The organism is Curtobacterium sp. NPDC092190, from assembly GCF_044755625.1.
Classification (GTDB): Bacteria; Actinomycetota; Actinomycetes; order Actinomycetales; family Microbacteriaceae; genus Curtobacterium.
In genome coordinates this window covers 55721-111454 of record NZ_JBIVRJ010000005.1, presented here as the reverse complement: position 1 = coordinate 111454, position 55734 = coordinate 55721, and the positions used below count along the sequence as shown (strand labels likewise).

Sequence of the window (55734 nt, the reverse complement as noted above, 5' to 3'; positions counted from 1 at the left end):
CGGCGTACCCGGCGGCCGAACACGTGCCCGTGACGGTGACCGGGCCGGCCGGCACCCCCGTCGACACCCACTGGCTGCGCCTGCCCGACGGCCGGGCCGTGGTGGAGCTCGCGGCGACGAGCGGGCTGCCGCTCCTGGGAGGGGCACTGCTCCCGGAGACCGCGACGAGCCGAGGGTTCGGCGAGGCGATCGCGGCGGCGCTCGACGCGGGCGCGACCGGGCTCGTGCTGGGCATCGGGGGCAGCGCCTCCACCGACGGCGGACGCCCGGTGCTCGAGGCGCTCGGGCTCGCCGTCGGTGCTTCCGGCGCGGTCGACCGGTCGGGGCTCCGGCCCCTGCCCGCCGGTGGGGTGGTCGTCCTGTCCGACGTCACGTCACCGCTGCTCGGACCGGCCGGTGCGGTGGCCGTGTTCGGACCGCAGAAGGGCATCACGCCGGACGCTGCCCCGGCGTCCGAGGAGCGGCTCGCCGCCTGGGCACGCAGCCTGCCCGAGGTCGACCCCGCGACGCCCGGTGCCGGTGCCGCGGGCGGTGTCGGCTTCGGGCTGCTCGCCTGGGGCGCGACCCTCGCACCGGGAGCGCTCGCGGTCGCGGACGTGCTCGGACTCCCGTCGCTGCTCGACGGCGCCGACGTCGTGGTCACCGGCGAGGGACGCTTCGACGAGCAGAGCGCCGCGGGCAAGGTGCCGACGGTGGTCCGGGCGCTCGCGACGGAGCACGCGCCGGGGGCCCGGGTGGTGCTGGTCGCGGGCGAGATCGAGGCGCGGCTGGACGACTTCGCGGCGGCGGCCTCGCTCGTGGTGCTCGCGACGCAGACGACCGGTGAGCCGGACGACGCCCTGCGTGACCCGCTGCGCTTCGCGACGATCGCCGGGCAGCGGTTGGCGCGGCTCGTCGGCTGAGCGCCCGGGGCGTGGCCGACACGCCCGCCCGGGCGCACGAGGGGTACCCCGACGCAACCTCCCTGCCCCCATGGCGCGGGACCACACTGGGGAGCGGGTCGCACCCGACCCGAGAAGCACCCCCACGAGGAGACCAATGCGCACCGTCAACGCGTACGCGGCACCGTCGGCCACCGAGCCGCTCGTCAAGACCACCATCACCCGTCGTGACGTCGGCCCCGACGACGTCATGATCGACATCGCCTACGCCGGGATCTGCCACTCGGACATCCACACCGTCCGCGGCGAGTGGGGTCCGATCCAGTACCCGCAGGTCGTCGGCCACGAGATCGTCGGCCACGTCACCGAGGTCGGCGCGAACGTCACGAAGCACCAGGTCGGCGACCGGGTCGGCGTCGGCTGCATGGTGAACTCCTGCGGCGAGTGCGAGCAGTGCCGTGCCGGCCAGGAGCAGTACTGCCTCGAGGGCAACATCGGCACCTACGCCAGCGTCGACCCCGCCGACGGCTCGATCACGCAGGGCGGCTACTCGCAGGCCGTCGTCGTGAACGAGGACTTCGTCCTGAAGGTGCCGGAGTCGCTCGACATCGAGAAGGTCGCGCCGCTGCTCTGCGCCGGCATCACCACCTACTCGCCGCTGCACCACTGGAAGGTCGGCCCCGGCTCGAAGGTCGCGGTCGTCGGCATGGGCGGCCTCGGCCACATGGCCGTCAAGATCGCCGTCGCCCTGGGCGCCGAGGTCACCGTCCTGTCGCAGACCACGTCGAAGGAGGCCGACTCGCTCCGCTACGGCGCGAAGGCCCACCACGCGACGAAGGACCCGGCCACGTTCGAGCAGCTCGCGCAGTCGTTCGAGCTCATCATCAACACCGTCTCGGCCAAGCTCGACATGAAGGCGTACCTCGGGCTGCTCAAGGTCGACGGCACGCTCGTCAACGTCGGCGCCCCGTCCGAGCCGCTCGAGGTCCCGGCGTTCGCGCTCATCCCGCGCCGCCTGAGCTGGGCCGGTTCGGCCATCGGCGGCATCGCCGAGACCCAGGAGATGCTCGACTTCTGCGCCGAGCACGACATCCTGCCGGAGACCGAGCTCATCAGCGCCGACCAGGTCAACGAGGCGTACGAGCGCGTGCTGTCCTCGGACGTGCGCTACCGCTTCGTGATCGACGCGGCCACGCTGGCCTGACGACGGGTCCACGGACGGGAGGCGCGGGGGGGGGCGGGCCCCCCCCCCCCCGCCCGGCCGGCCCCCCGGGGGGGCCCCCCCCGGGGCCCCCCGCGGTCGCGGGGGGGAGGGGGGCCGCGACCCCTGGGGGGGGTGGCCCTCTTACTGGGGCTCCGGATTGGTTATCGCCGCGCCCCGGGGGGGGGGGGGGGGGGCCCCGGGCGGGGGGGGGGGGGGCCGCCCGCCCCCGCGCCTCCCGTCCGTCCGTCCATCCGGAGTGGCACCACCCTCCTTGTCCGCAGAACGCGAGACAGCAGTCCGGGCTGCGCGACGCGCCCGCTGCGCCGACACGAGGAGGGAGGCTGGTTCGATGGACGACACGACGAACGAGGGACTCCGCTCCCTGGTGTCGGTGTCCGGCAGTGACACCGACGGCGCGATCGCCGACCTCGCCGGGATGTACGCCGGCAAGGCCTGGCACTCGGCGCACGTCGACGACGACTACTGGTACCGCTACGTCGCCGTCGGCGACGAGCGCATGAGCATCCGCCGGTCGCAGATGCACGGCTCACTGCGCGGCGACGTCGCCGTCGAGGGCGAGGTCGTCGTCCAGTGGCTCGACTCCGGCACCGCGACCGTCGACACCGGCCGGAACGCCGTCCGCATGCAGCCGGGCGTCCCCGTGCTCTTCCCGATCGAGCAGCGCTTCGAGATGGAGTACCGCGACTGGGACCAGCGACTGGTGCACCTCGACCGCGACCTCGTGCTCGACGTGGCCTCCGAGCGCCACCTCGTCGACGGCACGCTCGCCTTCGACCGGTTCACGCCACCCACGACGGCGGCCGTCGAGCGGTGGCGTGCGTCGGTCGCATCGGCTGTGCGGGCGCTGCGCGACGGAGGCGCGGGATCGCTCGCGTGGCACGAGTCCCAGCGCGAGGTCGTCCGCTCCCTGCTCGACCTGTACCGGTTCCACGGGGAGCCCGCTCCCGTCGGCTGGGGTGAGCACCGCAACGCCCGCGTCCGCTCCGCCGTCGAGACCGTCCACGCACGGGCCCACGAGCCGCTGACGGTGTCCGACATCGCCATCGCTGCCGGTCTGAGCGTGCGCGGACTGCAGGAGTCCTTCCAGCGGACCCTCGACCGCACGCCGATGCAGTACCTGCGCGAGGTGCGGCTGCGTCGGGCGCACGACGACCTGCTCCGTGCCGAGCCCGGCTCCGTCGCCGTCGCCGCGATCGCGGCCCGCTGGGGCTTCACCCACATGGGGCGGTTCTCGGGCGAGTACCTGCGGCGGTTCGGGGAGTACCCGAAGCAGACGCTGCGGCGCTGACCCCGGGCCGCTGCTCGTCGCTCGTCGCCGGTCAGCCGACCTCGTCGCCGGACGGCAGCGCGCCGCACCAGTCGACCGAGGACGCCTGCACGCTCGCCTCGAGGGCGCCGGAGGAGGCGTCCACGACGCTCACCAGGTCCCCCGACGCGGACCGCGTGGTGACCGCGAGGAACTGACTGTTCGGGGACGGGCAGACCGCGGCGACGCTCGCGTCCTCCGGCACCGTCACGGGCAGCCGGGAGGCGCGGCCCCCGTCCACGCGCACGATCCGCTGGGCGAGGGTGCCGTCGGCCCGCACCTCGCCCACCACGCGCACGTACGTGTCGTCCGTGAGCGGGGCGATCCGACCGAGGTACGGCGCATCGGTGCTGCCCTGCGGGGCCGGCAGGTCCTGGCGCTGCCCGTCGGTCAGGTCGAGCCGCACGATCCCCGTGCCGGTCTCGACGACCGCCGTGGTGCCGCTGCCGACGTAGCCGTGCAGGTACGTCGCGCTGCCGAGCCGGACCGGGTCGTTCCGCCCGCTCATGTCGACGAGCACCAGGTCGTCGGAGCCGGTCCGCACCAGGGCGCTCTCGGTGCGGGGCACGTACGCCCACTGCCCGACGGTCATCGGTTCGGCACCGGCGGTCGGCTTCCCGTCGGCCGCGATCGCCGTCGGCAGGTGCGTGCCGGTCATGTCGACCACGTACAGCCCGACGTCCCGCGACTGGCCGGTCGACGTGTCGGCGTACTCGAACCCGAAGGACGCCCCGTCGTCGGCGACGTGCAGCGCGGTCACCCGGCCCGCCGCGGTCGGGAGCGTCAGCCGCTCGACGGGGGTGCTGTCGTCCTGCACGCCTCCGGCCAGGGGCACGATCTCGACCGACGAGCGACCGTCTGCACCGCGGACGACCACGAGCGAGCGGCCGAGGCGCGCGTACTCGGTGATGCCCGCGGCCTCGAAGACCGTGGTGGCGCCGCCGGCGTCGAGGGAGCGCCGGACGATCCGGTCCTTCCCGCCGGACGGAGCGGGCACGAGGGCGAGCACGTCGGTGCTGCCCGTCGTGATCGTCGTGCGGAGCTCGGACGCGGCGGGCTGCCCCGGGGCGCGGACGTCACGCACGGCGATCTCGTACGTGCGGTCGTAGGCGAGCGGCCCGGCGAACTCGACCGCGATCGTGTTGCCGCTCGAGGTGACGGTGTGCGGGGCCGACGGGGTCACGGTGACGGCGTCGGCCGGGACCTGCTGCAGGGCCTGGTTCGCGGTGAGGATGACGCGCTGCGCCGGCCGGGACACGAGACCGGTGGCGTCGTAGGTGACGTCACGGAGCCGGGGGCCCTGCTGCGAGCCGACGACCGCGGCGACGGCGCCGACGAGCACGAACACCGTGATCGACGCCACCAGTCGGCGACGGAACCGGTCGCGCGGGCGGCGGCGGAGCGGTGCGGTGTCGTCGGTGTCGGTGCTCGTGCGCATCAGTACTCGTAGGGGTCCGTCGGCTGGTCGATGTCGCGGACGTCGGCGGCACGGATGACGATCCGTGCGTCGGCGGACTGGTCCGGGTTCGCCGCGAGCTTGCCCGTGACGCGCACCCACTGGTCGGCGTCGGGCACGGGGCCGTCGACGACCACACCGAGGCCGACCGGTTGGGCGTCGACGGCGCAGCAGCTGATCACGAAGCGCGTCAGCGTGAAGGACCCGTCCGCGCCCGGGACGACGAAGCCGGAGAGCTCGACCGGCTTGCCGACCAGCGCGCTCGTGTCCGTGGTCTGACGGATGAGCGCCGCCCAGTCCTTCACGCCGTACTCCGAGGTGTCGACGCCCTCGCTGCCCAGCAGGGCGACGTCCTGCGTGCCGGTGGCGTTCGACAGGGTCGGGGTGTCGACGCTCCGCTGCTGGGCGGTGCGGGCGGACAGGGTGGTCGGCGGGAGCACGAGCATGGCGACCGTGACCCCGACGGTGGCAGCGGCCGCGATGCCGCCGAGGACACCGCGGGTGACCCGTGCGGCTCCTGGGGCGCGGCGGCGGACCGCCCGGGCGGCGTCGGAGCCGTGCTCGTAGGCGGTCCCGTCGTCGGGCGTGCGGGCGTGGCCGTCACCGTGCGCGTGGTCGCCCCCGTCGGCGTGCGCGGCGTGCGCGTGGTCGTGCTCGTCGGCGTGGGCGACGTGCGCGTGGTCCTGCTCGTCGTCGTGGGCGTGCCCGTGCCCGCGCGCCACCGCGACGAGCCCCGCCACCGAGGCCGGCACGGCGACCGCGGCGAGGATGATCGTGAACAGGTCGTACCGCGGGTTGATGTACAGGTCGAGGTGTCCGACCAGGGCGAGCCACAGCGTGCACAGCGCCACCGCGAGCACCGACCCGAGCCCGAGGTACGCGGGAGCCTTCTCAGACGAGGACATTCATCACCAACCCGACCGCCGCGGTGAACAGGACGCAGACGACGGCGAGCAGCACCAGGAAGCGCGCGCGGAACGTCGTCCGGAGCAGGGCGATCATCTTGACGTCGATGATCGGCCCGATGAGCAGGAACGCCGTGATCGACCCCGGCAGGAACGTCGAGGCGAACGACAGCGCGAAGAACGCGTCGACGTTCGAGCAGAGCGAGATCGTCATCGCCAGGAGCATCATCGCGGCGACCGACAGCACCGGGTTCGCCCCCACCGCGACGAGCGTCGACCGGGGTACCGCGACCTGGATCGCGGCCGCGAGCCCGGCACCGACGAAGAGCGCGGGCATCATCGTCGCGGTCTCGCCGCCGAACTGCGACGCGCTCTCACGCCAGCGGTTGCGGGAGCGCGGCGCCCCGACGGCGGCACGGCACCGGGCCTCGAACGCGGGCAGGAGCAGCTCGGCCGGGCGACGGTGCGCGGCGACGATCCACCCGACCAGGTTCGCCAGCACGAACCCCCCGACGATGCGGACGACGAGGATCCACCCGGACCACCCGAACGCCTGCGCGGTGCTGATGATCACGAGCGGGTTGAGGATGGGCGCGGCGACCAGGAACGTGACGGCCTCGGCGGGGGTGAACCCGCGCATCATGAGCCCCCGGGCGAGCGGCACGTTCCCGCACTCGCACACCGGGAAGAGCATCCCGATGAGCGAGATGACCGCCCTTCGGGGCAGCGGCCGCTCGGGCAGGATCCGCTCGAGCACGCCCGCCGGCACCCAGACCTCGACGACGATCGAGAGCACGATGCCGAGCACGACGAACGGCAGCGACTCGACGACGACGCTGATGGCGAGCGTCAGGAAGTCCTGCACGACGTCGGGCAGCCCGGCCGTGCCCACGCTCGGCGACACCACGCGCACGCCGAGCAGCACCACGACGGCGCCGAGCACCAGGCCGGGGCCGGTGAGCGTGCGGGTGGGGGCGGGGCGAGTGGGAGCGCTCGTCACCGGGACAGGATAGGCGAGGAGCGCGCCGGCTCCCTCCGAGCCGCGCGGGGACGGGTGTCAGTCGGAGGGGAGGCCGGCCAGGTGTCGGTCGAGCAGGTCGACCGCCCACTCGGCGGACTCCCCCGGGGCGAGGCGTGTGACGTGCACCGCGAGACCGTCGACGAGCGCGTGGAGTCGGCACGCCTCGTCGACCCGCTGGTCCTCCGGCACCCCGACGAGTGCGACGATCCGGTCGCACCACGTGCGCATCTCGGCGACCACCCGGTCCAGGGCCGGTCGGAGCGCAGCGTCGGTGAGCGCGGCGTTGCCGAGCGCCAGGTACACGTCGAGCTCGACCACCCGCTCGTCGTCCAGCGGCAGCAGCTCGAGCAGGATCCGGCGTGCGGTCTCGCGGTCGGGCAGCCCCTCGGGGATCGCGTCGATCCGTTCACGGGTCCGGTCGAACACGAGCGTGATGGTGTGCTCGCGCATCGCCGCCTGCGTCGGGAACACGTAGCGCACGGTGCTCGGCGGCAGCCCGGCCTCGGCGGCGACGCCGCGGACGCTCAGGGCGCCCAGTCCGTCACGGGCGAGGACGCGGCACGCGGCGGCGGACACGTCGAGACGGCGCTGTTCGAGGTCCTCGCGGGTGGTCACCAGCACATCGTCGCACGCTCGTACGACTCGTGCTAGCGTCGGTTCGGTAGGAGTCGCACAGTCGTGCGACTCGCGACGAGGAAGGGAGACCGCCATGGCATGGGTCGTGCTCGTCCTGTCCGGTGTGCTCGAAGCGGTGTGGGCCACCGCGCTGAGCGCGTCGAACGGGTTCAAGAAGGTGGTGCCGACGATCGTGTTCGTGGCCGGCATGGTGCTCAGCATGGTGGGCCTCGCGTTCGCCATGAAGGCGATCCCGGTCGGCACGGCCTACGCCGTGTGGGTCGGCATCGGGGCGTCGCTGACGGTCGTGGTCGCGATCCTCCGCCGCCAGGAGGCCGCTTCCGTCGCCCGTGTCGCCCTCGTCCTCGGCCTGGTCGCCTGCGTGGTCGGCCTCAAGGTGGTGAGCTGACGTGGCATGGCTCGTCCTGTTCGTCAGCGCGGCGCTCGAGACCGTCTGGGCCACGGCCCTCGGCGCCAGCGACGGCTTCACCGTCCCCGGCCCGACCGCCCTCTTCGCGGTCACGATCGTCGTGAGCCTGGTCGCGTTCGGGTACGTGCTGCAGCACATCCCGATCAGCACCGCCTACGCGGTGTGGACGGGCACCGGCGCGGCCCTCACCGTCCTGTGGGGCATGGCGACCGGCGCCGAGCCCGTCACGTTCCTGCGCCTGCTCTTCATCGCCGGCATCGTCGGGTGCGTCGTCGGCCTCAAGCTGGTGCCGGCCCGCCCGGTCACCCCGGAGCCCGGGGTCAGCACCGCTCCGCAGCAGTCGCCCCGCGCGTAGGAGACCGTTCCGCGCGTAGGAGACCGTTCCGCGCGCAGGAGACCTTTCCGCGCGCAGCGGGTCGGAAGTTCCGACCTCCTTCGCGCGGAACGGCATCCCAGGTCGGGTGCGATGGGTCGGAACGCGCGTGGCGACGGACGGGAGGCGCGGTGCCAGCCGGCACCGCGCCTCCCGTCCGTCAGGGGGGTCACGTGATCAGACGGACGCACCCGTCCACTCGTCCGCGGCCGCGACGTGGTCGCTCGTCGCGGTCCCCGCGGCGAGCGCCGCGGCCACGCGGTCGGCGTGCGAGGGCGGGTCGGACGGCACGTGCGCCGGACGGTCCGCCTCGTTGATCCTCCGGAGCTCGGGGACGATGTCCTCGGCCAGGATGTCGATCTGCTCGAGCACCGTCTTGAGCGGCAGCCCGGCGTGGTCGATGAGGAACATCTGGCGCTGGTAGTGCCCGACGTGGTCCTTCATCGTGGCGTATCGGTCGATGACCTGCTGCGGCGAGCCGACGGTGAGCGGGGTCTGGGCGGTGAAGTCCTCCATCGACGGGCCGTGGCCGTACACCGGGGCGTTGTCGAAGTAGGGGCGGAACTCGTCCCAGGCGTCCTGCGAGTTCTTCCGGGCGAAGAACTGCCCGCCGAGGCCGACGATCGCCTGGTCGGCCGTGCCGTGCCCGTAGTGCTCGAAGCGCTGGCGGTACAGACCGACCATCTGCTCGGTGTGCTGGATCGGCCAGAAGATGTTGTTGTGCAGGAAGCCGTCGCCGTAGTACGCGGCCTGCTCGGCGATCTCCGGCGTGCGGATCGAGCCGTGCCACACGAAGGGCGCGACCCCGTCGAGCGGACGCGGGGTCGAGGTGAAGCCCTGCAGCGGGGTGCGGAACTTCCCCTGCCAGTTCACGACGTCGTTCTCCCACAGCTGGCGGATGAGCGCGTAGTTCTCGATCGCCAGGTTCACGCCCTGGCGGATGTCCTGCCCGAACCACGGGTACACCGGACCGGTGTTGCCGCGGCCCATCATGAGGTCCATGCGGCCGTCGCTGATGACCTGGAGCATCGCGTACTCCTCGGCGATGCGGACCGGGTCGTTCGTGGTGACGAGGGTCGTGCTCGTGGACAGGGTGATGTGCTCCGTCCGACCGGCCAGGTAGCCGAGCATCGTCGTCGGACTCGAGGCGACGAACGGCGGGTTGTGGTGCTCGCCGGTGGCGAAGACGTCGAGGCCGGCCTGGTCCGCGTGCTCGGCGATCGTCAGGATGTCCCGGACGCGCTGGATGTCGTCCGGCGTGGTGCCGGTCGTGGGGTCCGTCGTGACGTCGCTGACGGTGAAGATCCCGAACTGCATGGTGCCCGCCTCCTGGTGCTGGCTGCTGGTGCTGCTGATTCGATGCGTTTGCATCGACTTGCCGGGTACAACGTACCGCAGCCCCGGGCATTCCCGCCAGCGCCGGGTGCGTCCGGAGGCACACAGCGCAAGGTGTACCCGGAGGCGCTCAGCGCCGAGTGTGCCCGGAGGCGTTCAGCGGCGACGCCTCCCGGTCGTCGAGGCGTCCGCTCGTTCTGGGGGGGCAGTCCGCCTGGACTGCAGCTCAGCGGCGGGGCGGCAGGGCGCGTTCGTCCGTCTGCGCGGCGTGGTGGAGCCCGTCCGCGAGCCACACGACCGTGACGACCGCCAGCACGCTCACGCTCGACGCCATGCGGCCCGCGACCAGGACCGCATCGTGCAGGTCGGCGACCCCGGCCAGGCCCGCGACCACGGCGACCACCCCGACGAGCAGACCGACGCCCGTCGCGACCAGGAGCAACGCGGTCACCAGGCGACGGGGTCCCCGACGCCCGTCCCGGTCACCGCGCTCCCCGCGGTCGACCCGCGGTCCGACGGCACGGACGAGCCCGAGCCAGAACAGGGCGATCGCGCAGGCCCCGACGATGTCACTCACCCGGTGCCAGCCGTACACGACCGTCTGGTTCGCCACGAACACGGCGTAGGCAGCCCCCACGATCGTCACCACAGGTCGCCAGCGCCGGGGCGTCACGAGGAGCACGGCGAACAGTGCCGCGAGCGCGATCGTCGCGTGTCCGGAAGGGTACGAGTTGGGCGTCTCCGACTGGGCGATCTCCGGGCGCTCGGCGATACGCTTCACGAGAGTCGACGTGGCTGCCGACGCGAGCACCACGACGCCCGCTCCGAGTCCGACCGCGAGCCGGCGCCGGGCGAACGCGACGGCGGCGATCACGACCACCAGCAACAGGATGACCGGCACCGAGATGACGTTCAGTGCAGTGTCCGACCCGAACAGGTCGGACTCCCGGACCCCGCCGAGCGCGGCGTCCTCGACCCGCTGCCCGACCGGCGTCAGCACGGCGACGGCGTAGACGAGAGGCACGATCACGAACCCCAGAGCCGCCAGCAGCCCCCACCGCAAGCGCCGCGAGACCAACGGTCCGCGCGACTCGGGCGCGGTGCGTTCGGGCGTGCGGGTCACCGGCGTGGTCCTCCTCGGTGTGGCGATCATCGGTCTCCTCGTCCGGCTGGTGCCGCGCGTGCGATTCGGACGGTCGGGGTCCGACACGATACCGTTGGTCCGCCGGTCCGCGCCTGTGAACCAGGGGTCAGCCACCTCAGGATCCGACGGCCGCACCACCCGTGCACCGCGGGCAGGTGCTCCGGCTCCCGCCGCCGGTCCGTCCGGTGCGACCACCCTGTACCAGGAGGAGACCGAAGTGGCCATCAAGGAACCCAGCATCACGGCGTCGCCGAACCGGGGCCTCGCCCTGACGGTGGGGTCGCTCCTGGCGCTCTGGGGCTTCCTCGGCTTCTTCTTCGCCGCCGACGGCGACCCGGGCTTCTTCAGCCGCGAGGGCGGGATGCTCTGGAACGCGTTCGGCGTCAACCCGGCGATGTGCCTGCTCTGGATCCTGCTGGCCGTCGTGCTGCTCATCACGAGCCTCGGCACCACCATCGGTGCGCGGAACGGCAACCGTCTGGTCGGCGTCGTGCTCGTCGTCATGGCGGTGTACGGCTTCGCGCTCGGTGGCACCTTGGTGAACGTCTTCGCGCTGACCTTCGCGGACAACCTGTTCCACGCGATCATCGGCGTCGTCCTGCTCCTCACCGCCTTCGGTGCGGACCGCGAGAACGTCCGTGCGATCCGGGCGGCCCAGCGCGCCTGACGCGCCCGTCGTACGTCCTCGACGCCCCGTCCACCGGCTGGTGGGCGGGGCGTCGTCGTCGGGGCTCGGCCGGGCTCGCCGAGCGGGCAGGACCCACCACGGGTGCTCCACCGAGCGGGCAGGACCCACCACGGGTGCTCCACCGAGCGGGCAGGACACGCCAGGGCCGTCCGCCGAGCGGGCACGACTCGTCGACACTTCCTGCCGACCGTGACGGATCTGGCCCGACCGGCGGGCGTCCGACACCGGGGGGCGGAGGGGCCGGTGCGTCAGTCGCCGTCGGGGTCGGGCGCTGCCTCGAGCTCGGTCGCCACGACCCGCGGTGCCTGGGACATGAAGCGTCGGACGTCGAGGTCCACGATGATGTCCTGCGGCCGCAGCGGACGGGTCAGGTAGAGCCCCTCGAGCGACGTCAGCCGCGACAGCGCCACGTACGTCTGCCCGGCGCTGAAGACCCGGTTGCCGAGGTCGACCACCGCGCGGTCGTACGTCGAGCCCTGGGACTTGTGGATCGTCACGGCCCAGGCCAGGCGCAGGGGGAACTGCTGGAACTCCCCCACGGTGTCCTTCTTCAGTTCCTTCTTGTCCGGGTCGTAGGAGTACTTGAACTTCTCCCACACGGACGGCTGGACCTCGAAGGACTCCCCGTCGACGTCGACCCACACGGTGTCCCGGATGGTGGTCACGACGCCGAGCGTGCCGTTCACCCAGCGCTGGTCGGGGTCGTTGCGGAGGAACATGACGTGCGCGCCGGGCTTCAGCTCGAGCGCCTCGTCCGCCGGGAAGTTCCGCCCGCCGAAGTCGCCGTTGACGTCGGCCCTGGCGGTCTTCACCGTGCCCGGCAGCCGGTCGAGGGCCGCCTTGTTGATCCGCGCGACCGTGTCGTTCCGGGTCGCCAGGGTGATGGCGTCGTCGGGCGCCGGCCGGGCTCCGGCCGTGTTGAGCTGTCCGGCGATGTCGGCCGTGACCCGACCGTGCCGCACCGCGGTGAGCATCGCCGCGAAGGCGTCGTCACGCTGCCGGTGCACGGTCGCGAGCTCGACGATGTGCAGCTCGGCCTCGAGCCAGACCTTCGCGTCGAAGAACCACATCGACCGGTAGTGGTCCGTGAAGTACGCCCGCTCGTCGCCGTCGCCCGGGACGGGCGGCAGCTGGTACGGGTCGCCGAACATGACGACCTGCACGCCGCCGAACGCCTCGAACTGCCGTCCGCGGGCCTTGCGGAGCGACCGGTCCATCGCGTCGAGCAGGTCGGCGTTCACCATCGAGACCTCGTCGATGACGAGGGTGTCGATCGTGTTGAGGAGCTTCCGGGTCTCCGGCCCCTGACGGAGCTCGGCGTCGGCGATGAGCCCGATCGGCAGCCGGAACAGCGAGTGGATCGTCTGCCCGCCGACGTTGAGCGCGGCGACGCCGGTCGGAGCGCAGATGACGACCTGCTTCTCGGTGTTCCACGACAGGTGGTTGAGGAGCGTCGACTTGCCCGTGCCCGCGCGTCCGGTGATGAAGACGTGGTCGCGGGTGTGCTCGATGTACTCGAACACCGCCCGCTGTTCGGCGCTGAGCTCGACGCTCACCGCTCGGCCGTCCCGGACGCCGGTGCCGGGTCCGGTGCCGTGCTCGCCGACCCGGTGGCGGGCGCGCGGTCGGCCTCGGGTCGGTCGCCGCGTAGTCGGAGCACCGTGACGACGACGACCGTCACGAGCAGCGCGATCCCCGCGACGACGAGCACGACTCCGGCCCGGGCCTGGTCGTCGATCGGGGTCGGGCCCCACTCGCGGCCCATCGCGCCGAACCACGACGCCTGGAGCAGGCCGAGGGGCCCCTGCATCGCGATGCCGAGCGAGACGGTGCCCGCCGCCACGACGACCGCGCCCGCGATCCGCACGAGCGCCGCGCCGGTGCTCGCCGCCCGGGCACCAGCGGCCACCGGGGTGAGGAGCGTGGGCACGGCGGACAGCCCGACGAGCAGCAGCCCGACGTCGACCAGGGTGCGGCCGGACGGGTCGCTCACCGACCAGCGCAGGACCTGGGTGGCGTAGAGCCCCCACCAGACCGCGGCCAGGAGCACGAAGGACGGGAACGGCTGCGCCAGGTACCGCACCACGCCGTTGTCGACGAGCAGGCCCGTCCACTCGCGGACGCCCGTCGAGCCGTCGTCGCGCGGGTGCACGGCGGACCGGATGAGCTGCACGGGCGCGGCCGCCCAGAGGAGTGCGGGGACGACCAGGCCGAGCAGCACGTGCGCGCCGACGTTGGCGGACACCAGGAAGCGGTCGTAGGTGTGCAGCGATCCCGACGTCGCCAGGACCAGCGTGACGACCGCGATCGCGGCGGCGACGGAGCGGCGCACCGGCCAGGAGACACCACGACGCCGCAGTCGGACCACGCCGGCGGTGTACGCGGCAGCGGCGAGCACGGCGGCCAGCAGCCAGAACAGGTCGATGTTCCAGGCGGTGAGCCAACCCCACGACCCCGGCGCCGCGGGGAGCGGGTCGTCGGTCAGCAGCTCGGCCGGGGTCGGGTTCGTCGTCTTGCTGAGGGCGACCTCGCCGGCCGGCGTCGCGGTCCGTCCGAGCGCTGCGGCGAATCCGCTCGCGATGCCCATCACGGCGAGTTCGACGAGCACGAGGGTCCAGAACGCACCGCGGCGCTCCGGGGCGTCGGAGAGCGACCGGATCGCACGACGACGTTGCACCGCGCCGAGCACGCCGATGCCGACGAGCGCGGCGGTCTTCACGAGCACGAGCACGCCGTACGGGCTGGCGAGGTTCGCCGGGGCGCCGATGCGGATGATCGCCGACGCCGTGCCGGACACGGCGACGAGCACGAAGCAGCCGAGCGCGATGCTCGAGTACCGCGCGACGACGAGCGGCAACCGGTCACCAGGCAGCACGTTCCGCAGGAGCACGACGAGCAGCAGGCCACCGACCCACAGGGCCGCGCCGACCAGGTGCAGCCCGAGGGCGGTCACCGCCGAGTCGTGGCTCGCGGTACCCGCGGCGTGCCCCTGCTGCGCGAGCGGCACGAGCCCGACCATCGCGACGCCGGCGGTGAGCGCGACCATGCCCCGCCCGCGGACGGCGAAGCAGAGCACCGTCACGGCGGCGGCGATGAGCACGGAGACCAGCCACGCGGTGCCGAGGTCGGTGCCGGTGAGGAAGACCCCCATCGACTGGCCGAACTGCTCGTCGAGGCTGAGGGCCGACCCGGCGACGGACAGGAACGTGAAGAAGGTCGTGGCGGCGGCGGCGACGGTCCAGACCCCGGCGGCACCGGCGGCGACGTCGATCGCGCGGTTCCACTCGGGGCGGGTGCGGGAGAGTCCGACGACGGTGAGCGCGAGCCCGCCGATGGTCGCTGCCGCGGACAGGTCGACGACGAGCCGAGCGATCGGCAGCCCGAAGCGCACGACCGCGCCCGGGTCGGCGATGAGTGCGCGATCCGCCCCGCCGCCGATCACGAGGGCGACGAGGAGGGAGACGAACCCGACGAGCAGCAGCACGGCGGGGCCGGCGATGCGTGCGATCCGGTCCACCCGACAAGCCTAGGCGGTGCCCGACCGACCACGGCACGCCGGGTGGGTCGACCTGTGGGCGGTGCGCCGCGCCTCCAGGCCGTGCAGGACAGGCCGGGGCGCCGCGGACACGTGAGCCGCCCGGGAACGACGGAAGGGACGGCCGGAGCCGTCCCTTCCCGGTGGTGCTGAGCGGTCCTACTTGACGGCAGCCTTGAGCTTCGAGCCGGCGCTGACCTTGACCGAGTCGCTCGCGGCGATCTCGATGGCGTCACCCGTCTGCGGGTTGCGGCCGGTGCGCGCGGCGCGGTGGGTCTTCTCGAAGGCGATCCAGCCCGGGATCGTGACCTTGGTGCCGTCGGCGACCGACGACGAGACGACGCTGAACAGCGCGTCGACGACGCCGTTGACGGTGGCCTGGCTCTGGCCGGACTCCTGCGCGACGGCAGCGACGAGCTCGGTGCGGTTCAGTGACTTGTCAGCCATGGATGTCCTCCTCGGACTTCTTGCAGTGTCGGTGGGACGTCCGGGACGCCCGCCCGCCCGGAGCGGGGTGCCCTGGACGTGGTGGCCCCGCGGACGAGCACGCCCGGCGGAACCGTCAGCGAACCTACCAGCCGAGCGGGGTCCGGACGACCGACTCGCCCGGATTTCCGGGGTTGTGGAGGGTCTGGAGGGGTCCGAGTGACGGATGTGGCGACCGTGTACCCCGCTCGGGCCGGGAACGACGAACGCCCCGTCCCTCTGCAGGGACGGGGCGTTCGGTGGTGCTGGTGCTTACCAGGAGCTCTTCGTGATGCCCGGCAGCTCGCCACGGTGGGCCATGTCGCGGAAGCGGACACGGCTGATGCCGTACTCACCGAGGTGGCCACGGGGGCGACCGTCGATGGCGTCGCGGTTGCGGTAGCGGACCGGCGACGCGTCGCGCGGGAGCTTCTGCAGGCCGACGCGGGCGGCCTCACGCGACTCGTCGGTGCCGTTCGGGTCCACGAGGGCCTTCTTCAGCTCGAGACGACGCTCGGCGTAGCGCGCGATGACCTCGGCGCGCTGGTTGTTCTTCGCGATCTTGCTCTTCTTCGCCATGCTTAGCGCTCCTCACGGAAGTCGACGTGCTTGCGGATCACCGGGTCGTACTTCTTGAGCACGAGGCGGTCCGGGTTGTTGCGACGGTTCTTCTTGGTCACGTAGGTGAACCCGGTCCCCGCGGTGGAGCGGAGCTTGATGATCGGACGGACGTCCTGACCCTTCTTGGCCATCAGATCTTCTCCCCACGGGCGAGGAGATCCTTGACGACGGACTCGATGCCGCGTGCGTCGATCACCTTGATGCCCTTAGCGCTGAGCGTGAGCGTGACGTTACGACGAAGCGAGGGCACGTAGTACGTCTTCTTCTGCACGTTCGGGTCGAAGCGACGCTTCGTCCGGCGGTGCGAGTGCGAGATGTTGTGTCCGAAGCCGGGGGTGGCTCCGGTCACCTGGCACACTGCTGCCATGGTTTCCTCCTGAGGTACCGAGCGACCGGACGGCCGCTCCCAAGGTCACTTGCCTGGCACGCACGCGCTCGTCACCGTGAGGTGACCGCAGCGAGGGGGTTGTGCGCGCCGCCCAGGCCCGCTGACCCTGTCGAAGGACCCGCAGACACCGCGCGACCGCGGCGTACGCGACGGTCGGAGGGCTTGGAACAACTGGGTCTGCCACGCGGACGCGGCGGACCAGGGGTCAACGTTACGGGACGGCCGCGCGTGTCGCAAGCCGGGCCTCCCGTCCGGGTCGCACCGGTACCGGCCTGGAGGCGCGGCTCGGCCCCGTCACGCCGGTTCCGGTCCGGCCTGTCTCGGCACTCCCGGTTGCAGGACGTGCCGTCGGGCGGCTCGGCAGACGGCATGTCGTGCGACCAGGACGGATGCGCACGGCAAGTCGTGCGACGAGGACGGCCAGGAGGCCCGGACGCGCCCGGACGCGCCCGCGGCCTACGGTCCCGCGGTCGGCCGCGGCGCCAGCGCCTGCACCAGCAGCGCGCCGAGCTCCCGCGGAGCCGTGACCATCGGCCAGTGCCCGGTCTCGAGGCCCACGATCGTCAGGTCCTCGACGGCGACGAGCTCCGTCGTCCACGCGTGGTGCTCCGCCACCATCGCCGCGAGGTCCGTCGCCGGGACCTCGCACGACACCACCGTCGCCGGGATCGCGTGCCGCGCGGGGTCGGAGTAGTGGAAGGGGTCGGACGCCACGGCCGCGGGCTCCGGGACCGCCCGGCGCTCGAGGTCCTCCCGCACCGCGGGCGTCACGTCACGCACGGTCGCGGGCTCCCAGACGTCCCACGACGGCAGCGGTACGACCCCGTCGACCACGGGCAGTTCGTCGTTGACGACGGCGCCGTCCGGCCCGGGGAACGTGTCGACGTAGAGCAGGTGCGCCACGAGCGACGGTCGTCGATCGGCGGCCATGAGCACCATCGGACCCGCACCCGAGTGCCCGGCGAGCGCGACGGGCTCGTCCGGCGTGGCCACGGCGTCGAGGACCGCCACGATCCCGGCGACCTGCTCGTCGAGCGTGTCGCCCGTCCGCGTGATCGCCTGGACGGAGTGTCCGGCCTCCTGCAGCACGGGCGCCACCTCGTCCCACGCGCTCGCGTCGAGCCAGAACCCGGGCACCAGGATGACGTGCATGCGCGGCAGGCTACTCGCCGGTGCGCGCCGCGGTGCAGACCGCGCACTCGCCGAAGATGTCGACGACGTGGCTGGCGTTCGTGAAGCCGTTCGCCGCTGCGACCTCCTGCGCCCACCGTTCGACCGGGTCCGCCTCGATCTCGACCGTGCGGCCGCAGTTCCGGCAGATCAGGTGGTGGTGGTGCGCGTCGGTCGTGCACGCGCGGTACAGCGACTCACCGTCCTGCTGCAGCGAGTCGGCGTCGCCCTCGGTCGCCAGGTCGGCGAGCGCCCGGTACACGGTCGCCAGCCCGATCGTGGAACCACCGTCCCGGAGGTGCTGGTGGAGTGCCTGCGCACTGACGAACCCCTCGGTGCCGGAGAGCGCGCTGCGCACGGCCTCCCGCTGCCAGGTGTTCCGCTTCGGCTTCTGCACGGCGTTCACGCGGTGACTCCTTCCCTGCGGGTCGCGTCGGTCGACGCGTCGGTCCCGGTCGGGAGGCGCGGCACGCCTCCGTCGGTCTGCTCACGGTCCGCGATGCGGTCGCGTCCGCGTCTGTCCCTGCGGCTGCCGACGATCCGGCAGACGACCCAGATCACGAACGAGATCGTCGTGACGTAGGGGCTGATCGGCAGTCCGCCGCCGAGTGCGAGCAGGATGCCACCGACGACCGACACGACCGCGAACACCGTCGAGAGCACCGGGACGACGACCGGGTGCGAGGTCAGGCGGAGCGCGGCGGCAGCGGGGGTGACGAGCAGCGAGAGCACCAGCAGCGCGCCGACGATCTGCACCGACACCGCGGTCGCGAGCCCGAGCGCGAGCATGAACACGATCGCGAGGGTCCGCACGGGCACCCCGGCAGCGGCCGCGACGTCGGGATCGACCGACGAGAACATCAGCGGGCGCCAGATCACCAGGAGCGTCACGACGACGATCGCGGAGACGACGACCAGCGAGGTCAGCTGCGGGTTGTCGACCGAGACGATCTGCCCGGTCAGCAGCCCGAACTTGTTCGCCGCCCGGCCCTTGTACAGCGCGAGGCAGAGGATGCCGAGCCCGAGACCGAACGGCATGAGCACGGCGATGATCGAGTTGCGGTCGCGGGCCCGCGAGCCGAGCAGCCCGATGAGCAGCGCCGCGACGACGGAGCCGACGAGCGACCCGGTGACGACGTTGACGCCGAACAGCAGGGCGGCGCTGGCCCCGGCGAAGGACAGTTCCGAGATGCCGTGCACCGCGAAGGGCATGTTCCGCGCGACGACGAACGGGCCGATGAGCCCGCCGACGATGCCGAGCACGGCGCCGGCCCAGATCGAGTTCTGGACGAGGACCAGGAGCTCGCCGTAGTCCTGGAACGAGAAGACGGTCGACAGCACGTCCATCAGATGCGTCCTTCGTCCGGGGTGGTGGCGTGCGGGTCGGCATCGCAGTGGTGGTGCGCCCCGGTCTGGTCGTGGGCCTCGTTCGCGCCGACGATGACGATCCGTCCCATCGTGCGGACGACGTCGACCGGGGTGCCGTAGAGGTCGCTCAGCACGTCGGCACGCAGGACCTCGTCGGGGGCGCCGATGCGGAAGCGCCCGCCGGCGATGTAGAGGACCCGGTCGACGACGTCGAGGATCGGGTTGACGTCGTGGGTGACGAAGAGCACGGCGGCGTCCTGCTGCCGACGCTGCCGGTCGATGAGCTCGGTGACGCCCCGCTGGTGCCGGAGGTCGAGCGAGATGAGCGGCTCGTCGCAGAGGAGCAGTGCGGGGTCCGCGGCGATGGCCTGTCCGACGCGGGTGCGCTGCTGCTCACCGCCGGACAGCTCGGCCACCGGGGCGTCGGCGAACGCGGTCGCACCGACCTCGTCGAGGATGCGGTCGACCCGAGCGCGCTCGGCCCGGCTGGCGGGCAGGACACCCCACCGGGAGCCGGTCACCCCCTGGGCGATCATGTCCCGTGCGCGCAGGGGCGTGCCGGACTCCATGAGGCGCTGCTGCGGGATGTACCCGATCCTCCGGTGCCCGCGACGGACGGGCTGCCCGAGGAACGACATCGTCCCGCCCGTCAGGCGCTGCTGGCCGAGCACGGTGCGCAGGAGCGAGGTCTTGCCGGCGCCGTTCGGCCCGAGCACGGCGACGAACTCGCCCGGCGCCAGGTCGAGGTCGAGGTGCGACCAGAGGGTCCGCGACCCGTACGAGAGCGCCGCGTCACGGAGGGCGAGCACGGCGGAACCGCCACGGCCGGGGGCCGCAGCGGTTCGCGAGGGGGTCTGGACCGCGGTCACTTCGCGAGCGCCCCCGTGATCTCGTCGATGTTCGCCTGCTGCCACGAGACGTAATCCTCCCCCTTCGGGAGCGTCTCCGTGACACCGACGACCGGGATGTCCGCCTGCTCGGCGGCCTTCTGGACCTGCTCGGTCTCGGGGCTGGAGGTCTGCTCGTTCACGGCGAGGAGCCGCACCTGCTTGCCGGTGAACAGCTTGAGGGTGTCGTTGAGCGCGGCCGGCGGGACGTCGTCGCCCTCCTCGATGGCCTCGGCGAAGGCCTCGGGCGTCACGTTGTCGAGCCCCATCGCGTCGAAGAGGTACCCGGGGACGGGCTCGGTGTACGACACCTCCTCACCGTCGACCTCCTCCTTGGCCGCGGCGGTCTGCGACTCGAGGTCGTCGAGCTTCGTGGTGAGGGTCTTCGCGTTCCGCTCGAAGGTGTCGGCGTGCGCGGAGTCGAGCTTCGTCAGGCGCTGTTCGAGGTCGGCCACGAGCTTCACCATCGTCGGGTAGTCGTAGAACACGTGCTCGTTGAACTCCGCGTCGCCGCCCTGGTCGAGCCCGGAGAGCTCCACGACGTTGATCGTGTCGGCCGTCGTGTTCGAGGCCTTCGCCAGGGTGGTCATGAAGTCGTCGTACCCGCCGCCGTTCTCGATGAGCAGGTCGGCCTTCGACACGGCGAGCTGCGTCTTCGCGCTCGACTCGAACGAGTGCGGGTCCTGCGACGGGTCGTCGAGGATGCTCGTGACCTCGACGTCGTCGCCGCCGATCTCCTGCGCGATCGAGCCGTAGACGTTCGTCGAGGCGACGATCCGGACGGTGCCGTCACCCGAGGCGTCACCGGAGGCGGAGGACGTGGCGCAGCCGCTCAGCGCGAGGGCTGCGGCGCCGGCGACGAGCGGCAGGGCGAGGAGGCGACGGTTCTGCATGGTGCGAGCGTACGGCTTGCTGATAACGGTTGTCAAAATCAGCCGACCGACGGACGGAAGGCGCGGTGCCAGCCGGTACCGCGCCTCCCGTCCGGAGCAGGATCAGCGAGCGATCAGGGCTTGGTGGCCGCGTCGATCGTGCTCTCGGCGATCGTGTCGTCCTCGCGGCCCGGTGTCCGCAGGTTCCACTTCTTGATCACGAACGAGAACAGGAAGTAGTAGACGACCGCGTACGCCAGGCCGATCGGGATGAGCCAGATCGCCCCGTCGGCCTTGCCGAAGTTCAGCACGTAGTCGATCGCGCCGGCCGAGAACGAGAAGCCGTCCCGGATCCCGAGCGCGTTGACCAGCGCCAGCGAGGTCCCGGTGAGGACCGCGTGGATGACGTAGAGCGGGAACGCCACGAACATGAACGAGTACTCGAGCGGCTCGGTGATGCCCGTCACGAACGACGTGAGTGCGGCCGAGATCATGATGCCGCCGACGACCTTGCGGTTCTGCGGCTTGGCGTTCCGCCAGATCGCGAGCGCACCGGCGGGCAGCGCGAACATCATGATCGGGAAGAAGCCGGTCTGGAAGATGCCCGCGGTCGGGTCGCCGGCCAGGAACCGCGCGATGTCGCCGTGGTAGGTCACGCCGTCCGCCGTGAAGCTGCCGAGCTGGAACCACGGGAAGAAGTTGAGCAGCTGGTGCAGGCCGATCGGGATGAGCATGCGGTTGACGAAGCCGAAGACGCCACCACCGATGACCGCGTTGTCCGCGACGGCCTGGCCCGCTGCGGTCAGCGCGATGTCGAAGTAGCGGTACACGAACGACATGAGCACCGCGATGACGAGACCGGCGACGGCCGTCAGGATCGGGACGAGACGGCGACCGGAGAAGAAGCCGAGGAAGTCCGGCATCTTCGTGCGGTGGAACCGCTGCCAGAGCACGGCCGCGACGAGTCCCATCACGATGCCGCCGAGGACACCGAAGTTGATGGTGGCCTGCTCGCCGTTTGCATCCTCCACCCCCGCGAGGACGATCGGCGACATGGCCTTCCAGACCTCGTACATGACCATGTAGCCGACGACCGCGGCGAGCGCCGTGGTCCCGTCCGACTTCTTCGCCCAGCCGATGGCGATGCCCACCGCGAAGAGCAGCGGCAGCCAGGTGAAGACGCCGTTGCCGGCCGCAGCGACGATCGAGGCTCCCTGCTCGAAGCCGGGGATGGCGCCGAGCATGTCGGACTGCCCCAGGCGGAGCAGGATGCCCGCGGCCGGCATGACCGCGATCGGCAGGAGCAGGCTCCGACCGAGGCGCTGGGCGTTCGCGAACAGCCTGGACTGCTTCTTCGGGGTCTTCTTGTCCGGCACGTCCGTTGCAGCAGCGGTGCTCATCGGCGTTCCTCTCGTCATCGGGTGGAGCTGGGCGCAGGGGTGAGTTGAGTCATGCGAGGACCCCGGGTAGCCTCGGCGGTACCGCCGGGTCCGGTCCTGTCCGGTCATGACCAGTTCCGTAGTCTGAACCGGTGACCAGATGCGTGTCAACCCGGCACGGAATCCGCAACGAGGAGGAAACGATGGCCGACATCAAGGCAGCCGACATCATCGCCGCACTGGGTGGCGCGGACAACATCGACGAGGTCGAGGGCTGCATCACGCGCCTCCGCGTCGAGGTCGAGGACGGCGACCTCGTGGACAAGGCCGCCCTGCAGGCAGCGGGCGCGCAGGCCGTCGTCGGCGGCGGCACCGGGTGGCAGGTCATCGTCGGTCCGATCGCGGACAACCTCGCACAGGACATCCAGGACGAACTGTGACCGCGGTCCGGACCCCGTTCGCGGGCCCGGTCGTCGCACTCGCCGACGTGCCCGACCCGGTGTTCGCCGGGCAGCTGGTCGGTGCGGGGGTCGCCGTCGACCCGACGGGTGTCGCGGGTCCGGTGACCGCGGTCGCCCCGGTGGACGGCACGATCGTCAAGCTCCACCCGCACGCCTTCGCCCTGCAGGGCTCCGCCGGGACGGACGTCCTGGTGCACGTCGGCATCGACACCGTGAAGCTGCGGGGCGAGGGCTTCGAGCTGCTCGCGGCCGAGGGTGACACCGTGCACGCCGGCGACCCGGTCGTGCGGTTCACCCCGAGCGTGATCGAGGCCGCCGGCTACTCCCCGGTCTGCCCGGTCGTGGTGCTCGGCAGTGCGCCGGACTCGGTCGAGCAGGGCTCGGTCGGCACCACGGTGCCCGAGGGCGCCACGCTCTACACGGTCTGACCGCGGGGGAACCCCGCCGAGTCTCGGCCCCGCGGACGTCTTCGCGGGCGCACGAACGCGAACCTGTCCGCGGAGCCGAGGCTCGGCTCCGGCCGCGGGGGCGGGCGGGCGGCAGCGCGCGCTACGCCCCCGGCCGTCGGGCGGTGACCTCCATCTGCACCCGGTAGCGGTCGGACCGGTACCAGGACCGGGCGTGCTCGACGGGCCGGTCCCCCGAGTACGACACCCGGTCGAACTCGAGCAGGGGCGCCCCGGTCCTGGTCCCGAGCAGCGTCGCGACGTCGTCGGCCGCGGGCTTCGCCGCCACCGTCTGCTGCGCCCGGTCGATCGGCACGCCGTACGTGTCCGCCGCGAGCGAGTACACCGACCCGGACAGGTCCTGGTCGAGCAGGCCCGGGTACGCCGTCGCCGAGAGCCAGGCGTCGTCGACGGACACCGGTGCGCCGTCCGCCATCCGCAGGCGCTTCAGGTGGTGGGCCGTGTCGCCCTCGTCGAGGCGCAGCGCCGCCGCGGTGTCGGCCGGCGGGACCCGCTCCTCGCGCACCAGCACGACGGTCGTCGGGACGTGGCCGAGCGCACGCATCTCCTCGGTGAAGGACGCCAGGTGCAGTGTCGACTGCACGGGACGGTGCGCCACGAAGGTGCCCTTGCCGCGCACGCGCTCCAGGTAGCCCTCGTTGACGAGCTGTCCGAGGGCCTCGCGCACCGTGATCCGGGACACCCCGTACTCGGCGATGAGCTGCCGCTCCGAGGGGATCGCCGCGCCGGGCGCGAGTCGGGCGGTCGCGAGGTCGAGCAGGATCCGCCGCAGCTGCTGGTGCTTCGGCTCGGCCCCCTCGGTGATGCGGCTCGTCATGCGGTCCTCGTGCTCCGGTGCTCGTCGACTCCGGGCGGTCCTCGCCCAGCTGGTCCTGTGCGGACATGACCAGTTGTCCTCACAGTAGCGATCAGGATGCGAGAAGCCAACGCCGTGACAAGATGACGCCCGTGACCTCGGTGGTGATCGTGGACGACGAGACGCTCGTCCGGTACGGCTTCGAACTCATCCTCGGCGCAGCGGCGGACATCGACGTCGTCGCCACGAGCGGTGACGTCGACGCCGTCGAGACCGTGCGCCGGCACGCCCCCGACGTGGTCCTGCTCGACGTGCGCATGCCCCGGGTGAACGGGCTCGAGGTGCTCGCCGCGCTCCGGCAGCTGCCCGAGCCGCCCGCCGTGGCGATGCTCACCACGTTCGACACCGACACGCAGGTGGTCACCCGGGCGATGGAGTCCGGGGCCGCCGGGTTCCTGCTCAAGGACACCGACCCGGAGTCGCTCGCCGAGTACGTCCGGGCGCTCGCCCGCGGCGGCATCGTCCTGGCACCGGGCGTGGACCGCACCCGCCTGTTCGCGCACCGGCCGTCGACGCCGGCGCCGGAGCTCTCCGACCGCGAGCACGCCGTGGTGCGGCTCGTCGCCGAGGGTGCCAGCAACCCCGAGATCGGTCAGCGCATCGGCGTCAGCACGGGCACCGTGAAGGAGGACGTCCGCGCCCTCCTCGCCGCGTTCGGCGTCACCACGCGCGTCCAGCTCGCGCTGCGCGCGGCGGAGGCCGGGCTGCTCGATGGCTGAGCCCGCTCCGTCCGGTCGCGTCCGACGACTGCTGGCGCGGACGGACGGGAGGCTCGACGCACTCGTCGACGTCGGCCTCCGTCGTGCGCGTGCCCACCCGGCCCCGTGGTGGCTGGTCGACGCGCTCTTCCTCGCGGCCGCCGTCGTCGACGCCGTGCTCGACATCGCGGGCGCCACGACGACCGAGATCACCCTGTCGCTCGTCGCGGCGGGTGCACTCGTCCTCCGTCGGCGGCTCCCCGTCCTGGCCTTCGCGCTCACGATGCCCGGGCTCTTCATCGGCTCCGGTGTCGTCGCGGCGAGCATCGCCCTCTTCACGCTCGGTGAGCGGACGGACCGCCGGTGGCTCATGCTGCTCGCCGCCGTCGTGCAGTTCGTCGGGTTCAGCGGCTTCGTCGTCGGCCCGCCGCAGCAGCTCGACGAGATCGTGGTGTCGATCGTGTACGCGCTCATCTTCGCGCTCGGCCCGCTCTCGATCGGCCTGCTCGTGCGGACCCGCGCGGACCTGGTCGACCGCATCGCCGAGCTCGGGGCCTCCCGTGCCGAGGAACGGCGTCGCGCCGCCGAGGTCGCCCTCTCCCGCGAACGCGCCCTGCTCGCGCGCGAGATGCACGACGTCGTCTCGCACCAGGTGACCCTCATCGCGGTGCAGGCCGGCGGCGTGCAGATGGCCGGGCGCGACGAGCAGGAGCGGGCGTTCGCGCGGACGATCCGGCAGCTGTGCGTCGTGACCCTGCAGGAGCTGCGCGAGATGGTCCAGGTGCTCCGGGCGTCCGGCGGCACCGACCGGGAGATCGCCCCGCAGCCCGTGCTCGCCGACCTGCCCCGGCTCGTCGCCGCGAGCGGGCTCGAGACCGACGCGGCCGTCGACCTGCCCGAGACCCTGCCCCTGCCCGTGCAGCGCGCGGTCTACCGCTTCGTGCAGGAGGGCCTGACGAACGTCCGGAAGCACGCCCCCGGCGCCGTGGTCCGGATCAGCGGTCGGCTGCACGGCGACCAGGTGCTCGTCGACCTCGTGAACGGGCCCGCACGTGCCGACCGGCTCGAACTGCCCGGGTCCGGTCTGGGGCTCATCGGGCTCGGCGAACGCGCGTCGCTCCTCGGCGGCCGCCTCGACTCGGGACCGCAGCCCGGCGACGGGTTCGCGCTGCACCTGCGCCTGCCCGTCGAGCACCGACCGAGCGTCCCCACCCCCTGACGGCCGGGCGAGCGAGCGGCGGACGACGGGTGACCAGCCCTCCGAGGGACGGTCGGTGGCCGATCGGCCACCCGTGTTCACGCCACCGCCCGATGCACCGACCCGGCAGGGTCGGCTGTGATGGCAGCGTGGTCCAGTCAGCGCTCGTCGCCAGCATCCGTCGACACCCCGTCTCCGTGGGCGTCGGCGTCGCCTCCGTCCTGCTCGCCGTCACGGCACGCGTCGCGCACGCCGAGCCGGACTTCCCGCACCACCCGCCGGTCGCCTGGGCAGCCCTCGCGGTCGTCGTGGCCGTCACGGTGCTCGCGGAACGCACGCTCGGGTCGCTGCGCACCGTCCTGGTCGGCGTGGGCGCCCCGCTCGCGGCCGTCGGCGTCACCTTCCTGGCGGTGACGGTCGGGTCGGCGATGGGCGAGGCCCACGCGGAGGCCGCCGCGGGTGAGCCGCTGTTCGCCCCGTCCGCCGTCGCGACCGCCCTGCTCGCCGCGGCCTCCGCCACGATGCCGCCGGCCCGCCGACGTCGTGTCCGGGCCGTCCTGTGGACGGTCGTGCTCACCCTGGTGCTGTTCGCCGGCCACGGCTCCGACACCGCGCGTGCCCTGGCGACCCTGTTCGGGACCGCCGCCGGCGCGCTCGTGGTGCGCCGCGCCTCCCGGCCGGCACCGACCGCGCCGCGCACCGACCGGACCGTCGTCACCCACCCGCGCTCGGTCGTCGTCGCGACGCTCGTCGCCCTCGGCGCGGGCACCCTGGTGACGCTCGTCGTGCCGGAGCCGGACGGCGTCCTGTCGCCGTTCGCCGATGCCATGAGCGACCGGGCGACCGTGCTCGTCGGGGTGCTCCTGGTCGGGGCCGCCTGGCTCGTCCAGCGCGGCCGTCGCACCGGGCTCGTCCTGGCGGCGGGCCTGCTGGTGACGCTGTCCGCCGTGCTCGCCGACGTGTTCCTCATCGAACCACTGCAGGACGGCTTCGTGCAGTGGCAGGGTCTGACGACCGACGAGGTCGAGTGGCAGGTCACGCTGCTCGGGGCCTGGGCCGTCCCCGCCGCCGTGCTCCTGGCGATCGTGGTGCTCCGCGGCCAGCTGGTGCGCGTTCGCTTCCGTGCGACGCCGACCTGCGGCGAGGACTACCTCGGCATGCTCCGCGAGGGGGACGCGGGCACGCTCGGGCACATGGGCACCTGGCGGGGCAACGCGACCTGGACGCACCCGGACGGACTCGGTGCCGTCGCCTACCGCGTGCGCGGCGACGTCGCCCTGACCGTGTCGGACCCGGCGTGCGCCGCCGCGGACCGGGCCGAGGTGGTCGCCGCGTTCGCCCGCGCCTGCGAGCGGAACGGCTGGACCCCCGCGTTCACGAGCGTGCACGAACCGGTGCGGGCGATCCTCGCGGCCGAGGGGTGGGCGTCCTTCCCCGTGGGCGTGGAGTCCGTGCTCGACGTGACGACGTTCGACCTGCGCGGCAAGAAGCGCCAGGACCTGCGCACCGCGTCCAACCGTGCCGACCGCGAAGGGCTCCGCGACGAGTGGACCACGCTCGCCGCCCTCGACGCCGACCAGCGCGCGCAGGTCGAGGCGATCTGCACCCGCTGGGCAGCCGACCGTCGGCTGCCGGAGATGGGCTTCACGCTCGGTGGGTTCCGCGAGCTCGAGGACCCGGACGTCCGTCTGCTGCTCGCCGTGACCGCCGAGGGTCGCGTGACCGCGGTGACGAGCTGGCTGCCCGTGTACGAGCACGGTGCCCTGACCGGGTACACGCTCGACGTCATGCGACGCGGCGAGGACGGGATGCCCGGGGTGATGGAGTTCCTGATCGCCCGGACCGCCCTGCGCGCCCGCGAGGCCGGCCTCACCGCGATCAGCCTCTCCGGCACGCCGCTCGCACCGCACACCGACGCCGGGTCCTGGGTGGCCCGCGGGTCGGCGCTCCTCGCCCGGGCGCTCGAGCCCGTCTACGGCTTCCGGTCGCTGCAGCGCTTCAAGGAGAAGTTCGGCGCGCGCCACGAGCCGCTCTGGCTCGTCGTCCCGAGCGCGCTGCAGGCGCCCCGGGTGGCTCGAGCACTCACCAGCGCGTACGTGCCCGGACTCCGTCCCAAGCACCTGTGGGCGCTCCGCCAGGCGCACGTCGCCCCGGCGGCTGAGCAGCCGGCCGCCCGCTCGTGAGCCCCGTCGAGTGGCTGCTCGCGACGCAGCTGCAGGCACCGAACAAGCTCGTGCCGGCCGACCTGGCGTTCGCCGTGCTCGCGACCGCCGTCCTGCTGCCCGCCGTGCGGCAGTGGCGGTCGCGGCAGGCCTGGCGCCGAGCGGCCCTCCGCGCCGGCATCGCTGCCGCTGCCGCGCTCGTCGTGCTCGCCGCCTGCTGGTTCACCACGCAGGTCGTCGACCTGTTCGGCGTCGCGCTGAGCCCGATCACGCAGATGTGGAGCGCCTTCGCCGGCGCGGCACTCGCCCTCGCGGTCACCGGTCTGGTGCAGGGCGGCGGATGGCGTCGCGCGCTCGCGATCGTCCTGGTGCCGGCGGCGCTCGTCGTGCCCGCGCTCGGCATCAACGTCGAGTTCGCCAAGTACCCGACGCTCGGCACCGTCGTGCAGAGCGACCCGTGGCCCGCCTACGACCGTGACGCCGCTCCCCTCGACGCGATGCCCACCGCCGGGATCGTCCGGACCGCGACCATCCCCGGCACACGCTCACACTTCGACGCGCGGCCGGCCGTCGTCTGGCTGCCGCCGGCGGCACTGGTGCGGGACCCGCGACCGCTGCCCGTCGTCATCGCCTTCTCGGGGCAGCCGGGTGCGCCCGGGGACCTGTTCACCGCCGGTCGTCTGGCGGAGCCCCTCGACGCCTACGCCCGCGCGCACGACGGTCGGGCGCCCATCGTCGTCAGCGTCGACCAGCTCTCCGCGCCGGGGAGGAACACGATGTGCGTCGACTCCCGGCTCGGGAACGTCGCGACCTACGTGACGCAGGACGTGCCGACCTGGATCCACGCGAACCTGCCCGCGACGACCGACCGGAAGGCCTGGGGGCTGACCGGGTTCTCGCAGGGCGGCACGTGCACGATGCAGTTCCTCACCGGGCACCCGTCCGCCTTCGGTGCGGCGCTGGCGGTGTCGAGCGAGCTCCAGCCGATCGACCAGGGCCCGCAGCACAGCGCCGACCAGGCGTTCGGCGGATCCGTGGCGGCCTGGCGGGCGGCGGCACCGATCGCGCAGATGCGGGAGCACGGGCTGGACGGCCACGCCCTCTGGCTGACCGCCGGGTCGTCCGACCGGAAGTTCAGCGAGAACGCACGGGAGCTCGGTGCGGCCGCGCGGGAGGCCGGGGCCCGGGTCGAGATCGGGTCAGCGCCGGGCAGCGGTCACGACTGGAACACCGTGCAGTGGTCGTTCCGGACGTACGTCGGGCCGTTCGCGGCCGCGTTGTCCGCAGCGGGGTGACGGGAGCACGCCTCAGGCGTTGCGGACGAGCCAGGCGAACTGGTCGTCGGTGAGTTCGCGGTCGGTCCACACCTGACCGAGCACGCCGTCCGGAGCAGCGACCGACGCCGACCCCTGCCAGACGAGCGACAGCCCCACCTTCCGCAGCACAGCGGCCGACGCCGGGTTGTTCGTCAGCACCCGGCCGGTCACCGGTGCGCACGGAGCTGCGCGGTGCGCTTCGGCCACGGCTGCGCGCGCGAGCTCGCCGGCGTACCCGTTCCCCCAGGCCGCGGGAGCCAACCGGTAGCCGAGGTTCCAGACCCCCGACGTCGTCATGTCGACGCCGCCGACCCCGACGAACGCTCCGTCCGTCGTGCGGACCGTCCACGAACCGAGGCCGTACCGGGCCCGACCGCCGATCTTGCGCTGCACGAGGTCGACCGTCGTCGCACGGTCGGTGTGCCGCCCGGAGGGCAGGTGTCCCCAGGTCCGCGCGTCGGAGAACACCGCGTGCACGTCGTCGATGTCGGCGGGCGTGAGCGGTGTCAGCACCAGGCGATCCGTCCGGATCTCCTGCTGTGGGGTCAGGAGCTGGTGGGCCATGGTCCGATCATCACCCCGACCCCCGACAAGTGGGTGGACACCACGCGACGTCCGCGCGATCCGGCCCCGGACTGCGGCTTCGCGCAGCCCGGGGCCGGACCGGTGACGGGCGTGCAGGCGTCAGTCGAGCAGCAGCGCCGGCTCCTCGAGCACCGAAGCGATGTCGTGCACGAAGCGCGAGGCCACGTCGCCGTCGACGACCCGGTGGTCGAACGATGCACCGATCGTGGTCACCATGCGCGAGCGGACCTCGCCGTCGACGACCCACGGCTTCGGCTTGATCGTGCCCATCGCGACGATGGCGACCTCGCCCGGGTTGAGGATCGGTGTGCCGGTGTCCATGCCGAAGACACCGATGTTCGTGATCGTCACGGTGCCGTCGGCCATCTGCTGCGGCGTGGTCTTGCCGTCGCGGGCGGTGAGCGTCAGGTCCTCGAGCGCCTTCGCGAGCTCGAACAGGGACATGTCCTGCGCGTCCTTGATGTTCGGCACGATGAGCCCACGCGGGGTCGCCGCGGCGATGCCGAGGTTCACGAAGTGGTGGACGATGATCTCCTGGTCGGTCCAGGTCGAGTTCACCGACCGGTTCCGACGGACGGCCCAGATGACCGCCTTGGCGAAGACGAGCAGCGGCGAGACCTTGACACCGGCGAACGTCGGCGAGGACTTCAGGCGCTTGACGAACTCCATGGTGCGGGTCGCGTCGACGTCGACGAACAGGGACACGTGCGGCGCCGTGAACTTCGACGTGGTCATCGCCTTCGCGATGGCCTTCCGCACGCCCTTGACCGGGATGGTCTCGCGGCGGACGTCGCCCCACTCGGGCGTCTCGATGTTGCGGAAGACGCCGGCCTGCTTCGCGTGCCGGATGACGTCGTCGCGCGTGACCTCGCCGGCGAGACCCGTCGGCACGACCTCGGTCAGGTCGACGTCCAGGTCCTTCGCGAGCTTCCGGATCGGCGGCTTCGCCAGGACGATGCCCGACACGACGGCCTTGCGCGGTCGGGAGCCCTGCTCGCCGACGGCCTGCGAGATGCTGTCCTCGCCCGGGTCCGAGGCGGCCTCGGCCGCGGCGACGGCGTCCGCACTGGAGGCACGGCTCGCCTCGGCGGCGAGCGCTGCGGCCCGGCGGGCGCCCGGCTTCCGGCGGGACGGGGACGTGGTCGCGGAGCCGTAGCCGACCAGGACGGCGCCGGACGACTCGTCGGAGCCGACGACGGTCGCGTGGTCCGCGACCGGCTGCGACGGAGCCGCGTGTCGCGGCTGCGGAGCAGCAGCTGCCGCTGCGGGCGCGGCCGGTGCCGGCGGGGTCTGCTGCGCGGGGGCCTGCTGCACGGGCGCCGGCGGCGTCTGCGCGACGGGAGCCGGAGCGGCCGCTGCGGCAGGCGGGGTGACGGCGACGTCCGGCGAGGCCGGGGCGCTGTCGGCGACGGTGGACGGGCCTCCCGGCTGGGCGGACGTCGACGCGACCTGGACGTCCGAGTCGACCCGGATGATCGGCTTGCCGACCTCGACGGTGTCACCCTCGGAGACGAGCAGCCCCGTGACGGTCCCGGCGAACGGCGACGGCAGCTCGACGAGCGACTTCGCGGTCTCGATCTCGACCAGGACCTGGTCGACGGCGACCTCGTCCCCGATCGCGACGCGCCACTGCACGATCTCGGCCTCGGTCAGGCCTTCGCCCACGTCGGGCAGGGGGAATTCGGCGGCGGGCACTGCGGCTCCTTCGAACGTTCTGGTCGGCTCGGTCAGTATGCGAGGGCGCGGTCGACGGCCTCGAGGACACGGTCCGCGTCCGGCAGGTGGAGGTGTTCGAGCTTCGACACCGGGAAGGGGACGTCGAACCCGGAGACCCGGATCGGCGGCGCCTGCATCGTGTAGAAGCACTGCTCCGCGACGGTCGCGGCGATCTCGCTGCCGACGCTGACGAAGCCGGAGGCCTCCTGCGCGATGACCACCCGGCCGGTCTTGCGGACCGAGGTCAGCAGCGGCTCCCAGTCGATCGGCGAGATGGAGCGGAGGTCGATGACCTCGCAGCTGGTGCCCTCGGCCTCGGCGATGTCCGCAGCCTGCATGAGGGTCGCCACCATCGCGCCGTGGCCGACGAGGGTGACCTCGGTGCCGGTCCGGGCGACGCGCGTGGTGTGCATCGGGACGTGGCCGTCGACGAGGTCGACCTCGCCCTTCGGCCAGTAGCGGGACTTCGGCTCGAGGAACACGACCGGGTCCTTCGACGCGATCGCCTCCTGGATCATCCAGTACGCGTCGTTCGGCGTGCTCGGGCTCACCACGCGCAGGCCCGGGGTGTGCGCGAAGTACGCCTCCGGGGACTCCTGGTGGTGCTCCACGGCGCCGATGTGCCCGCCGTAGGGGATGCGGATGACGACCGGCAGCGACATGTGCTGCGGCAGGCGGTTCTGCATCTTGGCGAGCTGCGAGGTGATCTGGTCGAAGCCCGGCCAGACGAAGCCGTCGAACTGGATCTCGACCACCGGACGGTAGCCGCGCAGTGCCAGGCCGATCGCGGTGCCGATGATGCCGGCCTCGGCGAGCGGGGTGTCACGGACGCGCTCGGCACCGAACCGCTCCTGCAGGCCCTCGGTGATGCGGAAGACGCCGCCCAGCTGGCCGATGTCCTCGCCCATGAGCAGGACCTTGTCGTCCGCGGCCATCGCGGCGGCGAGGCCGGCGTTGAGCGCCTTGGCCATCGGCAGGGTCTGCACGGGCTCGCTGGGGACCTCGCCCGCACCGGGGTGGGCGCGGAGCGTGTAGTCGAAGAGCTGCTCGGTCGTGCTCATCAGTGGGAGCCCCCTTCGTACCCGGCCTCGTACTGCTCGAGCCAGGCCTTCTGCGCGGTGGTGACCGGGTGCGGCTCGCGGTACACGTTGTCGAACATGACGTCCACCGACGGCGGGGTCAGGGCCACGGTCGCCCGTCGGACGTCGGCGGCGATGTCCTCGCCCTCCTCGTCGAAGCGCGCGAGCTGCTCGTCGGTGACGCCGCGGCTGCGCAGGTACGCGGCCGAACGGGCGATCGGGTCGCGCTCCACCCACGAGGTGAGCTCGTCGTCGAGGCGGTAGCGGGTCGGGTCGTCGGAGCTCGTGTGCGCACCGATGCGGTAGGTCTCGGCCTCGACGAACGCCGGCCCCTGCCCGGAGCGGGCGTGGTCGGTCGCGACGAGGGACGCCGTGTACGACGCCAGGACGTCGTTGCCGTCGACGCGGACGCTCGGGATCCCGAAGCCGCGCGGGCGGTCGACGAGCGGGGTCGGCGACTGCACCGACACCGGCACCGAGATCGCCCAGTGGTTGTTCTGCAGGAAGAAGACGACGGGGGCCTTCGTCGACGCGGCGAAGACGTACGCCTCGTTCACGTCGCCCTGGCTGGTCGCGCCGTCGCCGAAGTAGACGATGGTGCAGGCGTCGCGGTCGGGGTCACCGGTGCCCACGTCGCCGTCGAGCTGCTGACCGAGCGCGTAGCCCGTCGCGTGCAGCGTCTGCGACCCGATCACCAGCGTCGAGATGTGCGTGTTGCCGCGCTCGTCCGGGTCCCAGCCGCCGTGCGTCTGGCCGCGGTACATCGCGATGATCTCCATCGGCTCGACACCGCGGTGCATCGTGACGGCGTGCTCGCGGTACGACGGGAAGACGTGGTCCTGTGCGCGGAGGGCGAAGACGGAGCCGACCTGCGCGGCCTCCTGTCCGTGGCTCGGGACCCAGAGGCCGAGCTGACCGGTGCGCTGGAGGTTGTGGCCCGCGTGGTCGAACCGACGCGTGAGCACCATGCGGCGGTGCATCGCCAGCAGGGTCTCGTCCGGGATCGTCCGCGCGACGGCGGCGTACTCGGCGTTCTCGTCGGTCTCCACGAACCGGCCCTCGGGGTCGAGGATCCGGACGGTGGCCGTCGCGGGGGCCGCGGCGTGGAATGACATGTCGGTCAGCGTAACGCCAGGGCCTACCGGGCCGCCTGGAGGTCCCCCACAAGCGACCCCGCCGTTTCGAGGAGCGTTTCCACAGCCTCGTGCTCCCCGATCGACACCCGGATGCCCTCGTTCCCGAAGGCCCGCACGATGATGCCGGCGGCCTCGAAGCGCTCGGCCGCGTGGGCCGTCAGCTCCCCGGTCGGCAGCCACACGAAGTTGCCCTGGGCGTTCGGGACGTCCCAGCCCTGGCCGCGCAGCGCGGCGACGATGCGGTCACGGCTCGCCGCGAGCTCGGCGACGCGGTCGAGCAGCTCCGTCTCGCGCTCCAGGCTCGCGAGCGCCGCCGCCTGGCCCTGTGCCGTCACCGACAACGGGATCGCGCAGGCACGGACGGCGTCGAGCACGTACGCCGGACCGAACGCGTACCCGACGCGCAGGCCCGCGAGTCCGTACGCCTTGGAGAACGTGCGGAGGACGACGAGGTTCGGGTACCGCTCGAGCAGCGGCGTGCCACGGACCGCCGTGGGCTCGGTGACGAACTCGGCGTAGGCCTCGTCGAGCACGACGAGCACGGTCGACGGCACGCGCGCCATGAACGTCTCGAACTCAGCGCCCGTGACGACGGGACCGGTCGGGTTGTTGGGCGAGCAGACGATGACCATGCGGGTGCGGTCGGTCACGGCGTCGGCCATGGCGTCGAGGTCGTGGCCGCCGTCCGGGCGGTTCGGCACCTGCACGCTCGTGGCACCGGCGACCGTCACGACACCCGGGTAGGCCTCGAAGGAGCGCCACGCGTAGACGACCTCGTCGCCGGGGCCGCTCGTCGCCCGGGCCAGCTCGTGCAGGATCGCGACGCTGCCGGGCGCGACGTGGACCTCGTCGACGGTGAGTCCGGCGCGGTTCGCGAGCACGGCGCGGACGGCCAGGGCGGTGGCGTCCGGGTAGCGGTTGTAGGCCGTCTGCGCCTGCACGGCCTCGACGACGCCCGGCAGCGGCGGGAACGGGTTCTCGTTGCTCGACAGCTTGAAGGCGTCGGGCGCTGCCTGACGCCCCTGCTTGTACGCGGGGAGGACGGCCACCTCGGGCCGGATGTGCACGCGCTCGTCAGTCACGCGCTCAGGCTACCGGGGACCGTCCGGGGCGCGACGGGCATCATGAGGGCATGCGATTCCTCGTCCGCCTCGTCGTCAACGCCGTCGCGCTCTGGCTCACCACGCTCATCGTGAGCGGCGTCACCGTCACCCCGTTCGGCGACGGGGACACCACCGCCGTGGTGCTCACGTTCCTGCTCGTGGCGTTCGTGTTCGGGCTCGTGAACGCGGTCATCGGCACGATCATCCGGATCGTCGCGTTCCCGCTCTACGTCCTGACGCTCGGCCTGATCTCACTGATCGTGAACGCCGTGCTGCTGCTCATCGTCGCCGGGATCTCGGACGCGATCGGCTTCGGGCTCGAGGTCGAGTCCTTCGGCTGGGGCATCGTCGGTGCCTTCGTGCTCGCCGTGTTCTCGTGGCTGATCGGGCTGTTCGTGCGGCCGGTGCTGAACCGCCCGCGTCCGTGACCGCGGGCCGCACCGAGCCGGCCGCCCGCGCGACGCGTGCCGACGGCGAGGGCCGCGCCGTGCCTCCCGGTCGGACCGCCGTCGCGGACGTCACGTCCGTGCGCCATGATGTGCACATGAGCCCGGACGCCGACGCCCCGTTCCGCGTCTCGTTCGTCTGCAGCGGCAACATCTGCCGCTCCCCCATGGCCGGCATCGTCTTCGCACAGGTCGCCGCCGACGCCGGCATGGCCGACCGCTTCGTCGTCGAGTCGGCGGGCACCGGTGACTGGCACGTCGGCGAGCCCGCGGACGAGCGCACGATCGCGGCACTCGCAGCGCGCGGATACGATGGCAGCAGGCATCGCGCCCGCCAGTTCGACCCGGACCGGTTCCCGGACCTCGACCTGGTGGTCGCACTCGACCGCTCCCACGAACGCGTCCTGCGCTCGTGGGCACCGACCATGGACGACGCCGCCAAGGTGACGCTCCTGCTGCGGTACGACGACGCCTGGCCCCAGCAGGCCGACGTGCCGGACCCGTACTACGCGGACCGGCACGAGTTCGACCGAGTGCTCTCGACCGTCGAGCGTGCCTGCCGGGCGCTCTTCCGCCAACTCGAACCGGCAGTCCGTCAGGGAGCCCCATGACCCCCCTTCCCCCGCAGCCGATCAGCCCGCTCGACGGGCGGTACTACCCGGTCGTGCACACGGTGGGCGAGCACCTCTCCGAGGCCGGCCTCAACCGCGCACGCATCGTGGTCGAGGTCGAGTGGCTCATCTTCCTGACCGACCACGCGATGTTCACCACCTCGCCGCTGAGCATCGACGACAAGGCAGCGCTGCGCCGGGTCGTCGAGACCTTCGGCCACGACCAGATCGCGGAGCTCGCCGAGATCGAGGCCACGACGCGGCACGACGTCAAGGCCGTCGAGTACTTCGTCCGTCGCCGCCTGTCCGAGCTCGGGCTCGACGCCATCGCCGAGCTGACGCACTTCGCCTGCACCAGCGAGGACGTCAACAACCTGTCGTACGCACTGACGGTGCGGGACACCGTCGACCAGGTGTGGCTGCCCGCCTACCGCTCGGTCCTGGCGACGCTCCGCACCACGGCGGAGCAGCTCCGCGCCGTGCCGATGCTCTCGCACACGCACGGGCAGCCCGCGACGCCGACGACCCTCGGCAAGGAGCTCGCGGTGGTCGTCTACCGCCTCGAGCGCGTCCTGACGCAGATCGAGCACGGCGAGTACCTCGGCAAGTTCTCCGGCGCCACCGGGACCTTCTCGGCGCACCTCGCCGCCGACCCCGAGGCCGACTGGCCCGCGCTGTCGAAGGAGTTCGTCGAGGGCCTCGGCCTGACGTGGAACCCCCTGACGACGCAGATCGAGTCGCACGACTGGCAGGCCGAGCTGTACGACCGGGTGCGCCACGCGAACCGGATCCTGCACAACCTGGCGACCGACGTGTGGACCTACATCTCGATGGGCTACTTCACGCAGATCCCGGTGGCCGGTGCCACGGGGTCGTCGACGATGCCGCACAAGATCAACCCGATCCGGTTCGAGAACGCCGAGGCGAACCTCGAGATCTCGTCGGCGCTGTTCTCGACGCTGTCCGAGACCCTCGTGACGAGCCGCCTGCAGCGCGACCTGACCGACTCGACCACGCAGCGGAACATCGGCGTCGCGTTCGGGCACTCGCTGCTCGCGCTCGACAACCTGCGTCGCGGGCTCGGCGAGATCGCGGTGAACGAGACCCGGCTGGCCGAGGACCTCGACCACAACTGGGAGGTGCTCGGCGAGGCGATCCAGACGGTCATCCGCGCCGAGGTCACCGCCGGGCAGTCGAACATCGAGGACCCCTACGCGATGCTCAAGGAGCTCACGCGGGGCAAGCGCATCGGCCAGGACGAGCTCGTCGCGTTCGTGAACGGCCTCGACATCTCGTCGGGTGCCAAGGCACGACTGACGAACCTCACGCCCGGCACCTACACGGGCCTGGCCGACGAGCTCGTCGACCGCCTGGACGTCTAGTCCGACCCCTTCCGCAACACGCAACGACGGCGGCTCCTCGCAGCGGTACACCCCTGCGAGCGGCCGCCGTCGTTGCGTTCCGCGAGACCGCGAGCGGGCGCAGCGGACGGGAGGCGCGGGGCGGCCCCGCCGCGCACGTCACCACCTCAGGTGGTGACGGCCCGTGCCTCGGCGACCAACGCCTCCAGGACGGTGCGGACCGCGGGACGGACCGCGCGGTCCGGACGGGTGAGCGCCTCGATCCGCCGGCCCGCCCGCACGTCGGCGAGCGTCGCCAACCGGAACCGTCCCGCCGCACGCGTGCCCGACGTGTACCGGGGCACGAGCGCGATGCCGTGCCCCGCGGCCACCAGGTTCTCGATGACGGGCAGGTGGATCGTGCGGAACGCCACCGACGGCGGGGTGTCGGACGCCGCGGCCATCGCGATCAGCACGCGGTCGATCGGGTAGTCCTCGGGCACGCCGATCCAGGTCTCGTCGACGACGTCCTCGATGCCGACGCGCTCCCGGTCGGCGAGCGGGTGGTCGAGCGGCAGGGCGACGTCGAGCGGTTCCCGGAGCAGCGCGACCGTCTCGACGGCGCCGTCGGGGCGGCGGGCACCGTCCGGGCGGTGCCCGATGACGACGTCGTGGTCGGCGGTGAGCGGCGCGAACTCCCCCTCGCTGACGTCGACGTCCGAGAGCTCGAGGACGATGCCCGGGTGCTCGCGCATGCGCGTGAGGAGCCCCGGCAGCAGCAGCTCGGCCGCCGAGGGGAACACCGCGAGGTCGACCGTCCCGCTCACCCCCGCGAGGTGCTCCGACCACGCTGACTCCACCGTGGCGAGCGCGGTCGCGACACCGGTGGCCATGTCGGCGAGTGCCCGGCCGTCCGCGGTGAGGCGCACGCCGCGTCCGACGCGCTCGACCAGGGGTACGCCGGCCTGGCGCTGCAGCGTGCGGAGCTGTTGCGACACCGCGCTCGGGGTGCGGTGCGTGGCTGCTGCGACCGCGGTGACGCTCCCCCGTTCCGCGAGCTCGCGGAGGACCGGCAGCAGGGCGATGTCGAAGCCGACCATGCAGGGACCCTACAACGATGCTGTCGCACCGTGCGCTGGTGCTACCGCTTCTCGTGCGGGACGATCGATCCGTGCTCTTCCGCGACCGCATCCTGGCCCTCGTCGTCGCCGTGGCGTGGGGTCTGAACTTCCCGGCGACCGCGATCGCCCTCGACCACTGGCCCCCGTTCCTGCTCGCCGCCGTCCGGTTCAGCCTGCTGGCCGTCCCGACGATCCTGTTCGTCCCGCGGCCGAGGGTCCCGTTCCGGTGGATCGTGCTCGTCGGCGCGACGCTCGGCGTCCTGCAGTTCGCGTTCCTGTACCTCGGCATGGCGGCCGGGATGCCGACCGGGCTCGCGTCGCTGGTGATCCAGGCATCCGCGCCGTTCACGGTCGTGCTCGCCGGGGTCCTGCTGCGTGAGAAGCTCACCGCCCGTCAGGTCGTCGGGGTGTCCGTCGCGGTCGCGGCCCTCGGCGTCATCGCGGTGCACCGGGCGCAGACCGCGGCGCTGCTGCCGGTCGTGCTGGTGCTGTGCGGGGCGCTGGGCTGGGCGCTCGGCAACGTCGCGACGCGGCGGACCGGTCCGGTGAACCCGCTGCACCTGACCCTGTGGTGGGCCGTCGTGCCGCCGGTGCCGATGTTCGCACTGTCGCTGCTCGTCGAGGGGCCGGAACGGGTCGGTCGGGCGTTCGGCACGGCGTTCACCGCGTCGGCGTTGCCGGCCGACCTCGGCCTGCTCTACATCGTCGTCGCGGGGAGCCTGGTCGGGTACGGGATCTGGTCGCGCCTGATGGGGAAGTACCCGTCGAGCACCGTCGCACCGTTCTCGATGCTCGTCCCCGTGATCGGGGTGCTCGCCTCGTGGGCGGCGTTCGGCGAGGTGCCGGACGTGGTCGAGGTCGTGGCCGGTGCCGTGGTGGTGGTCGCCGTGCTGTGGTCGTCGCGCACCGCGAGGGTGGTGCCGGCCGTGGCGGTGCCGGCGGTGGCGGTGCCGGTCAGCCCCGGTGCTGCCGGCGCTCGGCGATGATGCCGGCGAGCGCGCCGCGCAGGTGCGGGTACCGGAACTCGTAGCCCGCCTCGAGCAGTCGCGTCGGCACGACCCACCGACTCTTCAGCACGAGCTCGGTCTCCGTGCGGATCGCGAACGATCCGATCTCGAGCATCCACCGCCAGGTCGGCAGCCCGAAGCGCCGTCCGACCGCGTCGCGGATGGTGGCCATCACGGTCCGGTTGTCCGACGGCTCCGGGCTCGAGACGTTGACCGGGCCGTCGATGTCCTCGTGGTCGCGCACGAACCGGATCACCCCGAGGACGTCGTCGATGTGCACCCAGCTGAACCGCTGCCGCCCGTGCGTGTGCCGGTCGTGGTGGTACGTGCCCGCTCGGAGCCGGGCACGCGTCGGGAACCACGCCCCGTCGAACTGCGGCCCGCCGAGACCGGCCTGGGCCAGTCGGAGCAGCGGGACGAGGGCGCTCCCGTCGCCGAACACGATCGCCATCCGGAGCGCGACCCGGCGGGTGTGCGGCAGGTCCGCGCTGAACAGGGCGTCCTCCCACGCCTTCGCGACCGAGACCGAGAAGCCCTCGCCGAGCTCACCCGTGGCCTCGTCCTGGGGTCGGTCGTCCGCGTGCCGGTAGATCGTCGCGGTGGAGGCGTTCACCCACAGCGGCGGCGGGTGCTCGGCGGTCCGGATCGCCTCGGCCAGCTCGAGCGTCGTGTCCACGCGGGAGCGCATGATCTCCGCTCGGTTCCGACGGCCGTAGCGGCAGTTCACGCTCTTGCCCGCCATGTTCACCACGATCGCGGCACCGTCGACGAGCTCACGGATCCGGAGCGTGTTGCCCCACACCGCGTCGCCCGTGCGACCGACCGTGACGACCTCGTACCCCTCGTCGCGGAAGGCACGCTGCAGGTACCGTCCGACGAAGCCGCCCGCTCCCGCGATCACGGCGCGGCCCCTCGGCGCGCGGGTGGTGTCGTCGCTCATGGTGTCCCCTGTCCGGTGTCGGGCTCGATCCGGTAGCGGAAGGCGCCCTCGTACCGGTACAGCGTGCCGATCAGCGGCGCCGAGAGCCGCAGGGACACGCGCTGCACGTCGGCATCGTCATCGAATCGTTCCACGAGCGTGACACGCGGAGCGGCGAGGGCCGGGAGGCTCCGGGCACGTCCCAGCACACGGACCGTCACCCGGGTGGAGACCAGAAGCTGGGTGACGGGGTCACGATGCCGATCGTGGCACGGTGTCGGCCTCGTTGCCTACGATCGAGGCATGGGACACGACCACGCGCACGGGCACGCCGTCGCCTCGGAGCGCGCGCTGCTCGTCGCGTTCTGCATCTCGGCGGGCATCCTGCTCGCCGAGGTCGTCGGCGCGGTCGTCACCGGCTCCCTCGCGCTGCTCGTCGACGCGGGGCACATGGTCGTCGACACCGGCGGCCTCGGCATCGGGCTGGTCGCCACCCGGCTCGCGCGCCGCTCCCCGACGGCCCAACGGACGTGGGGCTACCAGCGTGCCGAGGTGCTCGGCGCCACGGCGCAGGCAGCCATCCTGCTCGCGGTCGGCGTCTTCGTCGTCGTCTCGGCGATCCAGCGGCTGTTCGTCCCCGCCGAGGTCCACGCCGGCCCGCTGCTCGTGTTCGGTGTGGTCGGACTCGTCGGCAACCTCGTCGCCTACGCGGTGCTCGCCCGGGCGTCGGGCGAGGGCTTCACCTCGCGGGCGGCTCGGCTCGAGGTGCTGAACGACACCCTCGGGTCCGTCGCGGTGATCGCCGCCGCCGTCGTCCTCGCGCTCACCGGGTGGGAGCGGGCCGACTCGATCGCCGCGATCCTGATCGGGCTGCTCATCCTGCCGCGGGCCGTCCGGCTGCTCCGCGAGACCGCGAACGTGCTGCTCGAGTCCACGCCGCCCGGGCTCGACCTCGACGACGTGCGCGCGCACATCCTCGAGCTCGACCACGTGATCGAGGTGCACGACCTGCACGCGACGCTCGTCGCCACCGGCGTGCCGAACCTGACGGCGCACGTCGTCGTCGACGACCACTGCTTCTCGACCGCGCACGCGCCCCGGATCCTCGACGCGCTGCAGCAGTGCGTCGCAGAGCACTTCGACGTCCCCGTCGAGCACTCGACCTTCCAGCTCGAACCGGTCTCGCACCGGCGGCACGAGCACGAGGTGCACGCGTAGGCACGAGGTGCACGCGTCGGGACGGGTTGGTCGGCCGGGCCTGCGCACCGGCCCGGTGCGGTGCGGTCAGCAGCCGCCGTCGTCGGTGGGGAACGCCGTGATCACCCGGTCGGTCGTCTCCGACACGATCACCCGCACGTTCGGCTCCGCCGAGGGACGCGAGCCGTCGTCGAAGCGGACGGGCGCGGCGTAGCAGACCTTGCCGTCCCCGGCGTCCTGCGGGTAGCCGGCGGGCGGTGCCTCGAGCACGGACCGGACGGCGGTGAGCATCGCGTCGTCCCAGTCCCGTGAGCCGTGGCCCCGGACGACGTCCTGCCAGTCGGCGGTGTGCCGGACGCGGATGTGCTCGTAGCCCTGGCCGGACGTGCCGCACTGCAGCTCGACCCGTCCGAGCGCGGCGGTCTCGTACCGGGCGACCACGGCCCGGCGGTCGGCGTCGCAGCGGTCGAGCACGTCGCCGCCGGGCAGGTCAGGGCCCGTCCGCTCGATGGTGACGGTGCCGTCGCGCGTCGCTCCGTCGGCGGCGGTCGCGCTGGGCGTGACGGTGGACGCTCCGCCGCCGATCACCGGGTCCTCGCCGCTGCGCTGCGCCGTCAGGGCGAAGCCGCCGGCGACCAGGCCGGCCGCGATGACCGCGGCGACGACGGTGACGGCCGGACGTCGGCGCTGCTGGGGCATGCGCTCCAGTATGCCGGGAGACGAACGGCTGTCCGCGTGGTCGGCTGGTCGCGGCGGACTACGCCGCGCGGGCGGCCAGGCGCAGGCCGGCGACCAGTGCGAGTGCGACGACGAAGGCCACGTACGCGAGCAGCACCGGGAGCGTCGGCACGACGAGGAGCGCGGCGCCGACCGCCACGACGGGCACGGTCAGTCCCGCGTACGCGACGAGGAACGTCGCCGCGAGCACCCCGCCGCGCTGCTCCGGCCCGACGAGCGACCCCGCGCGGGCGATCGCGGCCCGGAAGAGCAGCCCGACGCCGGCACCCGCCACGACACCGCCGCCGATGAAGCCCGCGACCTGCAGGAGCACGGCGGCGACCGCGAGCACGACGAGACCACCGACGAGCAGCACCAGACCGAGCCGGATCTGCCGACGCTGGGACAGCCTGGCGAAGACGATCTGCGACACCGCACTCGCGGCGAAGACCCCGAACGTCGTGGCGCCCGCGGCGAGCCGGTCGGTGACGTGGAACGTGGTGCCGAGGAAGGTCGGAGCGACCGAGGTGAAGAGTCCCTGCACGGCCAGGGCGGCGAAGGCCGCGGCACCGGCGGCCCAGAACACGCCGGCCTGCCCCTCAGGGGCGGCCATCCGCTGCGGTCGGTACGGCACCGGCTGCTCCGGACGGTCGACGGTCTCCGGCGCGGCGAGGACGACGACGAACGCGACCGCCAGGGCGACGACGAAGACGACGTACGGCACGACGAGCGGCTGCCCGACGAACTCCGCGAGCGCGCCCCCGACGAGGGCGCCGAGCGACAGACCGCCGAGGTTCACGGCGCCGGCCGCGACGCTCGCACCCTGCGCGGACGCGGACGAGCCGGTCGCCCGGACCCGCAGTTCACCGAGGTGCGCGGTCGCCGTCGCGGTGAGGAGCCCGACGCCGAGGCCGGTGACGAACCGCGCAACGACGAGGCCGGCGACGTCGGACCACAGCAGGAACAGCACGGCCGCGACGAGTTCGAGGGCGATCGACACCAGGATCAACGGGCGTCGTCCGTGCACGTCGCTGAGGTGTCCCGCCAGGAAGAGCGAGGCGACGACCCCGACACCGTAGGCGGCGAAGACGACCGTGGTCGTGAACGTCGGGAAGCCGTCGCGCGCCTGGTAGATCACGTAGAGGGGTGCCGGGACGGTCGCGAACGCCATCACCGCCAGGAACGCGAAGGCCACGGCCCAGAAGCCGAAACCGTGCCGGCGACGGGAGTGCGTGCGCCGCCCACGCGGAGCGGGGACGGGACGGGAGCCGGTCGTCGGGGCCGGAGCCGCGTCGGTGGTCGAGGTCATGGTCCGATGGTGCCCCGGCGGCGTCATCGAGTCCAACGGGTGGTCTTGATGGGTGTCATCGATCTGGTCGATACTCGGATGATGGAGACCCGCCTGCTCGAACAGTTCGTGGCGGTCGCCGCCGAGGGGACCGTGACACGCGCCGCGGAACGCCTGTGGGCCGCCCAGTCGACCGTCTCCGCCGGGATCGCCTCCCTCGAACGCTCGCTCGGGGTGCGGTTGTTCGACCGCACCGGTCGGCGACTCGTGCTGACCGCAGCGGGCGAGGACCTCCTCCCGCACGCCCGCGCCGTGCTCGGTTCCCTGGAGCGGATGCGGGACCTGGCGACCGTCGACGACGTCGACCTCCGCGGCCGGGTACGGCTGGGCATCTTCACGAGCATGGACGTCGTCGACCTGACGGGGGTGCTGCGGCGGTTCCGGCGGCGGCACCCGCTCGTGGCCGTCGAGCTGATGACCTCTCCCTCGGGCACCACCGGCCTGGTGCAGGACCTGGTCGCCGGGCGGCTCGACCTGGCGTACACGGGCCTGCCGTCCGTCCCGCCCGGGGTCGTCGTCGAACCGCTGCGCGAGCTGCCCTTCCGCGTCTACACCGCCGCGGACCACCCGCTCGCTGCCCGCCCGTCGGCGTCCCTGGCCGAACTCGCCGGGGAGCCCTTCGTCGACACCGCGCACGGCTTCGGCAACCGCCTGATCCTCGACGCCGCGTTCGAGCGCCTCGGCCTCCGACGCCGGGTCGTGGCGGAGATGAACGACATGCCTGCGGTGATCCGGTTCGCCTCGGCCGGGCTCGGCGTCGGTGTCGTCCCGGACCCGGGCGTCCGGTACGACGGCGCCGTGCTCGAGCTCGAGGACGAGGTCGAGCCGCTCCGCATCGGGCTCGCGATGCGGTCGGACACCGAACCGAACCGCGCCACGCGCACGCTCGCTCGCGACGTCGTGGCCGCACGGGTGGGGTGAGGTCCGGAGGGCCGTGCGGGACGTGTCCCACCGGCGGACGGGAGGCGCGGGACGGTCCCGCACCGCGCCTCCCGGCCGTCAGCCCCCCCCCCCCCAGATCTCCCCGACGGCGTTCAGCTGGCCGTGGGGTGGTCACGACGCAGGCGGGTGTCGCGACCGGCGTCGGTGTCGGCGTGATCGGCGCGCGGACCGCTCCGCCCGGACGTGTCGCCAGGGACGACGGTCGCCGAAGCGGGGTCAGTGGAAGTCGTCGCCCTCGGACCGCTCGCCCGGAGACCTGTGGCCGCCGAGCATGTCGTTGTCGTCCTGGTCGCTCGACGCCGCGAGCTGGAGCATCGCGAGGACCACCACGACGACGATGAACGCGACACCGAGGAACACCAGGGCGAGTTCGAACTCACGCGTCGAGAAGAGCACGACCGCTCCGGTGAACACCGCGACGACCGCCGAGATCACGAGGAGCTCGGCGGGGCGCAGACGGTCGCGACGGCTGGGGGTGCTCATGCGTGTGGTGCTCCGTCCGGGGCTGCGGCAGGCGCCGTGGTGCCCCACTTGTGCGAGAGTCCGGCGATCACGTGGAAGACCGCCGCGATGGCGAGGTAGGCGCCGAGCAGTCCGACCAGGACGACGGCGGCGTCCAGGGTGCCGGTGACCTGCTCCACGCCCCCGAGCTGCTGGGAGTAGTCCGGCGGTGTCAGCAGGAACGCGACGGCGAGCAGCAGGGTGAGCCCACCGATCGTGGTCCAGTCACGGGCGAACGGCGACCGGCCGCGCGCTCGGAGTCCCTGTGCGAGTTCGAGGGCTCCCGTCAGCACGGCCCACCCGACGACCACCGTGATGAACGCGCCGAGCCCGACGCCGTTGGTCACCAGGGCGGCGACACCGGCGACGAGGGAGACGACCGCCTGCACGAACGTGGTCGGACGCGAGCGCTCGTCGGAGGGCATGCGGCGCAGGGCGGCCCACCCGAGCACGAGGGCGTCGACGATCACGAACCCGCCGAAGAGCAGCAGGCCGTAGCCGGCGGCGTGGTTGGACGAGAAGGTGATGACGAGGGCCACGACCGCGGCTGGGACGGCCCGGAGGACGGGGATCGGCCAGTACCGCGCGCGCTGGCCGGCGTCGTCCACGGAGTCGGACACGGGACCTCTTTCGGGCATGCGGATCGTGGTCCGAGTCTACCGCCGGCGCCCCGGGCGTCGGACCGGAGCCCGTACCGACGGGAGCCACCACCGCCGGCCGGGGTCCGAGCGCCCCGACCGGCGGTGACGCGCTCCCCGTCAGTCGGGGTCGTCGGCCGCGCGCCCACGTCGTGCGACCCACCAGCCCCCGGCGCCGAGCCCGACTGCGGCAGCAGCCAGGGCGGCGAGGAGCCCGAGCCCCTCGGCGCCGGTGTACGCGAGGGCCCCGGCGCCGGCCCCTCCGCCGCCCGTCCGTCCGCCGCGGGCAGCCGTCGGCACCCCCGGGGACGGCGAGGCGCTCGCGGAGACGGCCGGCGTCGGCGCACCCGTGCCGCCATCGTCGCCGTCGCCGTCGCCGTCGCCGTCGCCGTCGCCGGGCACCGTGACGCCGATCGTGACCTCCGGGGACGGGTCGCCCCCGTCCGGATCGGTGGGCGACGTCGCGGTCGCCACGTTGCCGACGTCGGACCCGTCGCCGGTGTAGCCGGGGTCGAGCACCGCCCTGATGCGGAAGGAGCGCGTCCCACCCACCGCCAGGTCCCCCTCGGACCGGCACGTCACGTGCTGTCCCTCGGCCGAACAGTCGTCCTCGGACCCCGTGAAGCGCATCGCCGCCGGCAGGTCGTCGACCACGCCCACGTCGTGCGCGGGGTCCGGACCGCGGTTCTTCGCCGTCACCAGGTACTCGACCTCGTCCCCCGGTGCCACGTCGACGGACGGGGACACCGACTTGTCGGTCTCGAGCTGCGCCTCGAGCGCCGGCGCCGCCTCGACCGGACTCGTCTCGACGGACCGGTTGTCGGACTCGTCGACGTCGGACAGCGACGCCGGAGGCGCGATGGTGGCGGTGCTCTCGAGCGCCCCCGAGGCGTCGTCCGCGACGGTCCCGGACACGGTGACCGTCGCGGCGCCGCCCGGGATCAGGTCGAGCCCGGCGTCCACGTCGCCGGTCCCGCTGGCCGTTCCGCAGGAGGATCCGTCGGTCGCGGTGCAGGTCCACGTCACGTCCCGCAGACCGTCGGGGACGTCGACGTGCAACGCGCTGGGGTCGGACCGGTTCGGGCCGGCGTCGGACGCGGTCACGGTGTACGAGAACGGCTGCCCGGGCCGACCGGACGCGGGGAGCTCCTGGGTGACGCCGAGGTCGACGGGCTGGGAGACCCGGAGGTCGTCGACCTCGTGGACGTCGGCGAAGCTGCCGGTCGCGGCGGAGAAGCCGAGCCGGAGCGTGTCCGGGAGCGGAGCCTGGGCGTCGCCGTGCAGCGGCACGCGGTCGAGGACGGTGCGGAGCGGCCCCCCGTCCTCGAGGCGCACGGTCATGAAGAGTTCCCCCGACGCCCCCGGCACGAGACTGACGCGGACCTTCCGCTTCGTCGGCCCGTCGGTCAGGGTGCCGCCGGGAGCCTGGACCCCGTCGACGTACCGGTAGCCGGTGGTGCCGTCACCCGATCCCCGGACCACGACCGAGTCCGGTCGGCGCCCGAGCCCGGACAGGTTGATCTCCTGCGAGAAGTTGCCGTAGTGGTCGACCGCCACCGCCGCGAAGCCACCCGGCACGCCGGGCAGGTCGCAGGGCCGCCCGCCGCCCTGGGTCTCGCTCGACCGGCAGGCGTACCCGAGCGCTGCGCCGTACGCTCCGACGCCCTGTGGTGCGCTGCCGTCCGCCAGGAAGAGCAGCAGCCCGTCGGCACCCTGGTCGCCCACCGTGTTGTACATGGCGTACGAGAACTCGATGTCGAGTCCGAGGTCCGAGCGGAACGTGTCGTCCGTCGACCATGCTCCGGCCTGGTCCTTCGTCTGGTCCGTGAGCCGCAGCCGCCCGTCGACGACCTGCGCGTCGCCGCTCAGGGTGCCGCCCGCGGCGGAGTCGAAGCCGTTGCGGTAGGGGAACGCGAGGTCGTCCGCCGAGGAGCTGGAGGGCAGGAGCGCCGGCGCCGCCAGGACGGCAAGGGCCACGAGTCCGGCCGTGATCGCACCCCGCGGGCGTCGACACCGTCGGGGGTGTGCGACGCGGTGGGTGGTTGTCGGGATCGAGGTGTCTGTCATGCCCCGATCGTCGCGAGCGGGACCACCTCGTCAGCGGCCGTCGAGCCCTTCTGGGGAGAACAGTCCCGAGACCAGCCGCTGTGCAGGGATGTGCTCCGCCACCCCGGCCAGATCGAACTCACCCGAGCCACACCGTGGTCTCGCCCGGGAGCATCCCCTCGCCCGCGTCGAGCGGCCCGGACGCCAGCACCACCGTGCCCGACGGCATCGGCACCGGAGACGTCCCGAGGTTCGTCACGGACCGCCAGCCCTCGTGCCGGGCGAACGCCACGACGTCGTCACCGGCGTCGAGCCACGTCAGTTCCTCGCCCTGCTGCAGCCGTCGTCGGGCCGCCGTCGCCTGCCGGTAGAGCGACAGCGTCGAAGCTGGGTCGCCGTCCTCGGCCTCGACCGACGAGTCGCCGAAGTCCTCCGGCTGCGGCAGGTGCGGAGCGACGTCGCCGAAGCCGAACGACGGCCCCGTCCGGGTCCAGGGGATCGGGACCCGGCAGCCGTCCCGCCCCTTCACCGTGTGCCCGCTGCGGATCCACTTCGGGTCCTGCAGGCGCTCGTGGGGGATCGCGGGCGCCTCGTGCAGGCCGAGCTCCTCGCCCTGGTACAGGTAGGTGGACCCGGGCAACGCCAGGATCAGCAGCGTCGCCGCACGCGCCCGACGTCCACCGCGCGCACGGTCGAGCTCGGGCTCGGTGCCGTCGGTGAGCAGCCAGGCATCCGTGTCGGTGCCGTCGGGCAGGCCGTAGCGGGTGGCGTGCCGCACGACGTCGTGGTTCGACAGGACCCAGGTCGAGGAAGCGCCGGACTCGGCCGACATGGCGAGGTTCCGCTCGATGATCTCGTGGAAGGCCCGTGCGTCGTACGGCGCCTCGAGCAGGTCGAAGTTGAACGCCTGCCCGAGCTCGGTCGGCCGGGCGTAGAGCACGCGACGCGGTGCCGGCGCCCAGGCCTCGGCGATCGCGGCACGGGGCGGGTCGTACTCGTCGAGCACGGAGCGCCACGTCGCGAAGATCTCGTGCACCTCGTCGCGGTCGTACAGCGGGTCGGAGCCGTCCAGCGGCAGCGCCTTCTCGTTCGAGGGACGGTACGGCGTCGACAGGTCCTTCGCGAGCCCGTGCGCGACGTCGACCCGGAAGCCGTCCACGCCGCGGTCGGACCAGAACCGCAGGGTGTGCTCGAAGTCGGCGCGCACCTCGGGGTTCGACCAGTCGAGGTCGGGCTGTTCGGGCGCGAACAGGTGCAGGTACCACTGGCCGTCCGGCACCCGCGTCCACGCGCTGCCGCCGAAGTTCGACACCCAGTCGCTCGGCGGGAGCTCGCCCGACTCCCCCGCTCCGTCACGGAACACGTAGCGCGCCCGCTCGGGTGACCCCGGCTCTGCGGCGAGCGCCTGGCGGAACCACTCGTGCTGGTCGGAGGTGTGGTTCGGCACGACGTCGACGATGACGCGAACGTCGTGCTCGTGTGCGGCGCGGACGAACGCGTCGAGGTCGTCGAGCGTGCCGAGGCGCGGGTCGACGTCGCGGTAGTCCGCCACGTCGTACCCGCCGTCGGCGAGCGGCGAGGGGGTGAAGGGCGACAACCACACCGCGTCGACGCCGAGCGACGCCAGGTACGGCACACGGCTCGTGATGCCCGCGATGTCCCCCAGGCCGTCCGCGTCGGTGTCGGCGAAGCTCCGCGGGTACACCTGGTAGACGACGGCCTGACGCCACCAGTCCGGGTCGGTGGTGCGCGGGCTGCTGGCGGGCGTCCGGTGGCTGCTCACCCGGCCACCGTACCCAGCGGGACCCGAGTGGTGGTCCGATCGGGAATGGCGCACCCAGCGAGCACATTGGTTGTCCCTGACACCATTCCGTGACCGAGCGGTCACGGACAGAAGGGATCCACCATGACGAACGTCCTCGCCCTCGTCGGCAGCCTGCGCGCCGGCTCCATCAACCGGAAGCTCGCCGAGGCTGCCGAGCAGCACGCCCCCGAGGGGATCACCCTCACGACGTTCGACGGCATCGTCGACCTGCCCTTCTACAACGAGGACATCGACGGCGACACCCCGCCGGCCGCCGCCGTCGCCTTCCGCGACGCCGTCGCCGCAGCGGACGCGGTCCTGCTCGTCACCCCCGAGTACAACGGCACGATGCCGGCCGTGCTGAAGAACGCGCTCGACTGGGGCTCGCGGCCCTTCGGCTCGTCGCCGCTGTCCGGCAAGCCGCTCGCGGTGATCGGCTCGGCGTTCGGCCAGTACGGCGGTGTGTGGGCACACGACGACGCCCGCAAGTCGGCGGGGATCGCGGGTGCGAAGGTCCTGGAGGACGTCAAGGTCGCCATCCCGCAGTCGGTGGTCCGGTTCGCGGAGACCCACCCGCGCGAGGACGCCGAGGTCGTCGAGCTCGTGCAGGGCGCGCTCCGCGCCCTGGCCGGTGCGGCGGACGAGCGCGTCGCCGCCTGATCCGCCCGGTCGCCGTCGGGCGACCGGGAGACGGTCTGGAGGCGCGGTGCCGGCTGGCACCGCGCCTCCCCTCCGTCCGGGGCAGCGCCGAGGACTCGTCCACAGCACGCGGATCCGCTAGGCAGGCGAGATACCAGACGGGTTACCCTGAACGGCATGTCGACGCAGGAGATCACGGAGGCGTCGGGGTACTGGTTCCCCGACGACGACGCCACACAGCGCGGCGTCGCCGTGCTGAACGCCCTGCGTCGCTACCGCGCCGCCGAGACCGCGATGCGGCGACGGACCCGCGACTCGATGGGCATGGGCGAGACCGACCTGCTCGCCGTCCGCTACCTGCTGCAGGCACAGCGTGCGGGCCGGATGGTCAAGCCGAAGGACCTGGCCGCCTACCTGAAGATCTCGTCGGCCTCGACGACGATCCTGATCGACCGCCTGGTGAAGTCGGACCACGTCCGCCGCGAGCCGCACCCCACCGACCGTCGCGCACTGGTGATCACCCCCACGACCGAGACCGACGACGAGGTCCGCGCCACCCTCGGGACCATGCACCGGCGGATGATGTCGATCGCCGAGGGGCTGTCCGCCTCCGACGCCCGTGTCGTCGCGACGTTCCTCGAGCGGATGCGCGACGCCGTCGACCAGGTGGACCCCGCGCTCGAGCACTGACCTCGGTGCGGTCCGCGCGTCCGGCCACCCCACGGGGGACGCCAGGGTGCACGCGCACTGGGAACGCCGAGCACGCGACCGCGTAGACCAGAAGGGACACCGACCGCGAAAGGAGCCGATCATGCACGCATCGGACAAGCTCGCCGCCAACCTCCAGGCCGTCCTGGTGGACCTCGTCGACCTGCACCTGCAGGGCAAGCAGGCCCACTGGAACATCCTCGGACACAACTTCCGCGACCTGCACCTGCAGCTCGACGAGATCGTCGACGCCGCGCGTGAGTTCGCCGACGACACCGCGGAGCGCATGCGCGCCCTCTACGCGATCCCGGACGGCCGCTCGGCTACGGTCGCCGCGGGGACGCACCTCGACGCCTTCCCGGACGGGGAGATCGACACGCACGACGCCATCGACGCCATCACGCTCCGGCTCTACCAGGCCACCGGCACCATGCGCGACGTGCACGACGAGGTCGACGACGAGGACCCGACGACCGCGGACCTGCTCCACGGCTTCATCGAGCGCCTCGAGCAGCTCGCCTGGATGGTCTCGGCCGAGAACCGCGAGCCGCGGACGCCGCTCGCCGCCGCCACGACCCCGGCCGTCGCCGAGGCCTCCGAGCACGAGTAGGGGTCGCGACGTGGACCTCGGGATCACCGGCAAGGTCGCGCTCGTCTTCGGTGGCGACTCCGGCATCGGCTGGAACACGGCTCGTATCCTCCTGGCGGAGGGTGCGACCGTGGTCGTCACCGACCTCGACCAGGGCCGGCTCGACACGAGTGCCGACCAGCTCGAGGCGCCGCACGGCAAGCTCTTCGCCTTCGCCGCGGACGTGACGGAGGCCGACAGCCTCGCCGCGCTGCACGGCAAGGTGCGCGACGCCGTCGGCGATATCGACATCCTCGTGCAGTCCTCGGGCATCACCGGTGCGCAGGGCATGTTCCACGAGATCGACGAGCAGGGCTGGCTCGACACCATCGACGTCGACCTGATGGGCCCGGTCCGCATCACGCGCGAGTTCATCGGCGACCTCCGGAAGGGCGGATGGGGACGCATCGTCTACCTCGTCTCCGAGGACGCCTCGCAGCCCTACGACGACGAACTGCCGTACTGCGCCGCCAAGGCCGGCGTGCTCTCGTTCGCGAAGGGCCTGTCGCGGTCGTACGCGTCTGAGGGCCTGCTCGTGAACACCGTGAGCCCGGCCTTCATCCACACCCCGATGACCGACGCCATGATGGACAAGCGCGCGAAGCAGCTCGGGACCTCGTTCGACGAGGCGATCTCGAGCTTCCTCGACGAGCAGCGTCCGTACATGGAGCTCGGCCGCCGCGGGGAGCCCGAGGAGGTCGCGAACGTCGTCGCCTTCCTCTGCTCCGACCTGGCGAGCTTCGTCAACGGGTCGAACTACCGGGTCGACTCCGGCTCGGTCGCCACCATCTAGGAGGACCATGAGCGACTTCCGCTACCTGATCGTCGGAGGCGGGATGGTCGCCGACGCTGCCGCCCGCGGGATCCGCGAGATCGACGCCGACGGCTCGATCGGCATCGTCAGCGAGGAGACCGACCGTCCGTACGCCCGTCCGGCCCTGTCGAAGAAGCTCTGGACCGACCCGGACTTCAGCTGGGACGAGAAGGTCGACCTGCACACCGAGGAGACCGGGGCGACGTTCGTGCTCGGGACCGTCGTGACGGCGATCGACCGTGCGGCGGGGACCGTCACGACGGACGACGGCCAGACCCTCGGCTACGAGCGCCTGCTGCTCGCGACCGGTGGGAAGCCGCGCAGCCTGCCCGGCCTGTCGCCCTCGTCGCGGGTCCTCGACTTCCGCAGCGCCGACGACTACCGCCGGCTGCGGGAGCGCACCGATACCGGTGCGCACGTCGTCGTCGTCGGCGGCAGCTACATCGGCACCGAGATCGCCGCGGGCATCGTGCAGAACGGCGCCCGGGTGACCCTGGTGACGCCCGACGAGGTCCTCGGCGGGCACATGTTCCCGAACGACCTCGCCCGGGCCTTCCAGCAGCGCTTCGTCGACCACGGCGTCGAGCTCCGCACCGGACGACGGGTCGACCAGGGCACGGAGTCGGAGGGCGGCGTCACCCTCACCCTCGACGACGGGTCGGTCCTCGAGGCCGACGCGGTCGTGGCCGGACTCGGCATCGAGCCGCAGACGCAGCTCGCCGCCGACGCGGGTCTGACCGTGCGCGACGGCATCGTGGTGTCGTCGACGCTGGTGACGGACGACGAGTCGGTGTTCGCCGCCGGCGACGTCGCCGAGTACCCGGACCGCATCCTCGGCACGCGCCGGGTCGAGCACGTCGACAACGCGAAGCAGCAGGGCCGGCAGGCAGGCCGGAACCTCGCGGACGCGGACGAGACGTACGACCACACGCCGATGTTCTACTCGAACGTCTTCGACACGGGGTACGAGGCCGTCGGCCAGGTGTCCACCGAGCTGCAGACCGTTGAGGAGTGGCAGGAGCCGCTCACCACCGGCGTCGTCTACTACCTGGACGACGACGACACGGTCCGCGGGGTCCTGCTCTGGAACGTCTCCGACAAGACGGACGAGGCCCGCGGGGTGCTCGCCGACGCCAACGGGCTCACCAGGGACATGCTGCCGGGCCGCATCACGCCGTGACCCGCGGATCCTGACGCTGACGGCCTGGAGGCGCGGCTCGACCTGATGGGGTCGGGTCGCGCCTCCAGGCCGTCGCCGTGTGCGCGGTGCCCGGGTCAGGACCGGTCGCGCACCTCGGGTGCGACGTCGTCGACCACCTCGCGGCGGTCGTCCGGGTCCACGGGGATGTCGTCGCCGTCGGCCATCGCGACCGCGTGCGCGGACTTCGCCCGCTCCAGCTGCTCGTCGTCGCCCTTCGCCATGCCGAAGAGCTCGATGAAGCGTGACTTCACGACCAGCCAGGCGTCCTTCGGACCCAGCCGGGCCAGGTCGGACGACGTCGTGTCGTCGCGCACCCGCTGCAGAGAGCCGACGCCACGGTCGGTGATCCGCCCGTCGACGAGGGCCACCGCGAGGCGGGCCACCGCGTCCGCCTGCGCGTGCATGACGGAGTGGGCGCCGCCGACCACCTCGCGCAGGACCGCGTGCGGGAACACCCGGGCGAGGGACCGCACCCAGTCACGGGGCACCATCGCGTCGTGCTCACCGCGGACGATCAGGGTGCGCGCCCGCACCTCGGCGGCGCGGTCCTCGATCGGGAACGCGATCATCTCCGGCAGCACCTTCCGGAACCAGTGCCAGCCGCAGAGCGCGTAGGCGGTGACCCCGTGCCAGCGGACGGCCGCGGGCTCGTGCAGCGCCGACCGCAGGAAGCGGAGCGCCGAGATCGGGATGCTCCGGGCGCGGCTGTCGACGACCGGACTGATGAGCACGAGGTCGCGGATGTGCGGGTTGCGCGCGGCGACCTCGGTGACGACCTGGGTGCCCATCGAGTGCCCGACGAGCACCGGGTCCTCGAGCCGCAGCTCGCGGATGACCTGCTCGACCGCGTCGGCGTAGCGCTCGATCGACACGGCACCACGGAAGCGCGGCACCCCGGCGAAGCCCGGCAGGTCGAGGGCGTGCACCGGGCCGTTCTCGTTGAGGTGCGGCGCGAGCCGCTCGTAGTAGGTGGCGGCGATGCCCAGACCGGCGACGAGGACGAACGCACGGTCGCCCGGCTGCCCGATCGAGCTCACCCGGACGTAGGTGCCGTCGACGGCGATCCGGTCGACCTCGACCTGCACGTCGGCGTCCTCGGCACGCGCGAGCGCACCGGCAGGGTCGGGTGCGGGCGGCGGCGTCCGGTCGTCCTGGTCGTCCTGTTCGGTCACGGGGCCTCCTGGGATCGGCGACCTCCCACGGTACCCGCCGTTCAGCCGCCGAACGCGGAAGCGGGCGCGCCGTGCACCCGGGTGGGGACCGCGAACACCGCCCCGGAGTGCGGGTACTGCTCGAGCTGTTCCTCGGTGCTGTTCTCGCGCGCCGTGGCGACGAAGAGCGTCGACGTGTCCGGCCCGCCGAAGGCCACGGAGGTCACGTTCGGCGCGGGCACCTCGACGGTCTCGAGGTGTCGGCCCTCGGCGTCCCAGCGCTCCACCCGTCCGGCGCCGTAGACCGCCGTCCAGAAGCAGCCCTCGTCGTCGCGGACCAGCCCGTCGTGTGCGGCGCCGCTGACGAAGGGCTCGAGTTCGCCGAGCACGCCGTCGGGGCCGTACGAGCCGCGGTAGATCGTCGAGGTGCTCGTGTCCGTGACGTACATCACGCTGCCGTCCGCCGACCACTCGATGCCGTTGGTCACGCCGAAGCCCCCGCGGAGCACGCGCGTCGTGCCGTCGGGCTCGACCGAGTACAGCGCTCCGGCCGGGTCCTGGTCGGAGAGGTCCATGCTGCCGACGAGGAACCGACCGAAGGGGTCGCACTTGCCCTCGTTGAACCGCATCTCGGTGGTCGCGTGCCGCACCCGCACCAGCTCGCGCTCGACGACGCCGCGCTCGTCGGTGAGCACGACCGTGTCGCCCAACGCCACGACGAACCCGCCGGCGGCGCGTGGCTGGAAGCTCGCCAGGGGCGGCGGCAGTGCGACGCTCGACTCGACCGTGCCGTCCGCGCGGGCGGTGGTGAGCAGGCCCAGGGTGATGTCGGTCCAGCGGAGCCGTTCGGCGGTCGGGTCCCAGACGATGCTCTCGGCGAGGACCGCCTGCTCGTCGCAGAAGACGGTCACGGGCCCGGTCACGGCGTCGGTGTGCATGTCCTCCCGTCTACCGGGGCCGGCGTGCACGACCTACCAGCGAGATGCGGCGGACTCGGTCGGACCGCGCGGACCGGAGACCGCCCGAGACACCGGCGTCGGACGGAGACGCCTTCATCCCGGCGAGACGCCGTCGGATCCGGCGGCGTCTCGACGACTCGGGTGCGTCCGGCACCG

58 protein-coding genes (1 of these 58 running past the window's edge) are annotated in these 55734 nt (G+C 72.7%); 23 read left to right on the top strand and 35 right to left on the bottom strand.

Annotated elements, in window-relative coordinates:
- The 3 genes from ACIQFY_RS13455 to ACIQFY_RS13445 all read left to right on the top strand — a co-directional run.
- On the top strand, positions 1-902 hold the 3' portion of the coding sequence (locus ACIQFY_RS13455) for a glycerate kinase (RefSeq protein WP_066651833.1). It extends 160 nt beyond the left edge of the window; the window shows 902 of its 1062 coding nt (coding positions 161-1062); its start codon lies beyond the left edge, outside the window; it ends in the stop codon at positions 900-902.
- Between the two features lie 136 nt (positions 903-1038).
- Positions 1039-2085: an NAD(P)-dependent alcohol dehydrogenase gene (locus ACIQFY_RS13450; protein ID WP_066651831.1), complete on the top strand. Its 1047-nt coding sequence runs from the start codon at positions 1039-1041 to the stop codon at positions 2083-2085.
- Positions 2086-2434: 349 nt separating this feature from the next.
- Positions 2435-3394, top strand: coding sequence for a helix-turn-helix transcriptional regulator (locus tag ACIQFY_RS13445; RefSeq protein WP_066651828.1), 960 nt, complete (start codon positions 2435-2437; stop codon positions 3392-3394).
- A gap of 31 nt (positions 3395-3425) precedes the next feature.
- Here ACIQFY_RS13445 and ACIQFY_RS13440 read toward each other — a convergent pair whose 3' ends face one another.
- From ACIQFY_RS13440 to ACIQFY_RS13425, 4 genes are read right to left on the bottom strand one after another with little or no spacing between them, the layout of a single operon-like run.
- Positions 3426-4850 (bottom strand): hypothetical protein, encoded by a 1425-nt coding sequence (locus tag ACIQFY_RS13440; RefSeq protein WP_400340486.1) that lies wholly within the window; start codon positions 4848-4850, stop codon positions 3426-3428.
- Positions 4850-5773: a TIGR03943 family putative permease subunit gene (locus ACIQFY_RS13435; RefSeq protein ID WP_066651826.1), complete on the bottom strand. Its 924-nt coding sequence runs from the start codon at positions 5771-5773 to the stop codon at positions 4850-4852. Before ACIQFY_RS13435 ends, ACIQFY_RS13440 begins: the two co-directional genes overlap by 1 nt.
- Positions 5760-6773, bottom strand: coding sequence for a permease (locus ACIQFY_RS13430; protein WP_066651825.1), 1014 nt, complete (start codon positions 6771-6773; stop codon positions 5760-5762). The genes ACIQFY_RS13435 and ACIQFY_RS13430 overlap by 14 nt, the downstream gene beginning before the upstream one ends.
- A 57-nt stretch (positions 6774-6830) precedes the next feature.
- Positions 6831-7409 carry a TetR/AcrR family transcriptional regulator gene (locus ACIQFY_RS13425; protein WP_400340483.1) on the bottom strand — a complete coding sequence of 193 codons (579 nt, stop codon included), beginning with the start codon at positions 7407-7409 and terminating at the stop codon, positions 6831-6833.
- A 94-nt stretch (positions 7410-7503) separates the two neighbouring features.
- On the opposite strand from ACIQFY_RS13425, the gene ACIQFY_RS13420 reads away from it, so the two are divergent.
- Positions 7504-7818: a multidrug efflux SMR transporter gene (locus tag ACIQFY_RS13420; protein WP_326497166.1), complete on the top strand. Its 315-nt coding sequence runs from the start codon at positions 7504-7506 to the stop codon at positions 7816-7818.
- Position 7819: 1 nt separating this feature from the next.
- Entirely contained in the window at positions 7820-8194 is a 375-nt protein-coding gene (locus ACIQFY_RS13415) for a DMT family transporter (RefSeq protein ID WP_400340481.1), read from the top strand.
- A gap of 195 nt (positions 8195-8389) precedes the next feature.
- Here the strand turns inward: ACIQFY_RS13415 and ACIQFY_RS13410 are convergent, their stop codons facing one another.
- Together ACIQFY_RS13410 and ACIQFY_RS13405 are read right to left on the bottom strand one after the other, a co-directional pair.
- The gene (locus ACIQFY_RS13410) at positions 8390-9529 is read right to left on the bottom strand and encodes a CE1758 family FMN-dependent luciferase-like monooxygenase (RefSeq protein WP_400340479.1); all 1140 of its coding nucleotides are present in this window, start codon (positions 9527-9529) and stop codon (positions 8390-8392) included.
- A 244-nt stretch (positions 9530-9773) separates the two neighbouring features.
- Positions 9774-10571 (bottom strand): phosphatase PAP2 family protein, encoded by a 798-nt coding sequence (locus ACIQFY_RS13405; protein ID WP_311205816.1) that lies wholly within the window; start codon positions 10569-10571, stop codon positions 9774-9776.
- 337 nt (positions 10572-10908) lie between these two features.
- On the opposite strand from ACIQFY_RS13405, the gene ACIQFY_RS13400 reads away from it, so the two are divergent.
- Entirely contained in the window at positions 10909-11358 is a 450-nt protein-coding gene (locus ACIQFY_RS13400; RefSeq protein WP_400340477.1) for a DUF4383 domain-containing protein, read from the top strand.
- Positions 11359-11627: 269 nt separating this feature from the next.
- On the opposite strand, the gene ACIQFY_RS13395 is transcribed toward ACIQFY_RS13400, so the two are convergent.
- From ACIQFY_RS13395 to ACIQFY_RS13340, 12 genes are all read right to left on the bottom strand, one after another.
- The gene (locus ACIQFY_RS13395; protein WP_400340476.1) at positions 11628-12935 is read right to left on the bottom strand and encodes an ATP-dependent RecD-like DNA helicase; all 1308 of its coding nucleotides are present in this window, start codon (positions 12933-12935) and stop codon (positions 11628-11630) included.
- Positions 12932-14896: a cytochrome c oxidase assembly protein gene (locus ACIQFY_RS13390; RefSeq protein ID WP_400340475.1), complete on the bottom strand. Its 1965-nt coding sequence runs from the start codon at positions 14894-14896 to the stop codon at positions 12932-12934. Before ACIQFY_RS13390 ends, ACIQFY_RS13395 begins: the two co-directional genes overlap by 4 nt.
- A 177-nt stretch (positions 14897-15073) precedes the next feature.
- Positions 15074-15361: an HU family DNA-binding protein gene (locus tag ACIQFY_RS13385; RefSeq protein WP_058727660.1), complete on the bottom strand. Its 288-nt coding sequence runs from the start codon at positions 15359-15361 to the stop codon at positions 15074-15076.
- Between the two features lie 291 nt (positions 15362-15652).
- Positions 15653-15958, bottom strand: a complete 306-nt coding sequence (rpsN, locus tag ACIQFY_RS13380) for a 30S ribosomal protein S14 (RefSeq protein WP_022903745.1) — start codon at positions 15956-15958, stop codon at positions 15653-15655.
- Between the two features lie 2 nt (positions 15959-15960).
- Entirely contained in the window at positions 15961-16131 is a 171-nt protein-coding gene (gene rpmG, locus ACIQFY_RS13375) for a 50S ribosomal protein L33 (protein ID WP_022908193.1), read from the bottom strand.
- Positions 16131-16367 carry a 50S ribosomal protein L28 gene (gene rpmB / locus ACIQFY_RS13370; protein WP_022903747.1) on the bottom strand — a complete coding sequence of 79 codons (237 nt, stop codon included), beginning with the start codon at positions 16365-16367 and terminating at the stop codon, positions 16131-16133. Before rpmB ends, rpmG begins: the two co-directional genes overlap by 1 nt.
- Before the next feature lie 477 nt (positions 16368-16844).
- The gene (locus ACIQFY_RS13365; RefSeq protein WP_400340471.1) at positions 16845-17540 is read right to left on the bottom strand and encodes an alpha/beta fold hydrolase; all 696 of its coding nucleotides are present in this window, start codon (positions 17538-17540) and stop codon (positions 16845-16847) included.
- A gap of 10 nt (positions 17541-17550) precedes the next feature.
- Positions 17551-17964, bottom strand: a complete 414-nt coding sequence (locus tag ACIQFY_RS13360; RefSeq protein WP_081984565.1) for a Fur family transcriptional regulator — start codon at positions 17962-17964, stop codon at positions 17551-17553.
- Positions 17961-18905, bottom strand: a complete 945-nt coding sequence (locus tag ACIQFY_RS13355; RefSeq protein WP_066651805.1) for a metal ABC transporter permease — start codon at positions 18903-18905, stop codon at positions 17961-17963. The genes ACIQFY_RS13360 and ACIQFY_RS13355 overlap by 4 nt, the downstream gene beginning before the upstream one ends.
- Positions 18905-19735, bottom strand: a complete 831-nt coding sequence (locus tag ACIQFY_RS13350) for a metal ABC transporter ATP-binding protein (protein ID WP_271826745.1) — start codon at positions 19733-19735, stop codon at positions 18905-18907. The genes ACIQFY_RS13355 and ACIQFY_RS13350 overlap by 1 nt, the downstream gene beginning before the upstream one ends.
- A gap of 56 nt (positions 19736-19791) precedes the next feature.
- Positions 19792-20706 carry a metal ABC transporter solute-binding protein, Zn/Mn family gene (locus ACIQFY_RS13345; protein ID WP_400340470.1) on the bottom strand — a complete coding sequence of 305 codons (915 nt, stop codon included), beginning with the start codon at positions 20704-20706 and terminating at the stop codon, positions 19792-19794.
- A 113-nt stretch (positions 20707-20819) separates the two neighbouring features.
- Positions 20820-22085 (bottom strand): PTS transporter subunit EIIC, encoded by a 1266-nt coding sequence (locus ACIQFY_RS13340; RefSeq protein ID WP_400340469.1) that lies wholly within the window; start codon positions 22083-22085, stop codon positions 20820-20822.
- A 161-nt stretch (positions 22086-22246) separates the two neighbouring features.
- On the opposite strand from ACIQFY_RS13340, the gene ACIQFY_RS13335 reads away from it, so the two are divergent.
- Both ACIQFY_RS13335 and ACIQFY_RS13330 read left to right on the top strand, forming a co-directional pair.
- Entirely contained in the window at positions 22247-22504 is a 258-nt protein-coding gene (locus tag ACIQFY_RS13335; protein WP_268746776.1) for a PTS transporter subunit EIIB, read from the top strand.
- Positions 22501-22953, top strand: coding sequence for a PTS glucose transporter subunit IIA (locus ACIQFY_RS13330; RefSeq protein WP_400340467.1), 453 nt, complete (start codon positions 22501-22503; stop codon positions 22951-22953). The genes ACIQFY_RS13335 and ACIQFY_RS13330 overlap by 4 nt, the downstream gene beginning before the upstream one ends.
- Positions 22954-23074: 121 nt before the next feature.
- Here the strand turns inward: ACIQFY_RS13330 and ACIQFY_RS13325 are convergent, their stop codons facing one another.
- On the bottom strand, positions 23075-23809 hold the full coding sequence (locus ACIQFY_RS13325; protein WP_066651794.1) for a GntR family transcriptional regulator: 735 nt from the start codon (positions 23807-23809) through the stop codon (positions 23075-23077).
- 131 nt (positions 23810-23940) lie between these two features.
- Here ACIQFY_RS13325 and ACIQFY_RS13320 point away from each other — a divergent pair, with 131 nt between their 5' ends.
- The 4 genes from ACIQFY_RS13320 (at position 23941) to ACIQFY_RS13305 (ending at position 29201) form a co-directional block, all read left to right on the top strand.
- Entirely contained in the window at positions 23941-24567 is a 627-nt protein-coding gene (locus ACIQFY_RS13320) for a response regulator transcription factor (RefSeq protein ID WP_200884149.1), read from the top strand.
- Positions 24560-25765: a histidine kinase gene (locus tag ACIQFY_RS13315; RefSeq protein WP_066651791.1), complete on the top strand. Its 1206-nt coding sequence runs from the start codon at positions 24560-24562 to the stop codon at positions 25763-25765. The genes ACIQFY_RS13320 and ACIQFY_RS13315 overlap by 8 nt, the downstream gene beginning before the upstream one ends.
- Before the next feature lie 128 nt (positions 25766-25893).
- Complete coding sequence (locus ACIQFY_RS13310; RefSeq protein ID WP_400340465.1) at positions 25894-27927, top strand: bifunctional lysylphosphatidylglycerol flippase/synthetase MprF; 2034 nt, start codon at positions 25894-25896, stop codon at positions 27925-27927.
- Positions 27924-29201: an alpha/beta hydrolase gene (locus ACIQFY_RS13305; protein WP_400340463.1), complete on the top strand. Its 1278-nt coding sequence runs from the start codon at positions 27924-27926 to the stop codon at positions 29199-29201. The genes ACIQFY_RS13310 and ACIQFY_RS13305 overlap by 4 nt, the downstream gene beginning before the upstream one ends.
- A gap of 12 nt (positions 29202-29213) precedes the next feature.
- Here the strand turns inward: ACIQFY_RS13305 and ACIQFY_RS13300 are convergent, their stop codons facing one another.
- The 5 genes from ACIQFY_RS13300 to ACIQFY_RS13280 form a co-directional block, all read right to left on the bottom strand.
- Positions 29214-29786, bottom strand: a complete 573-nt coding sequence (locus tag ACIQFY_RS13300) for a GNAT family N-acetyltransferase (RefSeq protein ID WP_326497181.1) — start codon at positions 29784-29786, stop codon at positions 29214-29216.
- 120 nt (positions 29787-29906) lie between these two features.
- Positions 29907-31502, bottom strand: coding sequence for a dihydrolipoamide acetyltransferase family protein (locus ACIQFY_RS13295; protein WP_400340461.1), 1596 nt, complete (start codon positions 31500-31502; stop codon positions 29907-29909).
- 32 nt (positions 31503-31534) lie between these two features.
- Positions 31535-32494 (bottom strand): alpha-ketoacid dehydrogenase subunit beta, encoded by a 960-nt coding sequence (locus ACIQFY_RS13290; RefSeq protein ID WP_066657646.1) that lies wholly within the window; start codon positions 32492-32494, stop codon positions 31535-31537.
- Between the two features lie 89 nt (positions 32495-32583).
- On the bottom strand, positions 32584-33717 hold the full coding sequence (locus ACIQFY_RS13285) for a thiamine pyrophosphate-dependent enzyme (protein WP_066651770.1): 1134 nt from the start codon (positions 33715-33717) through the stop codon (positions 32584-32586).
- Positions 33718-33740: 23 nt separating this feature from the next.
- Positions 33741-34820: a histidinol-phosphate transaminase gene (locus ACIQFY_RS13280; RefSeq protein WP_400340459.1), complete on the bottom strand. Its 1080-nt coding sequence runs from the start codon at positions 34818-34820 to the stop codon at positions 33741-33743.
- Between the two features lie 50 nt (positions 34821-34870).
- Between ACIQFY_RS13280 and ACIQFY_RS13275 the strand changes: the two genes are divergently transcribed.
- From ACIQFY_RS13275 to purB, 3 genes are all read left to right on the top strand, one after another.
- A complete protein-coding gene (locus ACIQFY_RS13275; RefSeq protein ID WP_066651768.1) occupies positions 34871-35269 on the top strand; it encodes a phage holin family protein in 399 nt (132 codons plus the stop codon).
- A gap of 116 nt (positions 35270-35385) precedes the next feature.
- The gene (locus tag ACIQFY_RS13270; RefSeq protein WP_066657642.1) at positions 35386-35898 is read left to right on the top strand and encodes a low molecular weight protein-tyrosine-phosphatase; all 513 of its coding nucleotides are present in this window, start codon (positions 35386-35388) and stop codon (positions 35896-35898) included.
- Positions 35895-37280, top strand: a complete 1386-nt coding sequence (purB, locus tag ACIQFY_RS13265; protein WP_209684247.1) for an adenylosuccinate lyase — start codon at positions 35895-35897, stop codon at positions 37278-37280. Before ACIQFY_RS13270 ends, purB begins: the two co-directional genes overlap by 4 nt.
- Positions 37281-37426: 146 nt before the next feature.
- Here purB and ACIQFY_RS13260 read toward each other — a convergent pair whose 3' ends face one another.
- Positions 37427-38338: a LysR family transcriptional regulator gene (locus ACIQFY_RS13260; RefSeq protein ID WP_251159945.1), complete on the bottom strand. Its 912-nt coding sequence runs from the start codon at positions 38336-38338 to the stop codon at positions 37427-37429.
- 71 nt (positions 38339-38409) lie between these two features.
- On the opposite strand from ACIQFY_RS13260, the gene ACIQFY_RS13255 reads away from it, so the two are divergent.
- Complete coding sequence (locus ACIQFY_RS13255; protein WP_400340457.1) at positions 38410-39345, top strand: EamA family transporter; 936 nt, start codon at positions 38410-38412, stop codon at positions 39343-39345.
- Here ACIQFY_RS13255 and ACIQFY_RS13250 read toward each other — a convergent pair.
- Positions 39314-40306: an epimerase gene (locus ACIQFY_RS13250; RefSeq protein ID WP_209684251.1), complete on the bottom strand. Its 993-nt coding sequence runs from the start codon at positions 40304-40306 to the stop codon at positions 39314-39316. The genes ACIQFY_RS13255 and ACIQFY_RS13250 overlap by 32 nt on opposite strands.
- Positions 40303-40506: a DUF4166 domain-containing protein gene (locus tag ACIQFY_RS13245; protein ID WP_400340455.1), complete on the bottom strand. Its 204-nt coding sequence runs from the start codon at positions 40504-40506 to the stop codon at positions 40303-40305. The genes ACIQFY_RS13250 and ACIQFY_RS13245 overlap by 4 nt, the downstream gene beginning before the upstream one ends.
- Positions 40507-40588: 82 nt before the next feature.
- On the opposite strand from ACIQFY_RS13245, the gene ACIQFY_RS13240 reads away from it, so the two are divergent.
- A complete protein-coding gene (locus ACIQFY_RS13240) occupies positions 40589-41503 on the top strand; it encodes a cation diffusion facilitator family transporter (protein WP_400340454.1) in 915 nt (304 codons plus the stop codon).
- Between the two features lie 66 nt (positions 41504-41569).
- On the opposite strand, the gene ACIQFY_RS13235 is transcribed toward ACIQFY_RS13240, so the two are convergent.
- Positions 41570-42181: a hypothetical protein gene (locus ACIQFY_RS13235; RefSeq protein ID WP_326497190.1), complete on the bottom strand. Its 612-nt coding sequence runs from the start codon at positions 42179-42181 to the stop codon at positions 41570-41572.
- A 58-nt stretch (positions 42182-42239) separates the two neighbouring features.
- The gene (locus ACIQFY_RS13230; RefSeq protein ID WP_311205800.1) at positions 42240-43508 is read right to left on the bottom strand and encodes an MFS transporter; all 1269 of its coding nucleotides are present in this window, start codon (positions 43506-43508) and stop codon (positions 42240-42242) included.
- 48 nt (positions 43509-43556) lie between these two features.
- Here ACIQFY_RS13230 and ACIQFY_RS13225 point away from each other — a divergent pair, with 48 nt between their 5' ends.
- The gene (locus tag ACIQFY_RS13225) at positions 43557-44468 is read left to right on the top strand and encodes a LysR family transcriptional regulator (protein ID WP_400340452.1); all 912 of its coding nucleotides are present in this window, start codon (positions 43557-43559) and stop codon (positions 44466-44468) included.
- A gap of 237 nt (positions 44469-44705) precedes the next feature.
- Here the strand turns inward: ACIQFY_RS13225 and ACIQFY_RS13220 are convergent, their stop codons facing one another.
- From ACIQFY_RS13220 to ACIQFY_RS13205, 4 genes are all read right to left on the bottom strand, one after another.
- Positions 44706-44972, bottom strand: coding sequence for a hypothetical protein (locus tag ACIQFY_RS13220; protein ID WP_251159952.1), 267 nt, complete (start codon positions 44970-44972; stop codon positions 44706-44708).
- Positions 44969-45610: a DUF308 domain-containing protein gene (locus ACIQFY_RS13215; RefSeq protein ID WP_326497193.1), complete on the bottom strand. Its 642-nt coding sequence runs from the start codon at positions 45608-45610 to the stop codon at positions 44969-44971. The genes ACIQFY_RS13220 and ACIQFY_RS13215 overlap by 4 nt, the downstream gene beginning before the upstream one ends.
- A gap of 138 nt (positions 45611-45748) precedes the next feature.
- The gene (locus ACIQFY_RS13210; protein WP_400340449.1) at positions 45749-47695 is read right to left on the bottom strand and encodes a hypothetical protein; all 1947 of its coding nucleotides are present in this window, start codon (positions 47693-47695) and stop codon (positions 45749-45751) included.
- Positions 47696-47813: 118 nt separating this feature from the next.
- Positions 47814-49457 carry a glycoside hydrolase family 13 protein gene (locus ACIQFY_RS13205; RefSeq protein ID WP_251154201.1) on the bottom strand — a complete coding sequence of 548 codons (1644 nt, stop codon included), beginning with the start codon at positions 49455-49457 and terminating at the stop codon, positions 47814-47816.
- A gap of 123 nt (positions 49458-49580) precedes the next feature.
- Between ACIQFY_RS13205 and ACIQFY_RS13200 the strand changes: the two genes are divergently transcribed.
- The 5 genes from ACIQFY_RS13200 (at position 49581) to ACIQFY_RS13180 (ending at position 53447) form a co-directional block, all read left to right on the top strand.
- Positions 49581-50138, top strand: coding sequence for an NADPH-dependent FMN reductase (locus tag ACIQFY_RS13200; protein ID WP_209684271.1), 558 nt, complete (start codon positions 49581-49583; stop codon positions 50136-50138).
- Between the two features lie 156 nt (positions 50139-50294).
- Positions 50295-50807 carry a MarR family winged helix-turn-helix transcriptional regulator gene (locus ACIQFY_RS13195; RefSeq protein WP_066651725.1) on the top strand — a complete coding sequence of 171 codons (513 nt, stop codon included), beginning with the start codon at positions 50295-50297 and terminating at the stop codon, positions 50805-50807.
- Between the two features lie 121 nt (positions 50808-50928).
- Positions 50929-51435 carry a Dps family protein gene (locus ACIQFY_RS13190; protein WP_126891959.1) on the top strand — a complete coding sequence of 169 codons (507 nt, stop codon included), beginning with the start codon at positions 50929-50931 and terminating at the stop codon, positions 51433-51435.
- A gap of 10 nt (positions 51436-51445) precedes the next feature.
- Positions 51446-52246, top strand: coding sequence for an SDR family NAD(P)-dependent oxidoreductase (locus ACIQFY_RS13185; RefSeq protein WP_400340448.1), 801 nt, complete (start codon positions 51446-51448; stop codon positions 52244-52246).
- Positions 52247-52253: 7 nt separating this feature from the next.
- On the top strand, positions 52254-53447 hold the full coding sequence (locus tag ACIQFY_RS13180; protein WP_400340446.1) for an NAD(P)/FAD-dependent oxidoreductase: 1194 nt from the start codon (positions 52254-52256) through the stop codon (positions 53445-53447).
- Between the two features lie 95 nt (positions 53448-53542).
- Here the strand turns inward: ACIQFY_RS13180 and ACIQFY_RS13175 are convergent, their stop codons facing one another.
- Both ACIQFY_RS13175 and ACIQFY_RS13170 read right to left on the bottom strand, forming a co-directional pair.
- On the bottom strand, positions 53543-54640 hold the full coding sequence (locus ACIQFY_RS13175) for an alpha/beta fold hydrolase (RefSeq protein ID WP_400340445.1): 1098 nt from the start codon (positions 54638-54640) through the stop codon (positions 53543-53545).
- Positions 54641-54681: 41 nt separating this feature from the next.
- On the bottom strand, positions 54682-55557 hold the full coding sequence (locus ACIQFY_RS13170; RefSeq protein WP_400340443.1) for an SMP-30/gluconolactonase/LRE family protein: 876 nt from the start codon (positions 55555-55557) through the stop codon (positions 54682-54684).
- Positions 55558-55734: the final 177 nt, after the last annotated feature.

Excerpts from the sequence above, each read along its gene's own strand:
- ACIQFY_RS13450 (WP_066651831.1), top strand. The coding sequence starts at position 1,039 with ATGCGCACCGTCAACGCGTACGCGGCACCGTCGGCCACCGAGCCGCTC.
- ACIQFY_RS13445 (WP_066651828.1), top strand. The coding sequence starts at position 2,435 with ATGGACGACACGACGAACGAGGGACTCCGCTCCCTGGTGTCGGTGTCC.
- ACIQFY_RS13440 (WP_400340486.1), bottom strand. The coding sequence starts at position 4,850 with ATGCGCACGAGCACCGACACCGACGACACCGCACCGCTCCGCCGCCGC.
- ACIQFY_RS13435 (WP_066651826.1), bottom strand. The coding sequence starts at position 5,773 with ATGTCCTCGTCTGAGAAGGCTCCCGCGTACCTCGGGCTCGGGTCGGTG.
- ACIQFY_RS13420 (WP_326497166.1), top strand. The coding sequence starts at position 7,504 with ATGGCATGGGTCGTGCTCGTCCTGTCCGGTGTGCTCGAAGCGGTGTGG.
- ACIQFY_RS13410 (WP_400340479.1), bottom strand. The coding sequence starts at position 9,529 with ATGCAGTTCGGGATCTTCACCGTCAGCGACGTCACGACGGACCCCACG.
- ACIQFY_RS13385 (WP_058727660.1), bottom strand. The coding sequence starts at position 15,361 with ATGGCTGACAAGTCACTGAACCGCACCGAGCTCGTCGCTGCCGTCGCG.
- rpsN (WP_022903745.1), bottom strand. The coding sequence starts at position 15,958 with ATGGCGAAGAAGAGCAAGATCGCGAAGAACAACCAGCGCGCCGAGGTC.
- rpmG (WP_022908193.1), bottom strand. The coding sequence starts at position 16,131 with ATGGCCAAGAAGGGTCAGGACGTCCGTCCGATCATCAAGCTCCGCTCC.
- rpmB (WP_022903747.1), bottom strand. The coding sequence starts at position 16,367 with ATGGCAGCAGTGTGCCAGGTGACCGGAGCCACCCCCGGCTTCGGACAC.
- ACIQFY_RS13365 (WP_400340471.1), bottom strand. The coding sequence starts at position 17,540 with ATGCACGTCATCCTGGTGCCCGGGTTCTGGCTCGACGCGAGCGCGTGG.
- ACIQFY_RS13355 (WP_066651805.1), bottom strand. The coding sequence starts at position 18,905 with ATGGACGTGCTGTCGACCGTCTTCTCGTTCCAGGACTACGGCGAGCTC.
- ACIQFY_RS13345 (WP_400340470.1), bottom strand. The coding sequence starts at position 20,706 with ATGCAGAACCGTCGCCTCCTCGCCCTGCCGCTCGTCGCCGGCGCCGCA.
- ACIQFY_RS13340 (WP_400340469.1), bottom strand. The coding sequence starts at position 22,085 with ATGAGCACCGCTGCTGCAACGGACGTGCCGGACAAGAAGACCCCGAAG.
- ACIQFY_RS13325 (WP_066651794.1), bottom strand. The coding sequence starts at position 23,809 with ATGACGAGCCGCATCACCGAGGGGGCCGAGCCGAAGCACCAGCAGCTG.
- ACIQFY_RS13315 (WP_066651791.1), top strand. The coding sequence starts at position 24,560 with ATGGCTGAGCCCGCTCCGTCCGGTCGCGTCCGACGACTGCTGGCGCGG.
- ACIQFY_RS13300 (WP_326497181.1), bottom strand. The coding sequence starts at position 29,786 with ATGGCCCACCAGCTCCTGACCCCACAGCAGGAGATCCGGACGGATCGC.
- ACIQFY_RS13290 (WP_066657646.1), bottom strand. The coding sequence starts at position 32,494 with ATGGCCAAGGCGCTCAACGCCGGCCTCGCCGCCGCGATGGCCGCGGAC.
- ACIQFY_RS13285 (WP_066651770.1), bottom strand. The coding sequence starts at position 33,717 with ATGTCATTCCACGCCGCGGCCCCCGCGACGGCCACCGTCCGGATCCTC.
- ACIQFY_RS13275 (WP_066651768.1), top strand. The coding sequence starts at position 34,871 with ATGCGATTCCTCGTCCGCCTCGTCGTCAACGCCGTCGCGCTCTGGCTC.
- ACIQFY_RS13270 (WP_066657642.1), top strand. The coding sequence starts at position 35,386 with ATGAGCCCGGACGCCGACGCCCCGTTCCGCGTCTCGTTCGTCTGCAGC.
- purB (WP_209684247.1), top strand. The coding sequence starts at position 35,895 with ATGACCCCCCTTCCCCCGCAGCCGATCAGCCCGCTCGACGGGCGGTAC.
- ACIQFY_RS13260 (WP_251159945.1), bottom strand. The coding sequence starts at position 38,338 with ATGGTCGGCTTCGACATCGCCCTGCTGCCGGTCCTCCGCGAGCTCGCG.
- ACIQFY_RS13250 (WP_209684251.1), bottom strand. The coding sequence starts at position 40,306 with ATGAGCGACGACACCACCCGCGCGCCGAGGGGCCGCGCCGTGATCGCG.
- ACIQFY_RS13240 (WP_400340454.1), top strand. The coding sequence starts at position 40,589 with ATGGGACACGACCACGCGCACGGGCACGCCGTCGCCTCGGAGCGCGCG.
- ACIQFY_RS13235 (WP_326497190.1), bottom strand. The coding sequence starts at position 42,181 with ATGCCCCAGCAGCGCCGACGTCCGGCCGTCACCGTCGTCGCCGCGGTC.
- ACIQFY_RS13230 (WP_311205800.1), bottom strand. The coding sequence starts at position 43,508 with ATGACCTCGACCACCGACGCGGCTCCGGCCCCGACGACCGGCTCCCGT.
- ACIQFY_RS13225 (WP_400340452.1), top strand. The coding sequence starts at position 43,557 with ATGGGTGTCATCGATCTGGTCGATACTCGGATGATGGAGACCCGCCTG.
- ACIQFY_RS13220 (WP_251159952.1), bottom strand. The coding sequence starts at position 44,972 with ATGAGCACCCCCAGCCGTCGCGACCGTCTGCGCCCCGCCGAGCTCCTC.
- ACIQFY_RS13210 (WP_400340449.1), bottom strand. The coding sequence starts at position 47,695 with ATGACAGACACCTCGATCCCGACAACCACCCACCGCGTCGCACACCCC.
- ACIQFY_RS13200 (WP_209684271.1), top strand. The coding sequence starts at position 49,581 with ATGACGAACGTCCTCGCCCTCGTCGGCAGCCTGCGCGCCGGCTCCATC.
- ACIQFY_RS13195 (WP_066651725.1), top strand. The coding sequence starts at position 50,295 with ATGTCGACGCAGGAGATCACGGAGGCGTCGGGGTACTGGTTCCCCGAC.
- ACIQFY_RS13190 (WP_126891959.1), top strand. The coding sequence starts at position 50,929 with ATGCACGCATCGGACAAGCTCGCCGCCAACCTCCAGGCCGTCCTGGTG.
- ACIQFY_RS13180 (WP_400340446.1), top strand. The coding sequence starts at position 52,254 with ATGAGCGACTTCCGCTACCTGATCGTCGGAGGCGGGATGGTCGCCGAC.
- ACIQFY_RS13170 (WP_400340443.1), bottom strand. The coding sequence starts at position 55,557 with ATGCACACCGACGCCGTGACCGGGCCCGTGACCGTCTTCTGCGACGAG.